The sequence below is a fragment of the Achromobacter sp. 413638 genome (assembly GCF_043119405.1).
Classification (GTDB): domain Bacteria; phylum Pseudomonadota; class Gammaproteobacteria; order Burkholderiales; family Burkholderiaceae_B; genus Achromobacter.
This window is the reverse complement of the sequence record NZ_JBICCO010000005.1, coordinates 55,322-109,683: the sequence shown is the minus strand read 5'-3', so window position 1 is coordinate 109,683 and position 54,362 is coordinate 55,322. Positions and strand designations below refer to the sequence as shown.

Annotated in this window: 56 protein-coding genes and 6 tRNA genes (2 of these 62 running past the window's edge); 43 read left to right on the top strand and 19 right to left on the bottom strand. The window is 68.1% G+C overall.

Annotated elements, in window-relative coordinates:
* Positions 1-750, top strand: the 3' portion of a protein-coding gene (gene secF, locus ACEU5R_RS03955; RefSeq protein ID WP_392409160.1) for a protein translocase subunit SecF. The gene continues 186 nt to the left of window position 1, outside the view; 750 of the gene's 936 nt are visible here — the last part of the coding sequence; its start codon lies beyond the left edge, outside the window; its stop codon occupies positions 748-750.
* A 47-nt stretch (positions 751-797) separates the two neighbouring features.
* Here the strand turns inward: secF and ACEU5R_RS03950 are convergent, their stop codons facing one another.
* Both ACEU5R_RS03950 and ACEU5R_RS03945 read right to left on the bottom strand, forming a co-directional pair.
* Entirely contained in the window at positions 798-1,448 is a 651-nt protein-coding gene (locus tag ACEU5R_RS03950) for an imm11 family protein (RefSeq protein WP_392409159.1), read from the bottom strand.
* A 51-nt stretch (positions 1,449-1,499) separates the two neighbouring features.
* Positions 1,500-2,417 (bottom strand): LysR family transcriptional regulator, encoded by a 918-nt coding sequence (locus ACEU5R_RS03945; protein ID WP_392409158.1) that lies wholly within the window; start codon positions 2,415-2,417, stop codon positions 1,500-1,502.
* A gap of 134 nt (positions 2,418-2,551) precedes the next feature.
* Between ACEU5R_RS03945 and ACEU5R_RS03940 the strand changes: the two genes are divergently transcribed.
* The 11 genes from ACEU5R_RS03940 (at position 2,552) to ACEU5R_RS03890 (ending at position 12,559) form a co-directional block, all read left to right on the top strand.
* Positions 2,552-4,033 carry an aldehyde dehydrogenase gene (locus tag ACEU5R_RS03940; RefSeq protein WP_392409157.1) on the top strand — a complete coding sequence of 494 codons (1,482 nt, stop codon included), beginning with the start codon at positions 2,552-2,554 and terminating at the stop codon, positions 4,031-4,033.
* Between the two features lie 23 nt (positions 4,034-4,056).
* Positions 4,057-5,538, top strand: a complete 1,482-nt coding sequence (gene tcuA / locus ACEU5R_RS03935; RefSeq protein WP_392409156.1) for an FAD-dependent tricarballylate dehydrogenase TcuA — start codon at positions 4,057-4,059, stop codon at positions 5,536-5,538.
* A 110-nt stretch (positions 5,539-5,648) separates the two neighbouring features.
* Positions 5,649-6,827, top strand: coding sequence for an ABC transporter substrate-binding protein (locus tag ACEU5R_RS03930; RefSeq protein ID WP_392409155.1), 1,179 nt, complete (start codon positions 5,649-5,651; stop codon positions 6,825-6,827).
* A gap of 23 nt (positions 6,828-6,850) precedes the next feature.
* Entirely contained in the window at positions 6,851-7,720 is an 870-nt protein-coding gene (locus ACEU5R_RS03925) for a branched-chain amino acid ABC transporter permease (protein WP_392409153.1), read from the top strand.
* Complete coding sequence (locus tag ACEU5R_RS03920; protein ID WP_392409152.1) at positions 7,713-8,663, top strand: branched-chain amino acid ABC transporter permease; 951 nt, start codon at positions 7,713-7,715, stop codon at positions 8,661-8,663. The genes ACEU5R_RS03925 and ACEU5R_RS03920 overlap by 8 nt, the downstream gene beginning before the upstream one ends.
* A gap of 4 nt (positions 8,664-8,667) precedes the next feature.
* A complete protein-coding gene (locus ACEU5R_RS03915; RefSeq protein WP_392409151.1) occupies positions 8,668-9,420 on the top strand; it encodes an ABC transporter ATP-binding protein in 753 nt (250 codons plus the stop codon).
* Complete coding sequence (locus tag ACEU5R_RS03910) at positions 9,407-10,129, top strand: ABC transporter ATP-binding protein (RefSeq protein ID WP_392409150.1); 723 nt, start codon at positions 9,407-9,409, stop codon at positions 10,127-10,129. Before ACEU5R_RS03915 ends, ACEU5R_RS03910 begins: the two co-directional genes overlap by 14 nt.
* 211 nt (positions 10,130-10,340) lie before the next feature.
* Positions 10,341-10,709: a type II toxin-antitoxin system RelE/ParE family toxin gene (locus ACEU5R_RS03905; RefSeq protein ID WP_103275879.1), complete on the top strand. Its 369-nt coding sequence runs from the start codon at positions 10,341-10,343 to the stop codon at positions 10,707-10,709.
* Entirely contained in the window at positions 10,706-11,017 is a 312-nt protein-coding gene (locus ACEU5R_RS03900) for a helix-turn-helix domain-containing protein (protein ID WP_103275880.1), read from the top strand. The genes ACEU5R_RS03905 and ACEU5R_RS03900 overlap by 4 nt, the downstream gene beginning before the upstream one ends.
* An 85-nt stretch (positions 11,018-11,102) precedes the next feature.
* Positions 11,103-11,780: a VOC family protein gene (locus ACEU5R_RS03895; protein WP_392409149.1), complete on the top strand. Its 678-nt coding sequence runs from the start codon at positions 11,103-11,105 to the stop codon at positions 11,778-11,780.
* A 71-nt stretch (positions 11,781-11,851) separates the two neighbouring features.
* Positions 11,852-12,559: an alanyl-tRNA editing protein gene (locus tag ACEU5R_RS03890; RefSeq protein WP_392409148.1), complete on the top strand. Its 708-nt coding sequence runs from the start codon at positions 11,852-11,854 to the stop codon at positions 12,557-12,559.
* A 60-nt stretch (positions 12,560-12,619) separates the two neighbouring features.
* Here ACEU5R_RS03890 and ACEU5R_RS03885 read toward each other — a convergent pair whose 3' ends face one another.
* Positions 12,620-13,381, bottom strand: coding sequence for a phosphatase PAP2 family protein (locus ACEU5R_RS03885; RefSeq protein WP_103275883.1), 762 nt, complete (start codon positions 13,379-13,381; stop codon positions 12,620-12,622).
* A 166-nt stretch (positions 13,382-13,547) separates the two neighbouring features.
* Between ACEU5R_RS03885 and miaB the strand changes: the two genes are divergently transcribed.
* The 5 genes from miaB to lnt all read left to right on the top strand — a co-directional run bounded on the left by miaB (position 13,548) and on the right by lnt (position 19,171).
* Positions 13,548-14,984 carry a tRNA (N6-isopentenyl adenosine(37)-C2)-methylthiotransferase MiaB gene (gene miaB, locus ACEU5R_RS03880; RefSeq protein ID WP_392409147.1) on the top strand — a complete coding sequence of 479 codons (1,437 nt, stop codon included), beginning with the start codon at positions 13,548-13,550 and terminating at the stop codon, positions 14,982-14,984.
* Entirely contained in the window at positions 14,981-16,006 is a 1,026-nt protein-coding gene (locus ACEU5R_RS03875) for a PhoH family protein (protein ID WP_103275885.1), read from the top strand. Before miaB ends, ACEU5R_RS03875 begins: the two co-directional genes overlap by 4 nt.
* Complete coding sequence (gene ybeY, locus ACEU5R_RS03870) at positions 15,996-16,469, top strand: rRNA maturation RNase YbeY (RefSeq protein WP_392409146.1); 474 nt, start codon at positions 15,996-15,998, stop codon at positions 16,467-16,469. Before ACEU5R_RS03875 ends, ybeY begins: the two co-directional genes overlap by 11 nt.
* A gap of 192 nt (positions 16,470-16,661) precedes the next feature.
* On the top strand, positions 16,662-17,552 hold the full coding sequence (locus ACEU5R_RS03865; protein WP_392409145.1) for an HlyC/CorC family transporter: 891 nt from the start codon (positions 16,662-16,664) through the stop codon (positions 17,550-17,552).
* Positions 17,549-19,171 carry an apolipoprotein N-acyltransferase gene (lnt, locus tag ACEU5R_RS03860; RefSeq protein WP_392409143.1) on the top strand — a complete coding sequence of 541 codons (1,623 nt, stop codon included), beginning with the start codon at positions 17,549-17,551 and terminating at the stop codon, positions 19,169-19,171. Before ACEU5R_RS03865 ends, lnt begins: the two co-directional genes overlap by 4 nt.
* Before the next feature lie 97 nt (positions 19,172-19,268).
* Here lnt and ACEU5R_RS03855 read toward each other — a convergent pair whose 3' ends face one another.
* A complete protein-coding gene (locus ACEU5R_RS03855; RefSeq protein ID WP_392409142.1) occupies positions 19,269-20,324 on the bottom strand; it encodes an aldo/keto reductase in 1,056 nt (351 codons plus the stop codon).
* Between the two features lie 431 nt (positions 20,325-20,755).
* Between ACEU5R_RS03855 and ACEU5R_RS03850 the strand changes: the two genes are divergently transcribed.
* From ACEU5R_RS03850 to ACEU5R_RS03815, 8 genes are all read left to right on the top strand, one after another.
* Positions 20,756-20,831 (top strand) — tRNA-Ala (locus tag ACEU5R_RS03850).
* A 49-nt stretch (positions 20,832-20,880) separates the two neighbouring features.
* A tRNA-Glu gene (locus ACEU5R_RS03845) sits at positions 20,881-20,956 on the top strand.
* Between the two features lie 63 nt (positions 20,957-21,019).
* Positions 21,020-21,096 (top strand) — tRNA-Asp (locus ACEU5R_RS03840).
* Positions 21,097-21,200: 104 nt separating this feature from the next.
* Positions 21,201-21,276 (top strand) — tRNA-Ala (locus tag ACEU5R_RS03835).
* A gap of 35 nt (positions 21,277-21,311) precedes the next feature.
* A tRNA-Glu gene (locus ACEU5R_RS03830) sits at positions 21,312-21,387 on the top strand.
* Between the two features lie 60 nt (positions 21,388-21,447).
* A tRNA-Asp gene (locus tag ACEU5R_RS03825) sits at positions 21,448-21,524 on the top strand.
* A 620-nt stretch (positions 21,525-22,144) separates the two neighbouring features.
* A complete protein-coding gene (bioB, locus tag ACEU5R_RS03820; RefSeq protein WP_392409141.1) occupies positions 22,145-23,161 on the top strand; it encodes a biotin synthase BioB in 1,017 nt (338 codons plus the stop codon).
* Positions 23,158-24,021: a DMT family transporter gene (locus tag ACEU5R_RS03815; protein WP_103276631.1), complete on the top strand. Its 864-nt coding sequence runs from the start codon at positions 23,158-23,160 to the stop codon at positions 24,019-24,021. Before bioB ends, ACEU5R_RS03815 begins: the two co-directional genes overlap by 4 nt.
* Positions 24,022-24,035: 14 nt before the next feature.
* Here the strand turns inward: ACEU5R_RS03815 and ACEU5R_RS03810 are convergent, their stop codons facing one another.
* Positions 24,036-25,535 carry an MFS transporter gene (locus tag ACEU5R_RS03810; protein ID WP_233772538.1) on the bottom strand — a complete coding sequence of 500 codons (1,500 nt, stop codon included), beginning with the start codon at positions 25,533-25,535 and terminating at the stop codon, positions 24,036-24,038.
* Positions 25,536-25,614: 79 nt separating this feature from the next.
* Positions 25,615-26,118 carry a peroxiredoxin gene (locus tag ACEU5R_RS03805; protein ID WP_103275891.1) on the bottom strand — a complete coding sequence of 168 codons (504 nt, stop codon included), beginning with the start codon at positions 26,116-26,118 and terminating at the stop codon, positions 25,615-25,617.
* A 287-nt stretch (positions 26,119-26,405) separates the two neighbouring features.
* Between ACEU5R_RS03805 and ACEU5R_RS03800 the strand changes: the two genes are divergently transcribed.
* A complete protein-coding gene (locus ACEU5R_RS03800; protein WP_392409140.1) occupies positions 26,406-26,834 on the top strand; it encodes a hypothetical protein in 429 nt (142 codons plus the stop codon).
* An 81-nt stretch (positions 26,835-26,915) separates the two neighbouring features.
* On the opposite strand, the gene ACEU5R_RS03795 is transcribed toward ACEU5R_RS03800, so the two are convergent.
* Both ACEU5R_RS03795 and ACEU5R_RS03790 read right to left on the bottom strand, forming a co-directional pair.
* Positions 26,916-27,794 (bottom strand): dienelactone hydrolase family protein, encoded by an 879-nt coding sequence (locus tag ACEU5R_RS03795; RefSeq protein ID WP_392409139.1) that lies wholly within the window; start codon positions 27,792-27,794, stop codon positions 26,916-26,918.
* 281 nt (positions 27,795-28,075) lie between these two features.
* Complete coding sequence (locus ACEU5R_RS03790; RefSeq protein ID WP_392409138.1) at positions 28,076-31,831, bottom strand: DUF748 domain-containing protein; 3,756 nt, start codon at positions 31,829-31,831, stop codon at positions 28,076-28,078.
* Positions 31,832-32,013: 182 nt separating this feature from the next.
* Between ACEU5R_RS03790 and moaC the strand changes: the two genes are divergently transcribed.
* From moaC to glp, 5 genes are read left to right on the top strand one after another with little or no spacing between them, the layout of a single operon-like run.
* Positions 32,014-32,502, top strand: coding sequence for a cyclic pyranopterin monophosphate synthase MoaC (gene moaC, locus ACEU5R_RS03785; protein WP_103275895.1), 489 nt, complete (start codon positions 32,014-32,016; stop codon positions 32,500-32,502).
* Positions 32,483-32,734 (top strand): MoaD/ThiS family protein, encoded by a 252-nt coding sequence (locus tag ACEU5R_RS03780; protein ID WP_103275896.1) that lies wholly within the window; start codon positions 32,483-32,485, stop codon positions 32,732-32,734. Before moaC ends, ACEU5R_RS03780 begins: the two co-directional genes overlap by 20 nt.
* A 3-nt stretch (positions 32,735-32,737) precedes the next feature.
* Complete coding sequence (locus tag ACEU5R_RS03775; protein ID WP_392409137.1) at positions 32,738-33,232, top strand: molybdenum cofactor biosynthesis protein MoaE; 495 nt, start codon at positions 32,738-32,740, stop codon at positions 33,230-33,232.
* The gene (gene moaB, locus ACEU5R_RS03770; protein WP_103275898.1) at positions 33,229-33,753 is read left to right on the top strand and encodes a molybdenum cofactor biosynthesis protein B; all 525 of its coding nucleotides are present in this window, start codon (positions 33,229-33,231) and stop codon (positions 33,751-33,753) included. Before ACEU5R_RS03775 ends, moaB begins: the two co-directional genes overlap by 4 nt.
* Positions 33,754-33,757: 4 nt before the next feature.
* Positions 33,758-34,963 (top strand): gephyrin-like molybdotransferase Glp, encoded by a 1,206-nt coding sequence (gene glp, locus ACEU5R_RS03765; protein ID WP_392409136.1) that lies wholly within the window; start codon positions 33,758-33,760, stop codon positions 34,961-34,963.
* On the opposite strand, the gene mobA is transcribed toward glp, so the two are convergent.
* The 3 genes from mobA to ACEU5R_RS03750 are packed head-to-tail and all read right to left on the bottom strand — an operon-like array spanning position 34,948 to position 37,773.
* On the bottom strand, positions 34,948-35,553 hold the full coding sequence (gene mobA, locus ACEU5R_RS03760) for a molybdenum cofactor guanylyltransferase MobA (protein WP_392409135.1): 606 nt from the start codon (positions 35,551-35,553) through the stop codon (positions 34,948-34,950). The two genes, glp and mobA, sit on opposite strands and share 16 nt — an antisense overlap.
* 7 nt (positions 35,554-35,560) lie before the next feature.
* Entirely contained in the window at positions 35,561-36,661 is a 1,101-nt protein-coding gene (gene moaA, locus ACEU5R_RS03755; protein ID WP_392409134.1) for a GTP 3',8-cyclase MoaA, read from the bottom strand.
* Between the two features lie 35 nt (positions 36,662-36,696).
* On the bottom strand, positions 36,697-37,773 hold the full coding sequence (locus tag ACEU5R_RS03750) for a substrate-binding domain-containing protein (RefSeq protein ID WP_392409133.1): 1,077 nt from the start codon (positions 37,771-37,773) through the stop codon (positions 36,697-36,699).
* A 168-nt stretch (positions 37,774-37,941) separates the two neighbouring features.
* On the opposite strand from ACEU5R_RS03750, the gene ACEU5R_RS03745 reads away from it, so the two are divergent.
* From ACEU5R_RS03745 to ACEU5R_RS03725, 5 genes are all read left to right on the top strand, one after another.
* A complete protein-coding gene (locus ACEU5R_RS03745; RefSeq protein WP_392409132.1) occupies positions 37,942-38,514 on the top strand; it encodes a formate dehydrogenase subunit gamma in 573 nt (190 codons plus the stop codon).
* A complete protein-coding gene (locus tag ACEU5R_RS03740; RefSeq protein WP_392409130.1) occupies positions 38,511-40,085 on the top strand; it encodes a formate dehydrogenase beta subunit in 1,575 nt (524 codons plus the stop codon). Before ACEU5R_RS03745 ends, ACEU5R_RS03740 begins: the two co-directional genes overlap by 4 nt.
* A gap of 22 nt (positions 40,086-40,107) precedes the next feature.
* Positions 40,108-42,984, top strand: a complete 2,877-nt coding sequence (fdhF, locus tag ACEU5R_RS03735; RefSeq protein WP_392409129.1) for a formate dehydrogenase subunit alpha — start codon at positions 40,108-40,110, stop codon at positions 42,982-42,984.
* A gap of 77 nt (positions 42,985-43,061) precedes the next feature.
* Positions 43,062-43,883 (top strand): formate dehydrogenase accessory sulfurtransferase FdhD, encoded by an 822-nt coding sequence (fdhD, locus tag ACEU5R_RS03730; RefSeq protein WP_392409128.1) that lies wholly within the window; start codon positions 43,062-43,064, stop codon positions 43,881-43,883.
* An 11-nt stretch (positions 43,884-43,894) separates the two neighbouring features.
* Positions 43,895-44,155: a formate dehydrogenase subunit delta gene (locus ACEU5R_RS03725; RefSeq protein ID WP_103275907.1), complete on the top strand. Its 261-nt coding sequence runs from the start codon at positions 43,895-43,897 to the stop codon at positions 44,153-44,155.
* A 29-nt stretch (positions 44,156-44,184) separates the two neighbouring features.
* On the opposite strand, the gene ACEU5R_RS03720 is transcribed toward ACEU5R_RS03725, so the two are convergent.
* Both ACEU5R_RS03720 and ACEU5R_RS03715 read right to left on the bottom strand, forming a co-directional pair.
* Positions 44,185-44,595 carry a PIN domain-containing protein gene (locus tag ACEU5R_RS03720; RefSeq protein WP_158658492.1) on the bottom strand — a complete coding sequence of 137 codons (411 nt, stop codon included), beginning with the start codon at positions 44,593-44,595 and terminating at the stop codon, positions 44,185-44,187.
* Positions 44,592-45,005: a type II toxin-antitoxin system Phd/YefM family antitoxin gene (locus ACEU5R_RS03715; RefSeq protein WP_103275909.1), complete on the bottom strand. Its 414-nt coding sequence runs from the start codon at positions 45,003-45,005 to the stop codon at positions 44,592-44,594. Before ACEU5R_RS03715 ends, ACEU5R_RS03720 begins: the two co-directional genes overlap by 4 nt.
* 352 nt (positions 45,006-45,357) lie before the next feature.
* Between ACEU5R_RS03715 and ACEU5R_RS03710 the strand changes: the two genes are divergently transcribed.
* Positions 45,358-46,479: a methyltransferase gene (locus ACEU5R_RS03710; protein WP_392409127.1), complete on the top strand. Its 1,122-nt coding sequence runs from the start codon at positions 45,358-45,360 to the stop codon at positions 46,477-46,479.
* A 52-nt stretch (positions 46,480-46,531) separates the two neighbouring features.
* Here ACEU5R_RS03710 and ACEU5R_RS03705 read toward each other — a convergent pair whose 3' ends face one another.
* Genes ACEU5R_RS03705 through ACEU5R_RS03695 form a run of 3 tightly spaced genes read right to left on the bottom strand, consistent with a single transcriptional unit; the run spans position 46,532 to position 48,395 of the window.
* On the bottom strand, positions 46,532-47,242 hold the full coding sequence (locus ACEU5R_RS03705) for a DUF1345 domain-containing protein (protein ID WP_103275911.1): 711 nt from the start codon (positions 47,240-47,242) through the stop codon (positions 46,532-46,534).
* A 56-nt stretch (positions 47,243-47,298) separates the two neighbouring features.
* Positions 47,299-47,823 carry a chromate transporter gene (locus ACEU5R_RS03700; protein ID WP_103275912.1) on the bottom strand — a complete coding sequence of 175 codons (525 nt, stop codon included), beginning with the start codon at positions 47,821-47,823 and terminating at the stop codon, positions 47,299-47,301.
* Positions 47,820-48,395 carry a chromate transporter gene (locus ACEU5R_RS03695; RefSeq protein ID WP_103275913.1) on the bottom strand — a complete coding sequence of 192 codons (576 nt, stop codon included), beginning with the start codon at positions 48,393-48,395 and terminating at the stop codon, positions 47,820-47,822. Before ACEU5R_RS03695 ends, ACEU5R_RS03700 begins: the two co-directional genes overlap by 4 nt.
* Before the next feature lie 135 nt (positions 48,396-48,530).
* Between ACEU5R_RS03695 and ACEU5R_RS03690 the strand changes: the two genes are divergently transcribed.
* The 4 genes from ACEU5R_RS03690 to ACEU5R_RS03675 all read left to right on the top strand — a co-directional run bounded on the left by ACEU5R_RS03690 (position 48,531) and on the right by ACEU5R_RS03675 (position 51,351).
* Positions 48,531-49,451 (top strand): LysR family transcriptional regulator, encoded by a 921-nt coding sequence (locus ACEU5R_RS03690; protein WP_392409126.1) that lies wholly within the window; start codon positions 48,531-48,533, stop codon positions 49,449-49,451.
* A 51-nt stretch (positions 49,452-49,502) separates the two neighbouring features.
* Positions 49,503-50,306: a glutamate racemase gene (gene murI / locus ACEU5R_RS03685; RefSeq protein ID WP_392409125.1), complete on the top strand. Its 804-nt coding sequence runs from the start codon at positions 49,503-49,505 to the stop codon at positions 50,304-50,306.
* Between the two features lie 161 nt (positions 50,307-50,467).
* Entirely contained in the window at positions 50,468-50,893 is a 426-nt protein-coding gene (locus ACEU5R_RS03680; protein ID WP_392409124.1) for a universal stress protein, read from the top strand.
* A 29-nt stretch (positions 50,894-50,922) separates the two neighbouring features.
* Complete coding sequence (locus ACEU5R_RS03675) at positions 50,923-51,351, top strand: universal stress protein (protein WP_392409123.1); 429 nt, start codon at positions 50,923-50,925, stop codon at positions 51,349-51,351.
* Here ACEU5R_RS03675 and ACEU5R_RS03670 read toward each other — a convergent pair.
* The 3 genes from ACEU5R_RS03670 to ACEU5R_RS03660 are packed head-to-tail and all read right to left on the bottom strand — an operon-like array spanning position 51,335 to position 53,753.
* A complete protein-coding gene (locus ACEU5R_RS03670; RefSeq protein WP_103275917.1) occupies positions 51,335-52,717 on the bottom strand; it encodes a sensor histidine kinase in 1,383 nt (460 codons plus the stop codon). The two genes, ACEU5R_RS03675 and ACEU5R_RS03670, sit on opposite strands and share 17 nt — an antisense overlap.
* On the bottom strand, positions 52,714-53,376 hold the full coding sequence (locus ACEU5R_RS03665; protein ID WP_392409122.1) for a response regulator: 663 nt from the start codon (positions 53,374-53,376) through the stop codon (positions 52,714-52,716). The genes ACEU5R_RS03670 and ACEU5R_RS03665 overlap by 4 nt, the downstream gene beginning before the upstream one ends.
* Positions 53,376-53,753: a PepSY domain-containing protein gene (locus tag ACEU5R_RS03660; RefSeq protein WP_103275919.1), complete on the bottom strand. Its 378-nt coding sequence runs from the start codon at positions 53,751-53,753 to the stop codon at positions 53,376-53,378. Before ACEU5R_RS03660 ends, ACEU5R_RS03665 begins: the two co-directional genes overlap by 1 nt.
* Positions 53,754-53,882: 129 nt before the next feature.
* Between ACEU5R_RS03660 and ACEU5R_RS03655 the strand changes: the two genes are divergently transcribed.
* On the top strand, positions 53,883-54,206 hold the full coding sequence (locus ACEU5R_RS03655) for a PepSY domain-containing protein (protein ID WP_392409121.1): 324 nt from the start codon (positions 53,883-53,885) through the stop codon (positions 54,204-54,206).
* A gap of 125 nt (positions 54,207-54,331) precedes the next feature.
* Positions 54,332-54,362, top strand: the 5' portion of a protein-coding gene (locus ACEU5R_RS03650; protein ID WP_392409120.1) for a ferric reductase-like transmembrane domain-containing protein. Its footprint extends 1,295 nt past the window's final position; the window shows 31 of its 1,326 coding nt (coding positions 1-31); the start codon lies at positions 54,332-54,334; the stop codon falls past the right edge of the window.

Sequence of the window (54,362 nt, the reverse complement as noted above, 5' to 3'; positions counted from 1 at the left end):
AGCGTGCGCGGCGTAGTCTCCAAGCTGGGCTACAGCGACTTCCAGGTGCAGAACTTCGGCACCTCGCGCGACGTGATGATCCGCCTGCCCCTGCAGGAAGGCCAGACGTCCGCCACGCAGAGCGAAACCGTCATGTCCGCGCTCAAGGCGGCCGACGCCGGCGTCGAGCTGCGCCGGGTCGAGTTCGTCGGCCCGCAGGTCGGCCAGGAACTGCTGCACAACGGCCTCATGGCCCTGCTGGTCGTGGTGCTGGGCATCGTGATCTACCTGGGCTTCCGCTTCGAATGGAAGTTCGCCGTCGCCGGCGTGATCGCCAACCTGCACGACGTGGTGATCATCCTGGGCTTCTTCGCCTTCTTCCAGTGGGAATTCTCGCTCTCGGTGCTGGCCGGCGTGCTGGCGGTGCTGGGCTACTCGGTGAACGAATCCGTGGTCATCATGGACCGGATCCGCGAGAACTTCCGCAAGTACCGCAAGGCGGACGTGCAGGAAGTCATCAACAGCGCCATCACCCAGACCATCTCGCGGACCATCATCACCCACGGTTCCACGCAGATGATGGTGCTGGCCATGCTGTTCTTCGGCGGCCCCACCCTGCACTACTTCGCCATGGCCCTGACCATCGGCATCTGGTTCGGCATCTACTCGTCGGTGTTCGTCGCCGCCGCACTGGCCATGTGGATGGGCGTCAAGCGCGAAGACCTGGTCAAGCCGGTCAAGAAGGAAGGCGAGGAAGGCGAAGTCGCCTGATCGCGTCGTCCGTTCGCATAAGAACCCGCCCTCGTGGCGGGTTTTTTTTAGAGCTCCGCTACGTCACGCAGCCGGACACCGGTCAACTTCGCCGCAACCAGGGCATCGGACATCACCCGATCGCAGACAGGAGAAGCGCCCAAGCGCTCCTGGCGAAAGATGTGGGCATTTGCCACGGCGTCTGCCTTGAAGATCAGACTGGCTCCACCCACCACGCTGTACAGCTTGACGTCCTGGCCAGTCTGGTGATCGTGGTCAAGCTTGATCTTCACCCGCGATCGGGCTTCGTCCAGAGCATTCAGCGTGCGCAGCACATTGCAGAGGTAGTACTGCGGACCGGGGGAGCCGTCGGCAAGGGTGAAGTCGCATGAGACAAATGCGAATGCTTCGGGGTCTACACGCAGGAATACCTGTCTGAGTGCCTCGGAGACCACCCAGATGCCTGCCAGCGCTTCAAAGTCGCGCGGCAGTCCCCCTTTCTCCGGCACGTGCACCAGATGTGGCCGCTCGGGGTACTGGTCGGGTTCGCCAGTCGGTCGCTCGACAATATTCATGCCGGGGTGGATCAATGCGTCTTCGTTCGCGAACTCCAGCCCCGAAATCTCACCATTGCCCCTGAGGCCTGGATCAACGAGAAAGAACCTGCCCTTGCGGGACTCGGTCTCAACTGAAACGGGAATGCCGGTCTGCTCGTTCATGGATTTCCAAAATGGATACAGGGTAAAGAAGTTCCCGTGGGCGGGCATCTTCTATCGCCGGGATGCCGTGTGTTCAAGCAGGAATCGCTGCGCCAGCCCCTCCACCCAGTCTCGAAACGCGATGACCACCGGCGAATCCTTCTTGTACTCGGGATACACCACGCAATAGCGCTTGGCGTGCTTGACCGCGATATCGAAGGGGATGGCGAGATCGCCGCTCTTGAGCTCGCGATCAACATAGAAACGCGGCACCAGGCCCACGCCCAGCCCCGCGCAGGCCGCTTCGATGACCATCGAATACAGTTCGAAGCGCATGCCCCGCAGGGCGCGATCATCGCGCACGCCGGCGGTCTCGAACCAGCGCCGCCACACATCGTTCTTGCCGGCCTTATGCAACAGCGTGAAGCGCGCGAGATCGCCCGGTTCCCTCAACTGTTCCAGCGCGTGATGCCGCGGACTCAGCACCGGCACGACCTCCTCGTCGAAGAGTTCAAGCTTGACAACACCCGTCCAGGCGGGATGGTCGAAATGCAGCGCGGCATCGAAATGCGTGCCGCGAAAAAGAAAGGGCTCGGGCTTCTCGCTGAAATTGATGGTGATATCGGGATGCAGCGCACGAAATTCGTGCAGGCGCGGCAACAGCCAGCGGCTGGAAAAGGTCGGAATGACCGCCAGTTCCAGGATGCCGCCCACCCCGCGATTGGCCATCAATGTCTGGGTATGCAGCTCGATTTCCTCGAGATGCGGCGCGATGCGGTTGGCGTAATAGCGTCCGGCATCGTTCAACACGACCTGCCGCCCCACCCGGGTGAACAACCTGGCGTCCAGATAGGTTTCCAGGGCCGCGATCTGCCGGCTGACCGCGCTTTCCGACAGGCAAAGCTCGTCGGCCGCCCGGGCGAAATTCTCGTGCCGAGCGGCGGCTTCGAAGATGGACAGCGCCACGGTGCTGGGGATCTTGCGCCGCATGAGGGTTCTCCTCCCGAGCCTGATCGATGACGAAACCGCATCTATTGCTGATGAATCATCAGTTCCGCCCTTGTAATGACCTGATCATAATCGACGAACCAATTCGATAAACGCAATTGAAAAGGGCCAGGGCAATGGAGCACTTCAGACTTTTCATCAATAACGAATGGGTGGACGCGGCGGCAGGCGAGTCCTTCGAAACAGAGGACCCGTTCACCGGTAAACCCTGGGCGAGCGTACCGCGCGGCCGTGCCGCGGACGTGGATCGCGCTGTGGCCGCCGCCAAGGCGGCCTTCGAAGGCGGTCCCTGGGCACGGATGTCGGCCAGCGACCGGGGACGATTGATCTACAAACTGGGCGAGAGGGTCGAGCGCGACGCGCAGCGCCTGGCCGAAGTCGAGAGCCAAGACAACGGCAAGCTGATGAGCGAGGTGCTCGGCCAGGTGAAGTATTGCGCCAAGTACTTCTACTACTACGGCGGCCTGGCGGACAAGATTCAGGGACATGTCGTGCCGATGGACAAGCCCGGCGTGTTCAATACCGTGCGCTACGAGCCCATCGGCGTGGTCGCCAGCATCACGCCCTGGAATTCGTCGCTACTGCTGACGGCCTGGAAACTGGGGCCGGCGCTATGCGCGGGCAACACCATCGTCTGCAAGCCTTCGGAATTCACGCCGACATCCCTCCTGATACTGGCGGAAATGGCCGCCGAGGTCGGTTTTCCTCCGGGCGTGATCAATGTGCTGACCGGATACGGGGCCGAAGTCGGCGAGCCGCTGATCCGCCACCCGGACGTGGGCCGGGTGGCTTTCACCGGCGGCGACGCGGCGGGCCGGCGGGTCTATGCGGCGGCGGCCGAAGGCCTGAAACGGGTTTCGCTGGAACTCGGCGGAAAATCACCCAATATTGTCTTCGACGATGCCGATTTCGAACGCGCCGCGAATGGGGTCATCACCGGTATTTTTTCGGCGGGAGGCCAAACCTGCATGGCAGGCTCGCGACTGTTGCTGCAGGAATCGATCCATGACGAATTCCTCGCGCGGATCGAGCAGATCACCCGCTCGGCCAGGATCGGCGATCCCCGGAAAGCCGATACGCAGATCGGCCCGGTAGCCACTCGCCCGCAGTATGAAAAAGTGCTTCAGTACATCGATATCGCCAGGCAGGAAGGCGCGCGCTGCGTCACCGGGGGCCGCGCATTGTCCGGCGCGGACTATGGCGCCGGACAATTCGTCGAGCCCACCATCTTCGCGGATGTGACGAACGATATGCGTATCGCGCAGGAGGAGGTGTTTGGCCCTGTGCTGGCCGTTCTGAAATTCAAGGACGAAGAGGATGCCATCCGCATCGGCAACGACATCCGCTTCGGCCTGGCCGCCGGGGTCTGGACCAAAAGCCTGCATCGCGCCACGTTGATGTCGGAAAAGTTGCGGGCGGGCACGGTGTGGGTCAACAACTACCGGTCCACCAGTTACATGACGCCTTTTGGCGGATTCAAGGACAGTGGCCTGGGACGGGAAGGCGGCTTCGAATCGGTAAAGGAATACATGGAGGTCAAGAGCGTGTGGATGTCCTCCGATCTGGACATGCCGAATCCCTTCGTGCGCAGATACTGATCGCCGCGCGGCCAGGAGTGGACATGAGCGAGACAAACAACATGAACAACACCCGCGAATACGACGTGGTGGTGGTGGGTTGCGGCATCGCCGGGTTGAGCGCCGCGGTTGCAGCGATCCAGGCTGGCGCGCGCGTCGCCGTCCTGGAACGCGCCCCGAGGGAAGACCGGGGCGGCAATACGCGCTGGACCGAAGCCATGATGCGCATGAAGAGCGAAGCCGAGGTCGCCGACGATTTCGAATCGCACTTCGCCGAGAACGCGGGCCATTATCTGGATCCCGAGCTTGTATCCGAGGCCGCCGGCGCCTATGAGAACTGGTCATCCATCGTCAAGGTACTGGGTTTCGCCGACCCCGAACTGATCTCGACCTTCGCCGACAACGCCGGCAAGGCCATCGCCTGGCTCAAGACGTTCGGCGTGCGCTTCGATTTCCTGCCAGGCTATTTCATCACGACCTGCACCAGCCGCATGGGCCCGGTGGGCGGCGGGCTTGCGCTGATCGAGGCGCTGGCCGCCTGGGCGGAAAAGAACGGGGCGGACTTCCACTACCGCTGCACGGCGCGCGAGTTCCTGCGCGACGAGGATGGCGCCATTGCCGGCGTGCAGGCGACCGGCCCGGATGCGCGCCGCCTCGCACTGCGCGCTCCGGCCACCGTGCTGGCCTGCGGCGGCTTCGAAGGCAATCCCGAAATGCTGACGCAATATCTCGGACCACGCGCGCGCTACCTGCGCCCTGTCGCACGCGGCGGCTACTACAACAAAGGCGAGGGCCTGCGCATGGCCCTGGCTGCGGGCGCCGCGCCTTCCGGGGACTTCGGCCAGTTCCATGCCGAACCGCTCGATCCGCGTTCGGGCGCGCCCGAACCCATCGTCCTGGTCTTCAATTACGGCGTGCTGGTCAACCAGCGAGGCGAACGCTTCATCGACGAAGCGCCGGCAACGGTGGACGCCACCTACGAGTCCATCACGCGCGTGATCCACGATCAGCCTGACGGCATCGCCTGGGCCGTGTTCGACGCCCGCATCGACGATGTTCCCAACTGGCGCAGCAGCGTGCGCTCGGACCAGCCGCCGATCCGCGCCAACAGCGTGACCGAACTGGCTGCGGCCCTGCGGATAGACGCCGCCCGGCTGCGAGCGACCCTGGACGCCTATAACGGCGCCTGTGGCGCCGGCGAGTTCGATCCATTGAAAACCGACGGCCTGGCGACGCGGGACGGCTACCTGCCGCGCAAATCAAACTGGGCGCGCCCCATCGACCACGCACCCTACATGGCCTACCCGATCATCTGCGGCAACTGTTTCACCTTCGGCGGCCTGAAGGTGAATACCCGCGCCCAGGTGCTCAATACCGATGGCGACCCCATCCCCGGCCTGTATGCCGCCGGCGAGACGGTAGGCCTGTACTACGGAACCTACACCGGCGCCACATCCGTGCTGCGCGGCGCCGTCTTCGGACGCCTGTCGGGCACGGAGGCCGCGGGGCTCGCCCGGCAGCGCTGAGGATACGCGCCCGGCGCCATGCCATGCGCGAAAAGCCGCGGGCGTTCCCTGACGGAACGGCCAGACGAAGCAGCAACCAGGAAGACTCAGTCATCCACAAGGAGACAATCATGCCAGGCCACTCTCTGCTCCGTCTGCTGACGACATCAGCGCTCGCCCTCTCGCCCCTGGCCGGCCACGCGGCCGATACGCCCGGGATCACCCAGGACACCATACGCATCGGCATGTTCGGCCCCCTGACCGGACCCACCGCCGTGGGATCGCTGCCGCTGCTGGGTGCAACGGCGATCTACCAACATGTCAACGACAGCGGTGGCATCAACGGCCGCAAGATCGTGGTGACCGTCGAGGACGATGCCTGCGATCCCACCAAGACCATCGCGGCCACGAAGAAGCTGATCGCGCAGGACAAGGTCTTCATGATCCATGGAGGCTGGTGCAGCGGCACCGTCATGGCGATCAAGCCGGAATTGAAGAACAACCCGGGGGTTCCCTTCATGGTGCTGGGCGCAGCCAGCACGGCCATCTCGTCGCCGTTCCAGGCCAATATTTTCCATCCGATCGCAACCACGGCCACGGTGGCCAGCGCCATGGTGGATTTCGCGCTGAGCAAGCCGGACGCCCGGCGCGTGGCCATCATCAGCCACTCGGATGAATGGGGGAAATCCCATATCGAGCCCGCCATCGCGGCCTTGAAAGCCAAGGGCCTGACGCCTGTCGAGACGGTGTACCTGGAACGCGGCGGCACCGACGCCACGTCGCAGCTGTTGCGCCTGCGAGCCGCCAGGCCGGACGCCGTGCTGGCCATCCTGTATCCGCCCGAGCTGACGATCTACCTGCGCGACGCCCACAAATACGGCATCAAGGCGCCGACCATCGCGACGCAGGGCGTGTCGCTGGAAGACATGGTCAAGCGGGTCGGCAATCCGGCGGCGACGCGCGAGCTGTATGTGTTCTATCCGCTTTCGGCGACGCTGGACGCGCCGGCGTTCAAGAAGTGGGAGGATATCTATACGGCCGCTCACCCGAAGGATCCGGTGGAGACCTTGAGCTTCATGGGCATGACGGGCGCGCTGGCGATCGTGCAGGCGCTGAAGAACGCCGGTCCCGACCTGAGGCGCGAGACATTCATGGCCGAACTGGACAAGCTGCGGGACTTCGATCCCGGCATCCAGTCCGGACCGTTGACATTCACGCCGCAAGACCATGCCGGCATCAAGCAGGGCAAGATGATCTACATGAAGGATGGCAAGCCCGCGATCATCTCAGCCTATCCATCGGCGCGTTGAACGCAAGCGGACGGTTGACCATCATGCTCGCACAACTGATCGTCAGCGGCATCGCGGTGGGTTGCGTCTACGCGCTGATCGCCCTGGGAATGACCATTCTTTTCCGCTCCACCACCATCGTCAACTTCTGCCACGGCGAATTCTTCATGCTGGGAGCCTTCGCGGTGCTGGTCCCCTTGCAAACCCTGGGCTGGAGCTATGGCTGGAGCCTGCTGTTCTCCTTGTGCCTGCTGTTCGCGGCGGGCATGGCCGTGGAAAGAGGCCTGATGCGGCCGCTGCGACACGCGCCGCATATCAGCCTGGCCATGATGACGGTGGCCTTGTCCTACCTGTTCAAGGGCATCGCGCGATTCTTCTACGGCCGGGAAGTCGTCGCGCTGCCCCCGCTGATGGCCGGCGACCCGATGTTCTTCGGCGATGTCGTGTTGACGCCGCAAGACATGCTGATCATGGGCGTCGTGCTGGTCATTGTGGCGGCAGCCTTCGCCTTTTTCCAGAAAACCGAACTCGGCAAGGTGGTGGAAGCCGCGTCCGAGACGCCGCGCGGCGCGTCCCTGTCCGGGATCAACGTGCCCTTGCTGCGCAACCTGATGTGGGGCGCGGGCGCCACGATGGGCGCGCTGGCGGGCATACTCATCGCCCCCAATACGCTGGTCTATCCGGACATGGGCGGACATATGCTGGTGCGGGGTTTCGCGGCCATGACGCTGGGGGGATTCGGCTCGCTGCCCGGCGCGGTCCTGGGCGGGATCACCCTGGGCGTGATGGAAAACCTGGCGGGCGGCTATCTGTCCAGCGCACTGGTCGAGATCGCCGCCTACCTGGTCATCATCACTGTCCTGCTGATCCGTCCGCAGGGGCTGCTGGGAAACTGGAGGCGCGACCGTGGCTGAGCGATACCGGAAATACGCGCTGCACTGGCTGGCCGCGTCCTTGCTGCTGGCCCTGCCGCTGGCAATGAACAACTATGTACAGTTCGTGGTCAACACCATGCTGGTGTACAGCCTGGCGGCCGTTGGCTTCAATGTGGTGATCGGCTACCTGGGCCAGCTGGCCTTCGCCAATGCCGCCTTCTTCGGCATCGGCGCCTACACCGCGGGCCTCTTGATGACGCACCTGCAGCTGCCGTACCCGCTGGCCCTGGCCGCCTGCGCCGCCATGGGCGGGCTGGCGGGCGCCTTGGTGGGCCTGCCAGCCCTGCGGGTGCGCGGATACTATCTGGCGATCATCACGCTGGCCTTTGGCGAATTGATGCGCTGGATCTACGTACATGCCGACGGCATTACCCATGGCGCCAGCGGTTTCAACGTGCCCCGGGTCTCGCTGTTCGGCCACGACCTGGACGAGACCGGAAAATACTACGTCTTCCTGCTCGTCGTGGCACTGGGCCTGGGCGCGACCCGTCGTCTGATGCAGTCTCGCATTGGCCGCGCTTTTGTCGCCGTGCGCAACAACGAGGCGGCGGCCGCGTCCGCCGGCGTGGCGGTCGTGCGCGCCAAGGTCTTGGCCTTCGCCTGGAGCGGCCTGATCGTCGGCCTGGCGGGCGGACTGTATGCCCTGCTCAACGGCAGGGTCTCGCCCGATACCTTCGGCCTGTCGCAGATGTTGATGCATTTCGCCATCGTCATGATCGGCGGGCTGGGCAGCCTGACCGGCTCGGTCATCGGCGCCGTTCTGCTGACCGGCGCGCCGGAGCTGCTGCGCAATTTCCCCGGGCTGGAGGAAATCGTGTTCAGTCTCTTGCTCATGGCCGTGCTGTTCATCATGCCGCGCGGCATCGGCGGGCTGATCGCCGACCGCGTTCCGGGCGCGCGCGAGCGCCTGTATCGGGAGTAGCGCCATGCTGCATGTCGAGAACATGACCGTCCGCTTCGGCGGCCTGACCGCGGTCAGCGATCTGTCGTTCCAGGTGCGGCAGGGCGAGATCTTCACCATGATGGGACCCAACGGCGCGGGCAAGACGACGGCATTCAACGCCATCACCGGCTTTGTGCGGCCGAGCGACGGAAAGGTCTCGTACAAGGGCCAGTCCCTGCTGAACCGCTCGCCCGATGAGATCGCCGGCCAGGGCATCCGGCGCACGTTCCAGAACAACGGCATTCTGCGCGAAATGACGGTGCTGGAAAATGTGCTGGCCGGCCTGGAGCTCGCCATTCCGCATGCTTTCTGGCGCACGGTCCTGGGCGCGCCATCGGCTCGGCGCGCGGAACGCGAGGCGGTGGCGCGGTCGCGGGCCATCCTGGCGCGACTGGGCATCGCGGAAATGGCCGACCGCAACGCCGGCGACCTGTCATTCGGACAGCAGCGCCTGGTGGAGATCGCCCGCGCCCTGGTGGCCGACGCGCAGCTCATCATGCTGGACGAGCCCGCGGTCGGCCTGTCGCCCGGCGACCGCCAGCAGCTCGGCCTCGTCCTGCGCGACGTGGCGGCGAACGGTATCGCCATCGTGCTGGTGGAACATGTCCAGGACCTGGTCATGGCGGTATCCGATCGGATCCTGGTCCTGAACTACGGCAAATGCCTGGCCGAAGGCAAGCCCGACGCCGTGCGCAAGGACAAAGCGGTGCTGGAGGCCTATCTTGGTCAAGAGTGACATCCTGCTTGAAGTCAGCGGCCTGCGCGTGCGGCACGGCCGGGTTCCCGCGTTGTCGGACATCGATATCGAATTGCGCAAGGGCGAAGCGGTGGGCCTGCTGGGCGCCAATGGCGCAGGCAAGACGACACTGCTCAATGCCCTGTCGGGCTTCCTGCCGCACGAGAGCGGCAAGGTGATCCTGTTCGGCGAAACGCTGCGGCCGGGCGCGCCGCACCGGGTCGCCCGCGCCGGCCTGCTGCAGATTTCGCAGGACCGCGACCTGTTCCCGGACCTGAGCGTGCGAGACAACCTGCGCCTGGGATGCCTGGCGCGCGCGAAGGCGCGCTACGCGCGCAACCTGGACCGGGTCTTCGGTTATTTCCCCCGCCTGAAAGAACGCATCGATCAGCGCGCCTGCACCATGTCCGGCGGCGAACAGCAGATGCTGGCCATCGGCCGCGCGCTGATGGCGGAACCGCGCGTGATCCTGCTGGACGAGCCCTCGGCCGGCCTGTCTCCGCTGTTCGTGCAGGAGATCGGCGCCATGATGCAAGCCTTGAAGCGCGAGGGCGAAGTGGCGCTGGTCCTGGTCGAGCAGAATCTGCGCCTGGCGGCCAGGGTGGTGGACCGCTACTACATGCTGCGCGCCGGACAGGTGGTTGCGCAAGGCGTCGCCGCCGGCTTGGCGCGCGACCAGGAGCATCTGGCGCGGGAGTATTACCTCTAGCGTCGCAGCCTGCTGGGCGCGATACCGCCCACGGGCTGGCCAACACGGCCTGCCCGCCATGCCCGCTCGCGGGTCCACGGCATGGCCGCTCCCCATGGCGTGGACTGTTTCATCCCTTCGGCTTGTACGGATAGCCCGGCCTCTCGCCCAGGAAATACCTTGTGATATCGGAATCATGCTACTTGATTTCTATATCTGAACAGGTATATTGATGGAAATTGACCTACCCAAACCGCTGTACTGGACAGGAAGCGCCAAGAAGGATTTCAAGGCATTCCCGCTTGCCGTCCAAAGGAACATGGGCATGTGGCTCTACGTCGTGCAGCTGGGCCGCATGCCCTACGCCGCCAACCCGTGGAAAGGGTTGGGGCCGGGCGTCCACGAACTGGTGGACGACCACCTCGGCAACACGTATCGCGCGGTCTACGTGGTGCGCCTGGGCGATGCCGTGCATGTGCTGCACGCGTTCCAGAAGAAGTCCAAGACGGGTATTGCCACGCCCAAGCCTGAAATCTCGCTGATCGAAAGGCGCCTGAAGCAGGTCCTGGCCTCGTATACATCCAACCGGAGCAAACCATGACATCCCACACCGGCACCGCCAACGTCCTGTACGACCTGGGATTCGAAGACGCGGCCGACCTCACCGCCAAGGTCCAGCTGGCGGTCAAGATCAACGACCTGATAGACCGGCGCGGCCTGACCCAGGTGGAAACGTCCGCCTTGACCGGCATGTCCCAGCCCAAGGTCTCGCAGATCCGCCGCTACAAGCTGCTGAACATCTCGCTGGAACGGCTCATGCTGGCCCTGGTTTCCCTGGACCAGCGCGTGGAGATCCGGGTCCGCCGCGCGCGCCGCTCCGACCCTGCCGGAATCAGCGTCGTCGCCTGACGGGCGCGTGCGCCGCCACTGTACCGCCGCGCGCCGCTCCGCTGTACCGGGCCGAACCCCGCCGGCATTCGCTACCATAGCCCCCATGAAACTCGTCATCGATCACATCGTCGTCGCCGCCCCGGACCTGGACAGCGGCGCCCGCCATGTCGCCAGCCTGCTGGGCGTGGAGCCCGCGCGCGGCGGCGCGCATCCCCGCATGGGCACGCACAACCGCGTGCTGGGCATGGCGGGCGGCATGTACCTGGACGTCATCGCCATCGATCCCGACGCCGCCGCGCCGGAACGGCCGCGCTGGTTCGGCCTGGACGAGCCGGCCATGCGCGAACGGCTGCGCGGCGGCCCGTTCCTGGCGCACTGGGCGGCGCGCGTCGCGCTGCCGGACGACCTGAGTGCGTGGCAGGCGCGTCACCCCGAGCGCATCGCGCCCGCCATTCCCATGACCCGCGGCGAACTGCGCTGGCGCCTCACCGTGCCGGACGACGGCAGCCTGCCGGCCTGGCGCGAGGCGGGCCAGAGCGCCGGCGACGGCCTGCTGCCGACACTGATCCAATGGGACGTGCCGGCCCATCCCGGCATCAGCCTGCCGGACAGCGGCCTGACGCTGCTGCGCCTGAGCGGCAGCCATCCGCGCGCGGCGCTACTGCGCCAAGGGCTGGACTGGCTGGGCGCGGACGGCCTGATCGACATCGAACAGGCCGACGGCCCGCCGCGCCTGAGCGCGAGCGTCGCCACCGCCAGCGGCGCAAGAACGCTGGCCTGAGCCGGCCCGCGCGCGGCCCTTCACGGCTGCCCGCCGGCCGGCCCGAACCCATCACACACCGAGGAGACCCCATGACACATACCCGCAAGCGGTTCGACGAAGACCCCTATCTGGCCCGCTGCGAAGCCACCGTGATCGCCGTCCATCCGGAAGGCATCGAGCTGGACGAGACGGTCTGCTATGCGCGCAGCGGCGGACAGGCCGGCGACACCGGCCTGGTGACGCTATCTGACGGCCGCAAGCTGGCCTTGACGGACACCATCTACGCCGACGACCGCCGGCGCATCCTGCACGTACTGGAAGAAGGCGCCACGCCACGGGTCGGCGATCGCATCGCCGTGGAACTGGACTGGCCGCGCCGGCATCGCCTGATGCGCCTGCACACCTGTCTGCACCTGCTGGGCGCGCTGGTGCCGGCGCCCGTGACCGGCTGCAGCATTTCCCCCGATTCGGCGCGCATCGACTTCGACCTGCCCGAATCCACGCTCGACAAGGACGATCTGACCGCCCGCCTGAATGCGCTGATCGAGGCCGGCACGCCCGTCACCGTCAACAGCATCTCGCCCGAGGAGCTGGCGGCGCAGCCCGACCTGGTGCGCACCATCGGCGCGGCGCCGCCGGCCGCCGAGCGGATCCGCATCATCGAGATCCCGGGCGTGGACCGCCAGCCCTGTGGCGGCACCCATGTCGCCAACACCAGCGAGATCGGCCCGGTGGCGGTGGTCAAGATCGAAAAGAAGAGCCGCAGCAACCGGCGCGTGGCGATCCAGTTCCGCTGACGCGCCCGCGCGTGGCGGCTGCGCTCATCCAGCGCGCGGCCGCGCGCTGGCCCTGACGTCTCAGCCGCGCCGCCACCACCGCCACGGCATGCGCAGCGGCCACTGGTACTTGCTGCCCAGCACGCGCGGCGCCAACCCGTGCGCCACGGCGAAGGCGATGCCGGCGGCGGTCATCACGTCGGACAGGTAGTGGTCCAGGTTGACCAGGCGGCTGACGGCGACCAGCGCGGCCAGCGACAGGAAGGCCCAGCGCCAGCGCGGCGCCAGGATGCCCAGCACCACGGCCACGGAAAACGCCGCGTAGGTGTGGCTGGACGGAAAGGAATTGAACAGCTGCGCGCGCGAGAAGGTCTCGCCCATGCCGTAGATGCCCTGCTCGAAATACAGCTCGGGCCGGGCGCGCGCCACCCCGCGCTTCAACACCAGCACAACCAGGCCGCCCACGGCCATGGTGGACAGCAGCAGCAGGCTGCCGCGCGTCATGCTCTCGTAGCGCATGCGCAGCGGATGGGGCCAGCCGCGAGCGGCGCCCAGCAGACCGACGATATAGAACGCCAGGCCGACGACGATGTACTTGCCGCTGTCGCCCAGGTAGCCGATCCAGGCGAACGAGGTGTCAACATCCGCGCTCACATGCCCGCGCAACCAGACGGCCAGCGGCAGATCGAGCCACAACGCGCTGACGCCCGCCAGCAGGGCCAGGACCGCCCCCGCCGCCAGCCAGCGGAGCGACGAAAACGGGCTGCGCATCGAGTCGTATGCCGATCCCCGCCCGGTGGCGGCGGGAACGGCGGCGGGCGTCGGTAGCGGATTGGAAGTCATGCGCGCCCTGCTGAAACGAGAAACATTATTGGGATGGCCGTTTTTGGAGAGCGACTATCGTAACGGCGGCGGGCGGCGACTCCAAGAAGCAATTGGGCGCAAGAGGTAAAATTCCCGGTTTCTCCCACAGCAGCCCCCGGGATCTACACCCGTCACGGCGACCATCATGCAAGAAACCACCCTCAAGCGCGCGGACGCCGCGCACGACGGCGCCAATGCCGCCCTCCCGCCCGCCCCCGCTGCCGGCACTCCCCGCAAGCTCTATATCCGCACCTTCGGCTGCCAGATGAACGAGTACGACTCGGACAAGATGGCCGATGTGCTGCGCGGCGACCAGGAACTGGAACTGACTGAGAACCCGGAAGAAGCCGACGTCATCCTGTTCAACACCTGTTCGGTGCGCGAGAAGGCCCAGGAAAAGGTCTTTTCCGACCTGGGCCGGGTGCAGCACCTGAAGAAGCTCAACCCCAATCTGGTGATCGGCGTGGGCGGCTGCGTGGCCAGCCAGGAAGGCGAGGCCATCGTCAAGCGCGCGCCCTATGTCGACGTGGTGTTCGGCCCGCAGACGCTGCACCGCCTGCCCGACCTGATCGAGCGCCGCCGCGCCGAGGGCCGCTCGCAGGTGGACATCAGCTTCCCCGAAATCGAGAAATTCGACGCCATGCCGCCGCCGCGCGTGGACGGCGCCACCGCCTTTGTCTCCATCATGGAAGGCTGTAGCAAGTATTGCAGCTTCTGCGTGGTGCCCTACACGCGCGGCGAGGAAGTCTCGCGCCCGTTCGACGACGTGCTGATGGAAGTGGCCGACCTGGCCGACCAGGGCGTCAAGGAAGTGACGCTGCTGGGCCAGAACGTCAACGCCTACCGGGGCGCCATGGGCGACAGCGGCGAGATCGCCGACTTCGCCATGTTGCTGGAGTACGTGCACGAGATTCCCGGCATCGAGCGCATCCGCTACACCACCTCGCACCCCAAGGAAATGACCCAGCGCATGATGGACGCCTACGCGCGCCTGCCCAAGCTGGTGTCCTTCCTGCACCTGCCGGTGCAGGCCGGCAGCGACCGCGTGCTGGCCGCCATGAAGCGCGGCTACACCACGCTGGAGTTCAAGTCCGTGGTGCGCCGCCTGCGCGCCGCCCGGCCGAACCTGACGCTGTCGTCCGACTTCATCGTCGGCTTCCCCGGCGAGACCGAGGAAGACTTCGAAAAGACCATGAAGCTGATCGAGGACGTGGGCTTCGACACGTCCTTCTCCTTCGTCTACTCGCGCCGTCCCGGCACGCCGGCGGCCGACCTGAGCGACGACACGCCGCAGGACGTCAAGCTGCGCCGGCTGCAGCGCCTGCAGGCGCTGATCAACGAGCAGGCCGCCGCCATCGCCCGCGGCATGATCGGCACGCGCCAGCGCCTGCTGGTGGAAGGCCCGTCGCGGCGCGATCCCAACGAGCTCATGGGCCGCACCGAGAACAACCGCATCGTCAACTTCGCCGCACCCGCGCGGCTCATCGGCCAGATGGTCGACGTCATCATCACCGACGCGCACACCAATTCGCTGCGCGCCCGGGTCGCCGACGTGGACCGCGACGCCCAAGGGACCGAATGACCCAAGCCCGCTCACGCGCCCGGCGCAGCATGCCCACCGTCGTCAACCTGGACGGCGACAACACCCACCTGGCCAATCTCTGCGGCCCCCTGGACGAAAACCTGCGGCAGCTGGCCGACGGCATGAGCGTCAAGCTCTCGCGCCGCGGCAGCCGCGTCACCATCGAGGGCGAAACCGCCGAGCTGGCCGGCCGCGTCCTGCGCCGCTTCCACGAACAGGCCGTGCACCGCGCCCTGACGGTGGACGACATCCAGCTGGGCCTGGTGGAAATCGGCGTCGGCCGCCAGGACGAGAAACTGCGCGAGGAACCGGCGCAGGACGCCACCGAGCTGCCGTCGCTGGACGACGAGAGCGACGGCATCGCGCTGCGCACCCGCCGCAGCGACCTGCGCCCGCGCACCGCGCGCCAACGCGACTACCTGAACAACATCCTCAAGCACGACATCACCTTCGGCGTGGGTCCGGCCGGCACCGGCAAGACCTGGCTGGCGGTGGCCTGCGCCATCGACGCCATGGAGCGCGACACGGTGCAGCGGCTGGTGCTGACGCGCCCCGCGGTCGAGGCCGGCGAGCGCCTGGGCTTCCTGCCCGGCGACCTGGCCCAGAAGGTGGATCCATACCTGCGCCCGCTGTACGACGCGCTCTACGACCTGATGGGCTTCGACAAGGTGCAGCGCCTGTTCGAGAAGCAGACCATCGAGATCGCGCCCCTGGCCTACATGCGCGGCCGCACGCTGAACCACGCCTTCATCATCCTGGACGAGGCCCAGAACACCACGCCCGAACAGATGAAGATGTTCCTGACCCGCATCGGCTTCGGCAGCAAGGCGGTCATCACCGGCGATCCGTCGCAGGTGGACCTGCCGCGCGGCCAGGACAGCGGCCTGGCCCACGCGGTCAAGGTGCTGCACGACGTGCAGGGCATCGCCACCACCCGCTTCACCAGCCGCGACGTCGTGCGCCACCCGCTGGTGGCCCGCATCGTGGACGCCTACGACCGTGCCGCAGAACATGACGCCTGACCTGTCCCTTTCCGTCCAGTACGCGGCCGACGAGCCGCGCCTGCCGCGCTGGCGCCTGCGCCGCTGGGCCGAGCGCGCGCTGGCGGCGGCGGCCGAAGACGGCCTGGTCGACTTCAGCGCCGCCGAACTGAGCCTGCGCCTGGTCGGCGCGGCCGAGGGCAAGCGCCTGAACCGCGATTTCCGCGGCCGCGACTACGCCACCAACGTGCTGACCTTCGAATACGGGGTCGACCCGCTGGGCGTGGCCCGGGGCGATATCGTGATCTGCGTGCCGGTGCTGGCGCGCGAGGCGCGCGAGCAGCGCAAGGACTTCCTGCACCACGCCGCCCACCTGACCCTGCACGGCGTACTGCACGCGCTCGGCTACGACCACGTCAAGGCCCGCGACGCCAAGCGCATGGAAGCGCTGGAAACCGCCACGCTGGCGGGCATGGGCATCATGGATCCCTATCAGGCGGACTGACGCCCGCCCCGCCCGCCGCCCGCGCCGGATCATCCTGGCCGGGCGTCTACGGGTCAACCCTGAAATATCGCTGCAAATAACCGCTGGCACGGCGCAGATGGCGTGGATTCGCCCCATTTTGGGCCACGCGGTTACAAGTTGGCATCGACTTTCGGTTATGCTGACCCTTCCCTAACTTGTCCATCCCGGACGATGTCTGACCCTTATCCTGCTCCCGACGCGACGCCTGCTCGCACCGCAAAACCCGCAACCAAATCCCTGATGGACCGCCTGCTTTCCCTCGTGCGCCGAGAGCCCGAGGACCGCGAAGGCATCAAGGCCGTCCTGGAAGCCGCCCACGAACGCGCCCTGCTGGACGCCGAGTCCTACCAGATGATCCGGGGCGCGCTGGCCGTGTCCGAAGGCATCGTGGCCGACATCATGGTGCCGCGCTCGCGCATGGACCTGCTGGACGTCACCCAGCCCATCCCGTACCTGGTCGCCTCGGTCATCGAGACCGCCCACTCGCGCTTTCCCGTCTACGAAGGCGACCGTGACAACATCATCGGCATCCTGCTGGCCAAGGACCTGCTGCGCTGCATGCTGGAACCCGGCATCGAGGTGCGCTCGCTGGTCCGCCCGGCGGTCTTCATTCCCGAATCCAAGCGCCTGAACGTGCTGCTGCGCGAATTCCGCGTCAGCCGCAACCACCAGGCCATCGTCATCGACGAGCACGGCGGCATCTCCGGCCTGGTCACCATGGAAGACGTGCTGGAGCAGATCGTCGGCGACATCGAGGACGAATTCGACGAGACCGAGGAAGACTCCATCTTCCCCGAGGGCGAGAACCAGTGGCGCGTGCGCGCGGCCACCGAGATCTCGCACTTCAACGACGTGTTCGGCAGCAAGCTGCCCGACGACGAGTACGACAGCGTCGGCGGCTGGATGGGCGGCCGCCTGGGCCGCATCCCGCGCCGCGGCGATCACGCCGAAATCGACGGTCTGCGCATCGAGGTCGCCCGCGGCGACGCCCGCCGCGCCCTCTGGCTGCGTGTGCGACGCCTGGCCGGGCCCCATTCCGCCCCCAATCCCGCCGAAGCATGAGCCCCACCCCGCGCGGCCGACTCCTGCGCGGCGCGGCCGGCCTGACACTGGCCGGCGCGGCGCACGCACTGACATTCGCTCCCGGCCCGCTGCCCGACTGGGCCCTGGCCATCACCCAGGTGCTGGCGCTGGCCGTGGCCGCGCGCGTGACGCTGTATGCGCCGTCGGCGCGCCTATCCTGGGCGCGCGGCTGGCTGTTCAGCTTCGCCACCTACGCGCTGGGCCTGTACTGGATCTTCATCAGCCTGCACCGCTACGGCGATCTGGCGGCGCCGCTGGCGGCGGCCGCCGTGCTGCTGCTGTCGGCCTTCCTGGCCATCTTCCCCGCCACGGCCTGCGCGCTGGCGCGCCGCTACGCGCCGCTGGAACCGGACTCGCGGCCCGCCCGCGCGCTGACGGGCGCGCTGACCTGGGCCGCCCTGTGGGCCGGCTTCGAATGGGTGCGCGCGGTGCTGCTCACCGGCTTCCCCTGGCTGAACATCGGCTATGCCCATGTCGATAGCCCGCTGGCCGGCTGGGCGCCGCTGCTGGGCGTGCACGGCATGGCCTTCCTGGCGGCCTTCGCCGCAGCGGCGATCGCCACGCTGTGGCAGCCCTCGCGCAAGACCCCGCTGGACGGCCGGCGCGCGCTGGCCGCCGGCCTCGCGCTGGCGTTGGCCGCGACCGGCTGGCTGCTGGCCCGCATCGACTGGTCGCGCCCTTTCGGCGAGCCGCTGAACGTGCGCCTGATCCAGGGCAACATCGAACAGTCGCAGAAATTCGATCCCGCGCTGCTGGACCAGAGCCTGCGCCGCCATCTGGAACTGGCCGCGCTGCCGCCCATGCCGGGCGAACCCGCGCCGCAGCTGACCATCCTGCCCGAAACCGTGATGCCGGTGTTCCAGAACCAGCTCGACCCGCGCGTCTGGGAAGCCTGGCGCGCCATCGCCGCGCGGCAGAACAGCGTGATCGCCATGGGCTCGCCGCTGCTGGACGTAGTGGGTGGGCGCGAACGCTACACCAACAGCGTGATCGGCTTCGACGGCGCCACGCCGGTCGAGCATCTGCTCGCCGGCTCGACCGCCATGCGCTACGACAAGCGCCACCTGGTGCCCTGGGGTGAATACGTGCCGCCGGGTTTCCACTGGTTCGTCGACATGCTCGACATTCCGCTGGGCGATTTCGACCGTGGCGCGGAACGCCAGACGCCCTTCGCCGTGGGCGGCCAGCACGTGGCCTTCAATATCTGCTACGAAGACCTGTTCGGTCCGGACCTGCTGCCAGCGCTGCAACCGGGCCCGCAGGGCGAACCCGGCGCGACCATCCTGGTGAACGTCAGCAACCTGGGCTGGTTTGGCGATTCCTGGGCGCTGCGCCAGCATCTGCAGATCGGCCGGCTGCGCACCATCGAGACGGCGCGCCCCATGCTGACCGCCACCAACACCGGCATCACCGCCGCGATCGACGCCAAGGGCCATGTCGCCGCGCAACTGGCGCCGATGCAGCCGGGCGTGCTGCCCGTCAGCGTGCAGGGCATGACTGGCCTCACCCCCTACGCCCGCTTCGGCGACAAGCTCGCGCTGGCGTTGGTGGGCGTGGTGCTGATCGGCGCGCTGGGCGCGACGCGCAAGCGCGGCTGAAGCCGCGCCTGGTCGCCGTTCCGCATTCGTCGCCGCAAAAGCCTGCCGGGATCCTGCACATCACAGGATCCGGTGCCCCTCCCAGCGTCAACCAACCCTAGCTGAACAGATCGTCGGGCAAGGCCGACTGGTCGCCCGACGGACGCGACGGCCCCTGGCCCGCGCCCGTCCGCTCGATCGCATCGGCGATGCGCGCCATATCCTCATCATCCAGCTCGAGTTCGGCAGCGCCCAGCAAGGCGTCCACCTGCGCCGCGTTGCGCGCGCCGACGATCGCGCCGGTCACGCCCTGCCAGGCCAGGGTCCAGGCCACCGCGGCGGCGGCGACCGTCGCCCCGTGACGCTCGGCGACCGGCCGGAAAGCCTGCGCCAATGCCAGATTGCGTTGCAACGCGGGCGCCCGGAACTCGGCATGGCGCGAACGCCAGTCATCGGCGGGCAAACTGGCCGCGCGCGCCTCGCTGAATCCGCCGCTCAACAGGCCCGACTGCATCGGGCTGTAGACGATGACGCCGGTGCCGTGCGCCTCGCACCAGGGAATCAGATCGGCGGCCGCGCTGCGCTGGATCGCGGAAAACGGCGGCTGCAGGCTGTCCACATGCCCCAGCGCCTCCGCGTCCTGCAACTGGGCCAGGTTATGGTTCGACAGCCCCACCGCGCCGACCTTGCCCTCGCGCTTGAGCGCCAGCAGCGTTTCCCAGTAGCCGTCCAGCGATGTGCCGTCGCCCGCCGGCCAGTGCATTTGATAGAGGTCGATCCGCTCCACGCCCAGACGGCGCAGCGAATCCTCGACCTCGCGCCGGATGCTTGCCGGCGCGCCGGTGCGCCGTGGCGTGGCCTGCGGCTGTGCGTCGGACCAGGTCAGGCCGCACTTGGTGAACACGTAGGGGCGCTCGGACGGCGCCATCTGCGCCAGCGCGCGGCGCACGATCTCTTCGGAATGCCCCAGGCCATAGACCGCCGCGGTGTCGATCCAGTTGATGCCCCGGTCCACCGCCAGCCGGATCGCGCCGACGGAATCGGCATCATCCTGCGGCCCCCAGCCCACCGCCCAGCCATTGCCGCCCATGGCCCAGGCGCCCAGCCCGATGCGCGTGATCGACATGCCCGAGCGTCCCAGGGGACGGGTAGGAAAGGATGTGCTTGTGCCCATGCGTGAAATGCTCCTGCGCCGGCGCGATCGCGCCGCATTTGCTGAAAGGCCACGATAGCACTGCGCGCTTCGCCGGCGCGGCCGGATCGCATCGGCCTGTGCTTGAATGATGAACCGACAATGTGAATGAGCAGCAGGAGTGGCCAACGGAGCGTTTCACTAAAGGAGCGATCAACTCTAAAGGGGTGCTCAACTACAGCGCGCTCAACTGCGGGCCACTCAGTCGTCACGGAAACCTTTCCGCAACTTTTTTCATTTTTGCGCCCAATCGACTTGCACGCCCAAAATAGTTCGTGCATAATCTCGTTTCTTCGCCAACGGCACTAAACAAAACCGGCAACGAACCAGCAGGAACTACCTGAATCCAGCAAGAAATTTGCAAGATTCAAGTGAAGAAAGCTAGAACGTTGCAAGTATTGATTAGAAAAGACGGGGGTATAGCTCAGCTGGGAGAGCGCTTGCATGGCATGCAAGAGGTCAGCGGTTCGATCCCGCTTACCTCCACCAGTCCAAAGCGAAGAATGCAGTAAAAAAGCAGTGCCTGATGCAAGTCCACGTCCCCTTCGTCTAGAGGCCTAGGACATCACCCTTTCACGGTGAGTACAGGGGTTCGAATCCCCTAGGGGACGCCAGTTCTTCGGACTGTTCTTGCATCGTGCAGTTGAAGTGACCATGTAGTTCGAGTACGCCGCTGCGGAGCGGTAGTTCAGTTGGTTAGAATACCGGCCTGTCACGCCGGGGGTCGCGGGTTCGAGCCCCGTCCGCTCCGCCAAAAGCTCTCGCTCAGGGTCATTCTCAAGAGCTCCGATCCGGGGCTTTTTGCTTTTATAGGGTGTAAGCCCTTGTTGTCTGAAGGTTGAGACACCTGGGATTCTGGGGGGTATAGCTCAGCTGGGAGAGCGCTTGCATGGCATGCAAGAGGTCAGCGGTTCGATCCCGCTTACCTCCACCAGTAAAGCAGTTGGTAGTACAGTGGTTTTTGTTCAGGTCCCCTTCGTCTAGAGGCCTAGGACATCACCCTTTCACGGTGAGTACAGGGGTTCGAATCCCCTAGGGGACGCCAGTATTCTGGCAAGCTGCCTTGACACCGCAGTTGCAGTACCGAAGTTTTGCATACCGCTGCGGAGCGGTAGTTCAGTTGGTTAGAATACCGGCCTGTCACGCCGGGGGTCGCGGGTTCGAGCCCCGTCCGCTCCGCCAAAGCACTTTGCGCCATCTGCGCACGCCGCGAAACAATCGCCGCGTCATCATCGAAAAGCTCCGGATTCCGGAGCTTTTTTGTTTTCCGCTCACAGATATCCCTTCCGCCTGGCTGCCGCCGATAGCGGCATATCGGCCCACGAGGCTCGCATGCCCGCGAGCGCGCCCGGGATCACCCCGGAACATGCCTGCCCGGCCCGCCCAGACACGGCATGCCGGCTGCGCGCCATCCCGCGGCGCCGCGCGCCGCCGCTACTCCTCCCGAAGTCGCGGCCGCCAATACGATCTCCCGATCGCGGTCTCCCAACCGCAACATCGCCGCCACCGAGCCCCGCGCCCACATCGGCCAGGCAAGCGACTTCTCCCCGATCTAGAATTTACAAATTGAATCAAAAAAATCAGCCCCTCGCCGTCCGCGAAGATGCCGGCGCGTTGCCTCTCGGGATGCTCTAAAAATCGCCAAATCTTCAAAAAACAGATCGATCCACCCCGCATTTCCAGCCAGATCCCCGGCATTGCGCAAACCCCGCCCGGCTTCATACGATCCGCCGATCGCAGCCTGAGCCCGCCAAGGCGGCGCAACCGGCGCGATCCCCGCGACACCGACTGGAGCCCTCCCGATGCAGACCGCCTACATCCCCGTCCCGACGATTCCCAAGCCGATGCCCGAATCCGCCGCCTGGAGCGCCGAGGAGGTCCTGAAGCTGTACGACCTTCCGTTCATGGACCTGATCCATCGCGCACAGCAGACCCATCGCGCCCATTTCGATCCGAACGCCATCCAGCTGTCCAGCCTGCTGTCGATCAAGACCGGCGGCTGTCCCGAGGATTGCGCCTACTGCCCGCAATCCGCGCATCACGACACCGGCCTGGAAGCCGACAAGCTGATGCCGCTGGAAGACGTGATCGCCGCCGCGCGCGCCGCGCAGGCCGGCGGCGCGCAGCGCTTCTGCATGGGAGCCGCCTGGCGCAGCCCCAAGCCGCATCACCTGGAAGCGGTGGCCGAGATGGTCAGCGCGGTGAAGGAGCTGGGCATGGAAACCTGCGTGACGCTGGGCATGCTGGCCGAGGGCCAGGCCGAACAGCTCAAGCACGCCGGGCTGGACTACTACAACCACAACCTGGACACCTCGCCGGAGTTCTACGGCAAGATCATCTCCACCCGCACCTACCAGGACCGCCTGGATACGCTGGAGCGCGTGCGCGACGCCGGCATCAATGTCTGCTGCGGCGGCATCGTGGGCATGGGCGAGTCGCGCCGCGAGCGCGCCGGGCTGATCGCCCAGCTCGCCAGCATGGAGCCCTACCCCGAATCCGTGCCCATCAACAATCTGGTGCAGGTCGAAGGCACGCCGCTGGCCGGCGTCGAAGCGCTGGATCCGTTCGAATTCGTGCGCACCATCGCCGTCGCCCGGATCACCATGCCCAAGGCCAAGGTCCGGCTGTCGGCCGGCCGTGAGCAGATGGACGATGCGCTGCAGGCGCTGTGCTTCATGGCCGGCGCCAACTCCATGTTCTACGGCGACGCGCTGCTGACCACCGCCAATCCGCAGATGCAGGCCGACCAGCGCCTGCTGGCGCGGCTGGGCATGCACATCGACGCCGAGCCCGCGCACGAGGCGCCGGCGTGTCGCTGACGCCCGGCCTGCTGTATCTGGCGGCCAGCATCGCCTGCAGCGTGACGGTGGCCGCGATGCTGAAGCTGGCGCGCGGCTGGCGCATCGACGTGCGCCAGGCCATCGCGGTGAACTACGCGGTCGCCGCGACCTTGTGCTGGGCCCTGCTGCGACCGGCGTCCGACACGCTGTTCGCGGCGGGCACGCCCTGGCTGACGCTGGCGGCGCTGGGCATCCTGCTGCCCAGCGTGTTCCTCGCCATGGCGCAGGCCGTGCGCCATGCCGGCGTGGCGCGCAGCGACGCGGCGCAGCGCCTGGCCCTGTTCATTCCGCTGATCGCCGCGTTCCTGCTGTTCGGCGAGACGCCGGACGGCCGCAAGCTGGCCGCGATCGCGTTGGCGTTCTGCGCGCTGTATTGCCTGCTGCGCCGCCCGTCGCCGGACGGCGAGCCCGCCGAGGGCGGCCGCGACCGCTGGCTGTGGCCGCTGATAGTCTGGGCCGGCTATGGCGTGATCGACGTGCTGTTCAAGCAGGTGGCGCGCACCGGCACGGCCTTTTCCGGCGCGCTGCTGCTGGCCTTCATGCTGGCCGGGATGCTGATGCTGGGCTACCTCGTATGGCGTCGCGCGCGATGGGAGTGGCGCCATGCGCTGGCGGGCGTGGCGCTGGGTCTGGCGAACTTCGGCAATATCCTGACCTATATCCGCGCGCACCAATCGCTGCCGGGTCACCCGTCGGTGGTGTTCGCATCCATGAACATGGGTGTCATCGCCCTGGGCGCGCTGATCGGCGCCCTGGCGTTTCGGGAATCGCTCTCGCGCCTGAACCTGCTGGGGCTGGCGCTGGCCCTGGCGGCCATCGTGCTGATGATCCCCCGCTAGCGCTGCGCGCGGTCTCAGGTGCCGGTGCGCAGGCGCGATTCGGGCGCGTCTTCGTCCAGGTCTTTCGCGTCAGGCACCCGTCCCGCCTCGTAGCCCATGTCCCGCGCGGCCTCGGCGGCGGCGGGATGATCTGCCGCCGCCTCTGAGACCGCCGCGCCCGGAGCCGCCGCAGCGGCTGGCGCCGCACCCGTCACCACAGCCTCGGCGGCGACAGGGTCGACAGACTGCACGGCGGCCGTGGCGGGATCCGGCTCCACCATCTCGATCGTGATGTCGGTCTCGGGATCGACCCGGGGATCCAGCACCGCCGACGCGGGCGAGCTTTGCAGGGTATCCGGCATCGGCACGAAGTGGGTGGGCGCTTCCTGCACCTGGTGCGCGCCCGTGACGCGCGTCGGCCGCACCTGCCAGACCAGGATCAGCGCGCAGGCCGATACGAACATGTAGTACATGCTGTGCCCGCCCCAGGACATCAGCACGCCCGCGATCATGGGGCCGACGCAGGCGCCGACGCCGTAGGTCATCAGCAGCACCGCCGACAGGCTGACGCGCCGCTCGGATTCCACATGGTCGTTGGCGAAGGCCGCGCCCAGCGGGTACAGCGTGAATTGGAGCACGCCGAATACGGCGGACAGGGCCAGCATGGCCCAGAACGGCAGTTCGATCCAGCCCCACATCAGCGCCGGCAGGACCGCCAGCAGCAAGGCATTGAAGCGGATCAGCCCGGCGCGGTTGATGCGGTCCGACAACCAGCCCATCGGCCATTGCGACAGCAGGCCGGCGGTCACCGCCGTGGCCACGAACACCGCCGCCTGGGACGTGCTCATGCCATGCTTGGCCCCGTAGACAGCGGCCAGGCCGTAGAACGCGCCGGACACATTGCCCGCCACGAACAGCACCGTCATGGACAGCGGCACGCGGCGCAGGAAGAATCGGATGTCCAGCGGCGCGGGCAAAGGCGTGGGCGGGTGCGAACGCGCCGTGACGGCGATCGGCACCAGGCACAGCACCAGGCACATGGCGACCAGCGTCAGCGGCCGCAGGTCCAGCGTCGCATAGGCCGTCAGCGCCAGCTGGCCCAGCACGGTGCCCAGGCCGGACACCACCATGTAGACGGAGAACACGCGCCCGCGCTGATGGTTCTCGGTCTGTTCGTTCAGCCAGCTTTCGATGACCATGAACTCGGTCACCATGACGATGCCGGAGATCACGCGGAACGCCAGCCACAGCGGCAGCGAGTCGACCAGCGTCTGCGCCAGGATCATGCTGGTGGCGACCGCCGCGCAGGCCACGAAGGCGCGGATGTGGCCCACCCGGATGATCAGCCTGTGCCCCAGCCGGGCGCCGCACACCAGGCCGAAGTAGTAGCCGGCGATCAGGGCGCCGATCCACACCTCGCTGACCGCCTGCGACGTCAGCCGCAGCCCCATGTAGGTATTGAACAGGCCCGTGCCGATGAGCATCAGCAGGGTCGCGAAGTACAGCGACGAGAACGAGGAAATGGTGGCGATCATGGCATCGGGCAGCCGCGGCCAGCGGCCTTTCGGCGGACCGCGCCTGCAGTCCGCCGTAAAACGGTAGAACGGAAGAGAATCAGGCCTGCGACAGCATGGTGGCCGCGTCGCTGACCTCGAACTTACCGGCGGCCTCGACGTTCAGCGTCTTGACCACGCCGTCCTCGATGAGGGCCGAATAGCGCTGCGAGCGCACGCCCATGCCGCGCTGGATCAGGTCCAGCTCCAGGCCCAGCGCCTTGGTCCACAGGGCCGAGCCATCGGCCAGCATGCGAACCTTGCCGTCGGTGCCCTGTTCACGGCCCCAGGCGCCCATGACGAAGGCGTCGTTGACCGACACGCACCAGATCTCGTCCACGCCCTTGGCCTTGAGCGCGGCGGCCTGCTCGACGTAGCCCGGCAGGTGCTTGGCCGAGCAGGTCGGCGTGAAGGCGCCCGGCACGGCGAAGAGCGCGATCTTCTTGCCGCGGACCAGGTCGGCGACCTGGAAGGCGTTGGGACCCAGCGAGCAGCCCGCGGTCTCGGTTTCGATGAATTCGGTCAGGGTGCCATCCGGCACGCGGTCGCCGACTTTGATCGTCATGGAAATATCTCCGGCTGAAAAATCTGAAGAAAGAATAAATGGGGTAGAGCATTGAGGCGAGGCCGCCTCACACCCTCCATCATAGTTCCTGCGCGCGGGCGGCGCTTGGCGCGCCTGCAGCCCATGCCCCGGGCGGACGCCGCACCGGCAAAGAACATGAACAGACTGAAACGACTCAATACGGGCGCGTCGCTCCCGGAACGCGCGTCCGTTGCAATAATGTCGCAAGATTCATGGCATCCCGCGCGCGTCTTGCCGCCCGCGGGACCACACACGGAGAACATGCGATGCGCAAGATGGCAGGCGGCCTGATGGCCGCGTTGGCGCTGGGCTTGACCGGCGGCGCCTGGGCGGCGCCGGACGCCAGCGAACAATTGCAGTACGAATCCTTCGTCGTGGCGGCGGGCGCGTCCAATGGCGCGGCCCGCGTCTGCGGCGCTTCGGAGCCCGATCTCAAACAACATCAGGACACCTCGCGCAAGAACCTGCAGCGCTACGCCCAGGAATACGGCTTCAACGCCCAGAACTACGACACGCTCTTCGACAAGGGGCTGGACCAGGGCAAGGCCATGATGGAAGAGATGAAGCGCTCGGGCGTGGACGGCTGCCGCGGCGTGCTCGGCAGCTTCCAGAACGAGCGCGTCATCGGCTACGAGGACATGAAGGCGGCCTTGGCCGAGGTCAGCGACGGCCTGCCGGGGGAAACCGAGAAATAGGACAGAGGCACGGTTCGCGCCGTCCCTCGGGGCGAACTTGAAGCGGAAGAAAGCGCGACGCCCATGCGCCGCCGCCCTCGCCTACAGCCCGTTCTGCTTGAACCAGTCCAGCATGCGCTGCCAGGCCTGATCGGCCTCGGCCTTGCGGTAGCTGGGCCGGTAGTCCGCATGGAAGGCATGCGGCGCTTCGGGATAGATGTCGATGCGCGAGGCCTTGGCGGCGGCCGGCCCCTGGGCCAGCGCCACCCGCATGCGATCAACGTCCGCCAACGGAATGCCGGCGTCCTTGCCGCCATAGGCGCCCAGCACCGGCGCCTTCAGGTCCCCGACCGCGCTCAGTACCGGGCGCGGCTTCAGCTCGCTGGGCTCGCCGCCCAGCTGCCCGTACCAGGCAGCGCCCGCGCGCAGCTTGGGATTGTGCGCGGCGTAGAGCCAGACCTGGCGTCCGCCCCAGCAAAACCCCAGGATGCCCAGTCGGCCCGCGTCGCCGCCATGCTCGACGGCCCAGGCCGATGCGGCGTCCAGGTCGCGCTGCACCTGCGCGTCGGGCACCTTGCTGATGATTTCCGCCTGCAGCTTGGGAATATCGGTGTAGCGCGACGGGTCGCCCTGGCGCGCGAACAGCTCGGGCGCCACCGCCAGATACCCCAGGTGCGCCAGGCGGCGGCAGATATCCTGGATGTACTCGTGCACGCCGAATATCTCGGACACCACCAGCAGCGTGGGCAGGTTCTTCTTGCCCTGCGGCGCGGCGCGATAGGCCGGCATCTTGCCGTCGGCCACCGGAATGTCCACCCTGCCGGCCAGCAGGCCGGCGGCGTCGGTGGCTATCGCCGTCTGCGCCACCGCCTGCCCCGCCGCCAGCGAAAATCCCGCCGCCACCGACGTGGCGATGAAGCCCCGGCGGTCCAGCTTCAAGGGCGGCAGCAAGCTGTCGAACTGCGAATCCTGGTCGTTCATGCCTCATCTCCTGGGAAGAGCGCTCGCCCGTATCCGCACCAAACCGGCCACGAGCGGCAAGATTGCACTTCACACCTCACACTTCAACCACCAACGGCAACAGCGTCAGCCGTGCCACCTTCCAGTGAGGCACACTCCGGTAACGCACACTCCGCAAGGTCGCAGGCGCCGACACGGCCAGGTCGCCCCCAATCGGGATGTCGCGGATCCGGCTCCGCCGGTCCGCAGACATGCCCCCTGGAGGGGGAAGCGCGCAGCGCTTCGGGGGTGGGCTCATCCCTCTATTTCAGAGAGAACTCCACCCGCGACGGCACGCCATCGTCCTTGATGCCGTCGGCATCCAATTGCGGCGCGACGATGAAGACGCGCTCGGCCAGGCCCTCGTGAGCGAGCAGCTTCTCATAGACGGCCTGGGCGCGCGCGTCGGCCAGCTGGCGCAGCTGCTCGTCGCCCACCGGCGCCACGCTGCGCAGCATTTCCTCCATCTGCGCATCCGGTATGGACTTGGCGATGCCGATCAGGTTCCTGGGCTTGTCCTTGATGTCGGTATCGCCGTAGACCTCTTCCAGGTACTTGGAGCGCTCGGCGGGCGACACGTCGACGCCGGCCGGGTTGGGCTTCTTGCCGCGCGGCGCGACGGCGGCGGCCTTGGCGGCGCGGATCTTGCTTTCGATCCAGGCCTGGCGCAGGCCCTCCATGTCGGTCTTGGGGTCGGCGCGGCCGCTCAGATCCATCTTCAGGCCGGGACGGTCGGTCAGGGCCTTGATCAGCGTGTCGATGCGCTGCTGGGAATCCTCGGTCAGCGCCGCGCTGCCCGGCGCGAATTCCACGTAGGACAGCTCCTCGCCGCCGCCGAAGGCCGAGGCGAGCAGGCTGAAGGGCGAAGTCACCGCCTTGACCACCAGGTTGAGCACCACGCGCACCACGATACCGCCGACCGAGAACTCCGGATCGTCCAGCGAACCGGAAATCGGCAGGTTGATGTCGATATTGCCGCGCGAGTCCTTCAGCAGCGCCACGGCCAGCAGCACCGGCAGCTTGGTCGCGTCGGGGCTGTTGGTCTTGTCGCCGAAGGTCAGCTGGTTCAGCACCACATGGTTGCTGGCGGTCAGCGCGCGATCCTTGATCTTGTATTCCAGGTCGACCGACAGCTTGCCGCGCTTGATGGGATAGCCCACGTACTTGGCGGAATAGGTGTTGAAGCGCGGCAGGTCCACGCCCTTGGCCGACGCCTTCAGGTCCAGTGCCAGGAACTTGGCGAAGGGCTGCACCACGCCGCTGATCGACAGCGGCGCGGTGGTGTACACACGGCCCGTGACCTTGACCTTGGCGGGCTGAGGATTGCTGGACGACACCGCCGAGATCGAGCCGTCGATGCTGGACAGCTCCGCCACGTAGTTCGGCTTGACGAAGCGGTCGGTGAAGGTCATGCGGCCGCGCGTCAGGGTCACGCTGTTGAGCGAGATATCGGGCATGCCGCCGCTCTTGGCGGCGGGTTCGGGCGCGGCGCGGCGCGCCGGCGTCTGCGTGTCCTGGGTGATGGAGCCGCCCGCCTGTCCGGGCGCGGCCACCAGGTCCATCACGTTGAGCCGGCCCTGCGCGTTGAGCAGGATGCGACCGTAGAAATCGTCCAGCGCGATATCGCCCAGCCTGGCGCCGATCTTGTCGCCGGCGACGGAGATATCCATGCCGGAGAACGCCAGGCGCTTCCAGTTCAGGAAATCGTCCTTGTTGACGCGGTCCTGCAGGTCCAGGTCGGTGACTTCCACTCCGCCCTTCCAGGCGGCCGAGAGCGGCGTCTTGCCGTTGGCGGCCGCGAAGGCCGCTTCGCCCTTGGCTCCCAGCGTGATGGCGCGCACGGTGGCGTTCAGGCTGGAGGCGAAATAAGGCGCGAACGAGGCCACGTTCAACGCCGACAGGTCCACCGAGGTGCGCAGCGTCAGCGGCTGCGGCGTGAACGCCCCCTTCAGGGCCAGCTTGCCGTTGCCCTGCACGCCATCGGCGTCCAGCGTGAAATTGCTTTGTCCCGGTCCCATGGCCAGCCGGTCGGCGGTCAGGTGCAGGCGCTGCAGCGCGACATCCAACGCGGGCTTCAGGGATTCGTCGCGCGCCTTGAACTGGGTCAGCTCGGCTTGCGCGCCGGTGGCGGACACGTCCACCGCCCCGCCCTTGTCCAGCACGTGCACTTGCGCCGACAGCGCCACGCGACCGTCCTGCAGCGTGATCGGCGCGGCGCTGCGCACGGCCGGCGCGAACGGCGCCAGCGCCACGTTGCCCATGCGGAAGGACATTTCCAGCGCCAGCGGTTGCAGCACCAGCGGACCCTTGGCGCGGATCCAGCCACCGTCGGTGCTGTTGTCCACCGTCAGCCACAGGTTGATCGGGCGATCCTTCTGCTGCGGAATCTCCACGCCCTCGACCGTGGCCGCGATGCCGGTCATCGAGTAGTCGAGCTTGCTGACCGCATCGGTCAGGTGCAGCTCGCCTTCATGGATATTGAAGGCGTCCAGCGTGATCTTCCATTCGGCCGGCTCGGCCGGCTGGGGCGCCGGGGCCGTGCCTGCCGGACCATCCGGAGGCGCGGCGCCCGCGGCAGCGGACGCCGACGGCGTGGCCGCGCCAGCCGCAGCGCCGCCTGCGGCGGGAATCGCAGACTTGGGTTCGGCGGCTTTGGCTTCGGCCGCCTTGGCATCGGCACTCTTCGCATCAGCCGCCTTAGCATCTCCGGCCTTAGCATCCGCCGGTTTCGCGCCCGCCGGCTTGGCAGCTGCCGCAGCAGAAGCCGCCTTGCCCGCTTCGGGTGCGCCAGCCTGCGCGGCGGAGACCTTGGCCGAGGCCTGCGGATCCGCAGGCTGGGCGGCGGCCTTGCCCGCATTCGGCGCGGCCTTGGCATCCTGTGTCTTGGCATCCGCCGGCTTGCCCGCAACCGGCTTGCCACCCGCAGGCTTGGCCGCGCCGGGCTTGGCGCCCAGCTGCTGCAGCTGCTCGGCCACGTCCTGCCAGTTCAGCCTCAGGTTCTCGTAGCGGCGCGCATGCACCTGCGGCGCCCACAGGCCGACATCGCCGATATAGGCCTGCCGCGCAATCGGTTCGAGTTCCAGCCGCGATACCGTCAGCGCGCTCCAGGACGCCAGCTCGGCGCCCGACTTGTCGCGCAGATCGAACTGGCGCAGGCCCAGATCGCCCACCACCCGGATCTTGGGCGGCGCATCCTTGGGCTGCTCGAACACCACACGCAGGTTCGAATCGAGCAGCGCGCGCTCCAGCTTGAACGGCAGCGGCATGGGCCACACGTCGGCCCACTTCTCCAGCTGCAGGCCGGAGAAGGTCACGTTCAGCGTCGAGGACGGCACCTTCTCGAAGGGCCGCGCCACGCCGGTCAGGTCGAAGGGGCTGCCGTTGATGCGCAGGTGCAGCCGGGGCTGCACGTCGATGTCCGTGGCATAGCCGAAGGTGGAGATGAACGGCACGCCCAGCGTGAACTCGTCCACCACCTGCTTGCGGCCGGTGACCTTGTCGTCCAGCGTGACCGAGCCGCCCTCGATGCGCATGTTGTTGAGCGAGAAGCGCGGCAGGCCTTCGTCGGGCTTGGGCGGTTCCTCGGGCTTGGCGGCGCTCATCTCGGCCACGCGCTGCTGCACGTCCGAGAAGTTGAAGCGCGTGACGTCCTCGCGCACGATGGCGATCTTCGGCTCGCGCAGCGTCAGCCGGTCCACCACCGGCGCGAACCAGAACAGCGAACTCCAGGCGGCGCTGGCGTCCAGTTCGGCCAGCGTCAGCAGCGGTGTCTCGGATCCTGGCTGCGCGATCGCCAGGTCCCGCGCGCGGACGGTCAGGGTAAAGGGATTGAAGCTGATCTTGCCGACGGAAACGTCGCGGCCCAGCATCTTGGAGACGTCCTCGGTCAGGACGGAGCGCAGCACCTTGGGCACCTGCCAGGCCGCCACGCCGCACAGCAGCAGCGCCACGGCCACGATGGACAAGAGAATCTTGCCGACGCGCCGGGTGAACCTGAACTTTGGCATCCGCATGGGCATCGCGAGTCTCCTGGTACGACAAATTGTAGGCACTGGCCGCGCGTCGGGTACGTGTTTTGCGGGCGATTATCGCGCCCCCCGCACGGCTCGTCTATCATAGGGCGTATCAGCGGCCCGACCCGGACCATGCCGGTCCGCCGCGGCCGCTATTTTCAATCATTAACAATTCTCGATCCCGACCCATGTCCTCCTCCGCCCCCACTCTCAGCCACCTGGACGAAGCCGGCCAGGTCCGCATGGTCGACGTCATCGGCAAGGCGGACAGCGAGCGCGTGGCGGTCGCCGCGGCCAGCGTGCGCCTGAACGCGGTGGCCTACGGCCTGCTGACCGCGCCCGGCCAGGGCAAGGGCGAAGTCCTCAACACCGCGCGCGTGGCCGCCATCCTGGCCGCCAAGCGCTGCGCCGAGCTGATCCCGCTTTGCCACAGCCTGCCGCTGTCCTTCGTGGGCGTGGAGTTCGCGCTGGACGACGAAGCCCATCGCGTCGACATCCTGGCCACCTGCCGCACCAGCTACAAGACCGGCGTCGAAATGGAAGCCATGACGGCCTGCAGCGTCGCCGCGCTGACCATCTACGACATGTGCAAGGCGGCCGACAAGGGCATCGTGATCGAGCAAGTTCGCCTGAAGTACAAGGCGGGAGGAAAGAGCGGTGAGTGGCGCAACGATTGATCTGCTGTACTTCGCGCGCGTGGCCGAACTGGTCGGCAAGCGCGGCGAGGCCTGGCCGCTGGACGATGAATCCACCGGCGCGCAACTGCTGGCCGCGCTGGGCGAGCGCTATCCGCAGCTAGCCCCGGCCTCGCGCCTGAAGCTGGCCGTCAACCAGACCCATGCCAAGCCCACGGTCGTGATCCGCCCCGGCGACGAAGTCGCGGTATTCGAGCCCGTGACCGGAGGCTAGAGCATGAGCGCCAATGTGGTCATCGTCCAGGAAGCCGATTTCGACGGCGCGGCCCTGACCGCCGCGTTGCGCGAGCAGGCCGGCGCGGGCGTCGGCGGCATCGTCACCTTCGTGGGCTACGTGCGCGACTACGCACCCGATGCGCCGACCGAAACGCTGTTCCTCGAACACTATCCCGGCATGTGCGAGCGCGAGCTTGAAGACATCGCCGCCACGGCCCGCGCGCGCTGGAACCTGGCCGGCACCGTGATCGTGCACCGCGTCGGCGCGCTGTCGCGCAACGCCCAGATCGTGTTCGTGGCCGCCGCCAGCGCCCACCGCGGCGACGCCTTCCGTGGCTGCGAATACATCATCGACGCGCTCAAGACGCGCGCGCCCTTCTGGAAAAGCGAGACGCTGGCCGGCGGCAAGCGTTTCTGGGTCGAACAGCGCCAGGCCGACGAGGACCGCACGCGGTCCTGGGACGAGCCCCCGGCCGGCAACAAGGACACGCCATGAAGCAAGCCCCCGCCGAACCCGTATCGCTGGCCTGCGCCGTGCTGACCGTCAGCGACACGCGCGGCCCCGGCGACGATACCTCCGGCAACCTGCTGGCGCAGAGCCTGGCCCAGGCCGGCCATCAATGCGTGCGCCGCGACATCGTCAAGGACGACCTCTACCAGATCCGCCGCATCATCAGCGACTGGATCGCCGATCCCGCCGTGCAGGTCATCCTGACCTCCGGCGGCACGGGCTTCTCGCACAAGGACACCGTGCCTGAGGCCATCGGCCCGCTGCTGGACCGACAGATTCCCGGCTTCGGCGAGCTGTTCCGCCAGCTGTCCTACGAAGAGATCGGCAGCTCGGCCCTGCAATCGCGGGCCCTTGCCGGCTACGCCAACCAGACGCTGCTGTTCTGCCTGCCCGGCTCCAACAACGCCTGCGAAACCGCCTGGACGCGCATCATCCGCGAACAGCTCGACAGCGGCCATCGCCCCTGCAATTTCGCCACGCACTTCAAGAATCGCGAAGACAACTGACCCCATGCTGGATTTCGATCACGCCCAGACCCTGCTGGCCAACGCCGCCGGCCCGCTAGACCGCGTCGAGGACGTCGCATTGGCCGACCTGGCCGGCCGCGTGCTGGCCCGCGACCTGACCGCGACCGTCGACATTCCCCCCGCCGACAACAGCGCGATGGATGGCTACGCGCTGCGCGCGGCCGACTGGAGCGACGCCGCGCGCCTGCCGGTGCAGCAGCGCTGCTACGCCGGCGACACGCCCGAGCCGCTCAAGCCGGGACACGCCATCCGCCTGTTCACCGGCAGCCTGATTCCCGAAGGCGCCGACGTGGTGGTCATGCAGGAAGACGCCGAGGAAGCCGACGGCCACGTGCGCATCTCGCGCCCGCCCGCCCTGGGCCAGCACATCCGCCTGCGCGGCGAGGACACCCTGGCCGGCGCGCCGCTGCTGGCCGCCGGCACGGTGCTGGAAGCCGCCCACGTGGCGCTGCTGGCCTCGCAGGGCATGGCCACGGCGCCGGCGCGCGCCCGCCTGCGCGTGGGCATCCTGACCACCGGCGACGAGCTGGTGCCGCCCGGCGCCGCGCGCGCGCCCGAACAGATCTACAACTCCAACGGCCCCATGCTGGCCGCGCTGGCGCGCGGCATGGGCGCCGAGCCGGTCCACGTGCTGCATGCGCGCGACACCGAGGCCGACCTGCTGGCCGCGTTCAAGACGCTGCTGGCCGATTGCGACCTGGTGCTGAGCGTGGGCGGGGTGTCGGTCGGCGAGCGCGACCTGGTCAAGCCGGCGCTGGCGACCCTGGGCGGCGAACTGTCGCTGTGGAAGGTGCGCATGAAGCCGGGCAAGCCGGTGGCCCTGGCGCAGATCGGCGGCAAGCCGGTGGTCAGCCTGCCGGGCAACCCGGTGTCGGCCTATGCCGTGTTCACGCTGCTGGTGACGCCGCTGGTGCGCCGCATGCAGGGCCGCGAAACGCTGTTCCCGCCGGTCAGCCTGCTGCCGCTGCGCACCGAGCGCACGCGCCAGGACAGCCGCGAGGAATTCCTGCGCGTGCAGCGCCGCGTGGCCGATGACGGCTCGGCCGAACTGGTGCCCTACGGCCACCAGGGGTCCGGCGTGATCAGCTCGCTGCCCTGGTCCACCGGACTGGCGCGCGTGCCGGCGGATACGCCAGTGCAGGACAAGGACCGCGTCCCCTACTACGACCTGCGTCACTGGCTGGCGTAGCGCTCGGCCCGCTCCAGCTCTTCCGGGGTGTTGACGTTCATGAAGGCCTCGGGCGTCTCGTCGAAACGGGCTTCGGCCGCGCCCAGGCGCGACTGCCACAGCCCCACCCGGCGCTCGCCCGACGCCAGATACTCACGCAATGCGGGCAGCAACGACACCCGCAGCGCCATGCAGGCCGGATGGCGCACCCCGTCCGCGCTGGCATAGGCCAGCGGCACACCCGTCGCCAGCGCCGCGCCGACCAGGCGCGCGGCCAGGTCTGGCGGCAGGAACGGCGTATCGCAGGGCGCGACCACCAGCCATTGCGCGTCGCCGGCGGCCAGCAAGCCCGCCATCACGCCGGCCAGCGGCCCGGGCCAGCCCTGCAGCCCCGCCACCCCGTCGCCGACGACCTCGCCATAGCGCGCGTAGCTGTCCGCGTTGCGGTTGGCGCTGATGATCAACCTTCCCACCTGCGGCGCCAGCCGGCGCGCGGCATGCCCCGCCAGCGGCTCGCCCCGCAACTGGACCAGCCCCTTGTCACGCCCGCCCATGCGCGAACCCTGGCCGCCGGCCAGGACCAGGCCGGCGAGCGCCTGACGGTCAGGCATGGCAGGATCAACCACCGATGTAGCTCATTTCGATCTTGCGCGAGGGATCGGCCATGTTGCGCCCGCGCAGCTCGGAATAGTTGTCGCCGCGCGCCGCCCAGATGCCGGCGATGATGGCGGCCAGCTCGTCGTCGCTGGCGCCGTCGCGCAGCGGCGCGCGCAGGTCGTGGCCGTCGTGCGCGAACAGGCACAGGTACAGCTTGCCTTCGGGCGACAGGCGCGCCCGCGTACAGCCGCCGCAGAAGGCCTGCGTCACGCTGGAGATCAGGCCGATCTCGCCGCCGCCGTCCAGGTAGCGCCAGCGTTCAGCCACGCGCCCCATGGCATCCGCGACGACGGGCTCCAGCGGGAATTCCTGGCCGATGCGCGCCAGCACTTCGCTGCTGGGCACCACTTCGGCCATGTTCCAGCCATTGGTGTTACCCACGTCCATGTATTCAATGAAGCGCAGGACGTGGCCGCTGTGGCGGAAGCGCCGCGCCATCGGCAGGATCTGGCCGTCGTTCAGGCCGCGCCGCACCACCATGTTGACCTTGACCGGGGCCAGCCCGGCCTCGGCCGCCGCATCCACGCCGCGCAGCACGTCGTCGGGCGTGAAGCCGCTGTCGCTCATGTCCTGGAACATGGTCGCGTCCAGCGCGTCCAGGCTCACCGTCACGCGCGACAGCCCGGCCTGCCTCAGTGCCTCGGCCTTGCGCGCCAGCAGGCTGCCGTTGGTGGTCAGGGTCAGGTCCAGCGGCCGGCCGTCGGGCGTGCGCAACGCGGCCAACTGGCTCACCAGGTTCTCCACATGCTTGCGCAGCAGCGGCTCGCCGCCGGTCAGGCGCAGCTTTTCCACGCCCAGCCGCGTGAACACACTGGCCAGCCGCGCGATCTCCTCGAAGGACAGCAGCGCTGAATGCGGCATGAAGGAATAGCTGCTGTCGAACACCTCGCGCGGCATGCAGTAGGTGCAGCGGAAATTGCAGCGATCCGTGACCGAGATGCGCAGGTCGCGCAAGGGGCGCGCGCGCAGGTCGAGCGCGGGCTGCCCCGCCGGCGGCAGGGCGCCGGGCGCGACGGCGGGCAGGCCACCGCGCCGATCGGCAAGGAAAATCACTTTGGTCATGGTGGAATCATAGCCCGGCGCCGTCCGCGAGGCGCTCAGGAAAAAGCCTCGTCCAGGGTTTGCAGCCGGCCCGTGTCGCGGGTGTCGTAGCCGGCCAGCTGGCCGACGTAGCCCAGGTAGTCCGGACTGCGCAGGATGGCCAGCAGCTCGCGCATGGCCGGCGTCTCCAGCGCGCTCCTGCGGATGGCGAAGAAATAGCGCTCGCGCACCAGCGGGATGAAATCCAGCCCGAAGCGCCGGGCCGCCGTCTCCACGCCCACGCCGGTATCGGCCATGCCGCTGGCGATATGGGCGGCGATGGCCATGTGGGTGAATTCATTGCTTTCGTAGCCCAGCACGTCGCCGATGGAGACATTGGCGCGCTGCAACATCAGACTGATCAGATGGCGAGTGCTGGAACCGATCTGGCGGTTCACGAAGCGCACATCGCCGCGCGCCAGGTCGGCGATGCCATGGATATTCTTGGGATTGCCCGCCACCACGAACAGGCCGGTATTGCGCACGGCCAGGTGGATCAGCAGGTAGTCGTCGGCGTGCAGCCACTGGGCATAGCGCGCCATGATGGGTTCCTCGAACTCGCCTAGCGGCACCTGGAAGCCGGCCAGGTCGCATTCGCCCCGCTCCAGCGAGGCCAGCGCCTCGATCGCGGTGCGATAGCGCAGCTCCAGGCCGGCGCCGCCGCCCATGCGCTGCATCAGCGATTCCACCGCGAAGCCGTGACTGGCGTGCAGGCGCAGATGCGGTCCGCTTTCCGGCAGCAGCCGGGCCAGTTCCTCCTGCAGTTCCGAGGCCATGCTTTCCAGCGTGGGCATCAGACGGGCCTCGATGCGCCGGTTGGCCCACAGCAGGCGCTGGGCGAAGGGCGACAGCTGCGTGCCCTGGCGCCGGTTGGTGATCAGCAGCGCGGTGCCGAAGATGCCCTCGAAACGGCGCAGCACGCCCCAGGCGTGCCGGTACGACAGTCCGCAGGCGCGGCAGGCGCCGGCGATGTTGCCGCTGGCGTCGATGGCGGCCAGCAGCGCCAGCATGTCCTGCAGCGGCACCGGGCCGGCATCGCCCTCGGACGCCAGCGTCCATTGCGGCCGCAGGCCGATTTGGAACTTATATGTCATTTATTTCATATTGAAGCCGGAATTCCAGCCAAGTAGAGTACACAAAAAACGCGGATTCCAGACAATTAATATGCTTCTGAAAACATATTAATCACGTATCAGGATCAGGAATCCGCCCGCTGACCGCTCCTACGGGGGCCCGTAATCAGTCATCAGGAGGAGACCGCCATGCGCACCCGCGAGGCAAAATCCGATCTCGCGTCCACTGGCGGCGCCCGTGGCGGCCAGCAGGCGCTGGACGCCGCCCGGGCCTCGCAGACGCCGGCCGTGGCCGCCACAGCCCGCATCGTCGCCCGGCTCAAGGACCAGCCCGGCCCACTGCTGCCGGTGCTGCACGCGGTCCAGCACGAGCTGGGCTGTATTCCGGCCGAGGCGGTGCAGACCATCGCCGAGGCCCTGAACCTGTCCCGCGCCGAAGTCCACGGCGTCATCACCTTCTACCCCCACTTCCGCAGCGCGCCGGCCGGCCGGCACGTCATCGAGATCTGCCGCGCCGAGTCCTGTCAGGCCATGGGCGGGGAACAGCTCGCCGAGCATGCCCGCCACGCGCTGGGCTGCGACTTCCACGCCAGCACGCCCGATGGCGAATTCACGCTGGAGCCGGTGTACTGCCTGGGCCTGTGCGCGCAATCGCCCGCCATCATGATCGACGGCCAGCCCAAGGCCCGCGTGACGCGAGACAAGCTCGACCGCCTGCTGGCGCAGGCCCGCCAGGCCGCCGCCCCGGAGGACGCCCGATGAACGCCCCGATCAGGATCTACGTGCCGCGCGACGCGGCGGCGCTGGCGGTGGATGCCGACGCGGTCGCGCGGGCGATCGAGGTCGCCGCCGAACAGCGCGGCCTGGCCGTGCAGCTGGTGCGCAACGGCTCGCGCGGACTGCTGTGGCTGGAACCCATGGTGGAAATCGCCACGCCCGCCGGCCGCGTCGCCTACGGGCCGGTGCAGCCCGAGGACGTGGCCGGCCTGTTCGAGGCCGGCTGGCTGCAGGGCGGCGCCCACCCGCTGCGGCTGGGTCCGACCGAGGACATCCCCTACCTGAAGCACCAGGAACGCCTGACCTTCGCCCGCGTCGGCGTGACCGACCCGCTGTCGCTGCAGGACTACGCCGCGCACGGCGGCCTGGAGGGACTCAAGCGCGCACTGTCCCTGGCGCCCGAGGCCATCGTCCAGGAACTCATCGATTCCGGACTGCGCGGCCGTGGCGGCGCGGCCTTCCCCACCGGCATCAAATGGAAGACGGTGGCCGGCACGCCTGCCGACCAGAAATACATCGTCTGCAACGCCGATGAGGGCGATTCCGGCACCTACGCCGACCGCCTGCTGATGGAAGGCGACCCGTATGTGCTGATCGAGGGCATGACCATCGCCGGCCTGGCCGTGGGCGCGACCCAGGGCTACATCTACGTGCGCTCCGAGTACCCGCACGCCATCGCCGCGCTGGAAGCGGCCATCGCGCGGGCGCGCGAGGTCGGCTGGCTGGGCGCGGATGTACACGGCAGCGGCCGGCGGTTCGACCTGGAAGTGCGCAAGGGCGCCGGCGCCTACATCTGCGGCGAGGAGACCTCGCTGCTGGAAAGCCTGGAGGGCAAGCGCGGCGTGGTGCGCGCCAAGCCGCCGCTGCCGGCCATCTCCGGCCTGTTCGGCAAGCCCACCGTGATCAACAACGTCATCTCGCTGGCCACGGTGCCCATCATCCTGGCCAAGGGCGCGGCCTATTACCGCGACTATGGCGTGGGCCGCTCGCACGGCACCCTGCCCTTCCAACTGGCCGGCAACCTCAAGCACGGCGGGCTGGTGGAAAAGGCCTTCGGCCTGACGCTGCGCGACCTGCTGTACGGCTTCGGCGGCGGCAGCGCCTCGGGCCGGCCGCTGCGCGCGGTGCAGGTTGGCGGACCGCTGGGCGCCTACCTGCCCGAATCGCAATGGGACGTGCCGCTGGATTACGAGGCCTATGCGCGGATCTCGGCCATGATCGGCCACGGCGGCCTGGTGGCCTTCGACGACACCGTCGACATGGCGCGCATGGCCCGCTACGCCATGGAATTCTGCGCCGTCGAGTCCTGCGGCAAGTGCACGCCCTGCCGCATCGGCTCGACGCGCGGCGTGGAGACCCTCGACAAGATCATGGCCGGCGGCCCGGCGCGCGAACAGCAGGTGCATCTGCTGCGCGACCTGTGCGACACCATGCTGGGCGGCTCGCTGTGCGCGCTGGGCGGCATGGCGCCGTACCCCGTGCTGTCCGCCCTGAACCACTTTCCGCAGGACTTCGGCCTCGCCGACAGTCCCGCACCCGCCGCCAGCGCGGCCTGACGCCGCCCGCCCGGAGACCGCCATGCTGGAAACCGTCATCAAGCGAGACCGCGACCTGGGCACGCCCGCCCGCGAGTCCACGCAGACCGTCACCCTGACCATCGATGGCCAGGAAGTCACCGTGCCCGAAGGCAGCTCGCTGATGCGCGCGGCCGCCGAGGCCGGCATCAACATCCCCAAGCTCTGCGCCACCGACAGCCTTGAACCTTTCGGCTCGTGCCGCCTGTGCCTGGTGCAGATCGACGGACGCCGGGGCTATCCGGCATCCTGCACCACGCCGGCCGAGCACGGCATGGTGGTGCACACCGAGACGCCCAAGCTGCGCGAGCTGCGCCGCGGCGTCATGGAGCTGTACATCTCCGACCACCCGCTGGACTGCCTGACCTGTCCGGCCAACGGCGACTGCGAGCTGCAGGACATGGCCGGCGTGGTCGGCCTGCGCGAGGTGCGCTACGGCTACCAGGGCGCCAACCACCTGGACAGCGCCAAGGACGAGTCCAATCCGTACTTCACCTACGACCCGTCCAAGTGCATCGTCTGCAACCGCTGCGTGCGCGCCTGCGAGGAAACCCAGGGCACCTACGCCCTGACCATCTCCGGCAAGGGCTTCGAATCGCGCGTGTCGCCCGGCCAGGACCAGCCTTTCCTGGACAGCGAATGCGTGTCCTGCGGCGCCTGCGTGCAGGCCTGCCCCACGTCCACGCTGCAGGAAAAGACCGTCATCATGATGGGCCAGGCCGAGCACTCGGTGATCACCACCTGCGCCTATTGCGGCGTGGGCTGCGGTTTCAAGGCCGAGATGAAGGGCCAGGAAGTGGTGCGCATGGTGCCCTGGAAGGACGGCCAGGCCAACCGTGGCCATTCCTGCGTCAAGGGCCGCTTCGCCTGGGGCTACGCCACGCACAAGGAACGCGTGCTCAAGCCCATGATCCGCCAGCGCATCACCGATCCGTGGCGCGAGGTGTCATGGGACGAGGCCATCAACCACGCGGCCTCGGAATTCCGCCGCATCCAGGCGCGCCACGGGCGCGACGCCGTCGGCGGCATCACCTCATCGCGCTGCACCAACGAGGAAACCTGGCTGGTGCAGAAGCTGGTGCGCGCGGCCTTCGGCACCAACAACGTCGACACCTGCGCCCGCGTCTGCCACTCGCCCACCGGCTACGGCCTGAAACAGACGCTGGGCGAATCGGCCGGCACCCAGACTTTCGATTCGGTCATGCACACCGACGTGGTGATCGTGATGGGCGCCAACCCCAGCAGCGGCCACCCGGTGTTCGCCTCGCGCCTGAAGCGCCGGCTGCGCCAGGGCGCGCGCCTGATCGTGATCGATCCGCGCCGCATCGAGCTGGTCAGCTCGCCGCACATCAAGGCCGATTTCCACCTCCAGGTGCGGCCCGGCACCAACACGGCGCTGCTGTCCTCGCTGGCGCACGTCATCGCCACCGAAAACCTGATCGACGAAGCCTTCGTCGCCGAACGCTGCGAGGAAAAGGCGTTCCGGGAATGGCGCGACTTCGTCTCGCTGCCCGAGAACTCGCCCGAGGCGATGGAAGAAATCACCGGCGTGCCGGCCCGCGACGTGCGCGGCGCGGCGCGGCTCTACGCCACCGGCGGCAACGGCTCGATCTATTACGGCCTGGGCGTCACCGAGCACAGCCAGGGATCGACCACCGTGATGGCCATCGCCAACCTCGCCATGGCCACCGGCAACGTGGGCCGCGAGGGCGTGGGCGTGAACCCGCTGCGCGGCCAGAACAACGTGCAGGGTTCCTGCGACATGGGCTCGTTCCCGCACGAACTGCCCGGCTACCGCCACATCTCCGACGACGCGGCGCGCGCGCTGTTCGAGCGCGACTGGGGCGTGACCATCCAGCCCGAGCCCGGCCTGCGCATCCCCAATATGTTCGAGGCCGCACTGGGCGGCACGTTCAAGGGGCTGTACTGCCAGGGCGAGGACATCGTGCAGTCCGACCCGAACACGCAGCACGTGGCCGCGGCGCTGGCGGCGATGGAGTGCATCGTGGTGCAGGACCTGTTCCTGAACGAGACCGCCAAGTACGCCCACGTCTTCCTGCCGGGCTCGTCCTTCCTGGAAAAGGACGGCACCTTCACCAACGCCGAGCGCCGCATCTCGCGAGTGCGCAAGGTCATGGAGCCCAGGAACGGCAAGTCGGACTGGGAAGTGACCGTGGCTCTGTCCAACGCGCTGGGCTATCCCATGAACTACCGCCACCCCGGCGAGATCATGGAAGAGATCGCCCGGCTCACGCCCACCTTCGCCGGCGTCAGCTATGAAAAGCTGGACCGGCTGGGCAGCCTGCAATGGCCGTGCAACGACGAGGCGCCGGACGGCACGCCCATCATGCACATCGACCAGTTCGTGCGCGGCAAGGGCCGCTTCATGATCACCAAGTACGTGCCCACCGACGAGCGCAGCACGCGCCGCTTCCCGCTGCTGCTCACGACCGGGCGGATCCTGTCGCAATACAACGTCGGCGCGCAGACCCGCCGCACGCCCAACGTCATGTGGCACAGCGAGGACGTGCTGGAGATCCACCCACAGGACGCCGAGGACCGCGGCGTGGCCGAGGGCGACTGGGTCGGCATCCAAAGCCGCGCCGGCGAGACCGTGCTGCGCGCCACGCTGACCGACCGGGTCCAACCGGGCGTGGTATACACCACCTTCCACTTCCCCGAATCCGGCGCCAACGTCGTCACCACCGACAGCTCCGACTGGGCGACCAACTGCCCCGAATACAAGGTCACCGCCGTGCAGGTCACGCGCGTGTCCCAGCCTTCGGAATGGCAGCGCCAATGGTCGCGCTTCGCGGACATCCAGCACAAGCTGCTGCGCGAGCGGGCCCGCGAGAGCGACGCGGCGATGACGGGAAAATGATGCCGTCCCGGCGCGCGCGAACCGCGCGCCGGCAACGCCGCCACACCCCGCCAGCCGCAACGATACGCACGCAAAGCATGAGCCAGCCCGCCAAAGACCGTCACGACAGCATCCCCGCCCAGGTGACCCGTATCCGGGCCGGCGCCGTCGCGTCCACCACGGAAGCCGACCACCTGGCCGAGGAAACCCCGGTCGCGCTGGAATACAACGGCATCAGCCACGCCACCATGCTGGCCACGCCCGCCGACCTGGAAGACTTCGCATTGGGCTTCTCGCTGTCCGAGGGCATCATCGACAGCGCCGCCGACGTGCGCGGCATCGACGTGGCGCCGCAATGCGACGGCATCGTGGTGCAGCTGGAAATCTCCAGCGCCTGCGAGGCGCGGCTCAAGTCGCGCCGCCGCGCCATGGCCGGCCGCACCGGCTGCGGCCTGTGCGGCGTGGAAACCCTGCCTGAAGTGCTGCGGCCGGTGCCGCCCGTGGCCGCCGGCGCGCCACTGCGCGCCCAGGCCGTGCTGGCCGCCATGCGCGACATGCGCGCGCGCCAGCGCCTGCACGACCTGACCGGCGCCACCCACGCCGCAGGCTGGGCCGGCGCCGACGGCACCATCGCCCTGCTGCGCGAGGACGTGGGCCGGCACAACGCGCTGGACAAGCTGGTCGGCGCGCTGGCGCGGCACGGCCTGGCCGCGGCATCCGGCATGGTGCTGGTGTCCAGCCGCGCCAGCTTCGAGATGGTGCAGAAGACCGCCGCCGCCGGCGTGCCCGTGCTGGCCGCCGTATCCGCCCCCACCGCGCTGGCCGTGCGGCTGGCGCAAGAGGCCAACATCACGCTCTTGGGCTTCCTGCGCAACGACGACGCCACGCTGTACGCCCATCCCGAGCGCATTCTTTCCTGACCCGGACCCGCATGGAAATCGGCAACCTGATCCGCATGGCCAACCGCATCGGCCAGTTCTTCGAAGCCATGCCAGACCGGCAGGAGGCCGGCGAAGGCGTGGCCAACCACATCCACAAGTTCTGGGAGCCACGCATGCGCACGCAGCTGCTGGACTTCCTGGCCGGCCAGCCGGACGGCGAAGCCGGACAGGAAACGCTGCATCCGCTGGTGCGCGAAGCGGTGCTGCAAAACCGCGACCGCCTGACGCCGGCGGGCCGCAAGCCGGACTGAGCGCGACGTCTTCGGTAGCGCCGGCGTCCCTATTGCAGCAACGAAACATTCAAGCCGCTGATGCGCTTGAATGCCGTATCGCCTGTCAGCATCACATGCGCGTTACCGAGCTGCAGGCAGCACGCGGCTTGCAGGGCGTCCGGCGTGCGCGTGCCGTGCCTGGCGCGTATCGCCGCCGCCAGTTCCACCGCCTTGCAGTCCATTTCCAGCCAGATCAAGTCCGGCAGCGCGAAAAACGCGTCGAACCTGGCCAGTGTGGCGCTATCGTTGCGCCGCATCGGCCCGATGCGGCACTCCAGCCATGACAGCCGGCTGAGCGCAACTCTCAAGCCCGGATGCGCGCGGGACAATCTCGACAATTCGGACTGGACCGCGCTGGCTTGGGGTTCCTGCCCTTCTATCCGATAGATCAGCGCGTTCGCATCGAGAAAGGCGATCACCAGTCGCGCTCCTGCTTGAGCGCGGCGTCGATCTCGGCCTTGTCACGCGCGCCCGCGCCTGACTGCGCAAGCAGCCATTGCATGGCCGTCATGCCGAGACGCTCGGCCGGCCGCCCTTCGATCAGGCGCTGGTAATCATCCGCCGACAGCACAACCACGGCGGGCCTGTTGCGCTTGAAGATATGCACCGGGCCATGCGCCAGGGCCTCTTCAAGGGCAGCCATTCCGCGGCGCTTGAGTTCTGCAATGGTCAAGGTATTGGTCATTGGGCCCCCCTTCAGTACTATTTCATCAAAAACAGTACTTACTTCGGTGCCCTCCGGCAACATCCAATTCAGCGGCAACCCGCCGCCCGCAACCTCGGCAACGCCAGCGCCAGCCTTGGCGCGTATGGCAAACAAGCTGTTCATGATGCGTGACTCCCCAAGTGGTTTCTCGGACGCAATTACGCGTTCCTGCGCACGGCTTCAGAGTCCGAGGCTCCGATTAGCGCATGCCTGCCGACGGCCGCCCTTGCCTCGCTTCACAAAGACACCGCCGACGGCCTAGCGTCCGCGAATATCGATGTCCTGGCAATGCCCCCCCGACGCGCTTTTGTCACGCCACGGCGATGAAAAGGGCTAATCCGATTCACGCTAAGCTATCGTCTCAGCCAAAACCTCGCGTTCCAAGCCGCCCCTTTCCGCGCGTACCTTCGCCCTTGAATCACAACACCTCCATGACCGCCCTGCCCCCATCCCGTCCCGCCCGCGGAGCCCAAGCTTGATCGCCCCCGAACTGCACTGGGAAGAAGACCAGGCCCCCCGCCATGCCCTTTGGCGCTCGGAATCCGAGGCCCCGCCGCCCAAGCGCGTCGTGGTCGCGGACGACCGGATCACGGCGGACCAGGCCTATCGTCTGGCCTGCGAGGGCACCGGACTGCTGTGGCGCGGCGACTACCAGAACGCGCGCCAGCTGCTGCAGGCCATGACGCGGCGGGTGGACAAGCGTCCCCGCAAGCCGGCCGACACGCTGCTGGCAGCCTTCAACCAGCACCGCATGGCGCAGGCGCAGCGCGCCCGCATCCTGGGCATGCTGCTGATTCCCTTCGACGCCGGCCATGGCATTCCGCTGCGCCGCGCGCCGGACGCGCGGCTGGCCTGCGAACAGGCTTATGGTCCGGCCGACGCGCCCTACGTGGCCTCGCTGCGCGAGCTGCTGGGCCTGATCGGCGCTTACGAATGGCGCAAGAAGGGCGTGGAGATCCCCGCGCTGGGCGGCGACCGCATCCATCCGCACTACGGCGTGTTCTCGCCGGTGCGCGGCGAATACGTGGACCTGGTGGCACAGGCGCCGCTGCCGGCCGGCGACACGGCCTTCGACATCGGCGTCGGCACCGGCGTGCTGTCGGCCGTGCTGGCGCGACGCGGCCTGGCTCGTGTGATCGCCACCGACCAGGATGCGCGGGCGCTGGCCTGCGCCCGCGAAAACCTGGAACGCCTGGGCCTGACGAATCGCGTTGAACTCGTCCAGGCCGATCTGTTTCCGCCGGGCCGCGCGCCGCTGGTGGTCTGCAATCCGCCCTGGCTGCCGGCCCGCCCCAGCTCGCCGGTCGAATACGCGGTCTATGACCCGGACAGCCGCATGCTGCGCGGCTTCCTGGACGGCCTGGCCGCCCATCTGACGCCGGGCGGCGAAGGCTGGCTGATCCTGTCCGACCTGGCCGAGCACCTGGGCCTGCGCAGCCGCGATGACCTGCTGGACATGATCGCGCGAGCCGGCCTGCGGGTGGTCGACCGTATCGACACGCGGCCGCGCCACGGGCGTGCCGCCGACGCATCCGATCCGCTGCACGCGGCGCGCTCGCGCGAAGTCACCTCGCTCTGGCGGCTGGCCGCCGCCTGACGGCCTGACGAGCCGACCTGCCGAAACCCGCCGGCCTCGGCGCTGGCGGCCTCTAGACCCGCCCGGCCGCCACGTTCACGCTGATGGCGATGATGAAGACATTGAAGAAGAAGGCGATCACGCTGTGCACCAGCGCCGTGCGCCGCAGCCGGCGGTTGACGATCTGCACATCCGACACCTGGAAGGTCATGCCCAGCACCAGGGCGAAGTAGGCGAAGTCCCAGTAGTCCGGCTCCGGCGTGCCGGGGAATTCCAGGCCCTTGTGCGTGGGACTGCGGCGGCTGTAGTAGCCGTGCGCGTAGTGCAGCGCGAAGATCATGTTCATGTACAGCCAGGACAGCACGATGCTGACCGCCGCCGCGACCATGTCCAGCGCGCCGCTGGCCCCCGGGGATGAGCGCAACTCCATCCACAGCGCCATGACGATCAGGCAGGAGATCGCCACGCTGCTCCACAGCACCGCGCTGCGGCCCACGTCGACCAGCTGCGCGCGTTCGCGCATGGATTGCGGCGTGGCCCGCGTGAACGCACGCGCCGTCGCCAGCAGGAACACCAGCGCCGCCACGTCGAAGGCCAGCAATGCGGCGCGGCTATAGGACAGGCCCGCCGCCCGAAACGCCGCGCCCAGCGCGATGGCCAGCAAGGCGCTCAGCGCCAGCCTGCGATGCGCGTGAAAGAACGGCAGGGCCCGGACCGCGCCCGTCCCATCGGGCGCATGGCCGGCGGCCGGCTGCTGCTGCGGATCCCTGACGGGCTGCGACATGGCTTGCTCCTGGCTGATGGCGCGCCGCTCCTTGCGGCGACGCGGCAAGCTACACGCTAACCGATCCCGAGCAAACCCACCATGCTTCCGGCGAACAGCAGCCACAGCGGATGGATGCGCGTGACGCTGCCCAGGATGGCCACCGCCGCCGTGATGGCGCCCAGCAGCCAGCTGTGCACCGAGGATTCCGTGATCAGCGAGGCGCTGGCGGCCACCAGCCCGACCGTCATGGGAAAGATGCCGGCCTGCACGATGCCGCGCCAGGGCCGGTCCTTGAAGCGTTCCCACAATCCCAGCGCGATCACGGTAATGATCGAGGACGGCCCGAACTTGGCCAGGGTGGTGACCAGCATGCCGGACCAGCCTGCCACGTGCCAGCCCACCAGCGTGACCACCATGAGATTGGGCCCCGGCGCCGCCTGCCCCAGCGCGAACAGCGCGGAAAAGTCGGCGGCCGTCATCCAGCCGTGCACATCGACGACCTGCCGCTGCATTTCCGGCAGGATGGTGTTGCCGCCGCCGAAGGCCAGCACGGACAGCTGCGTGAAGATCTGGGCCAGCGCCCACAGCGTCTGCATCATCGTCTTTGCCTCCAGACCAGCAGGATGCTCAACGGCGTCAGCACCGCCATGGTCGGCAGCAGCGGAATGCGCAACACCGCGATGCAGATGAAACAGGCCGTGGCCACGACGCCGGCCAGCCAGTCGCGCCGCTTGATCACGGGCAGGCCGATCTTGACCGCCATCGAAATCAGCAGGCCCGCCGCCGCCGCGGCCAGCCCGGCGAACAGGTGCTGCACATGCGGATCGTTCTGGAATCTGTCGTAGACCATGCCCAACAGCACCACGATGATCGACGGCGCCAGGATCAGTCCCATCAGCGCGGAAAAGGCGCCGCGCGGACCTCGGAATTTCATGCCCAGCGCCACCGACAGGTTGATGATGTTGCCGCCGGGCAGGAACTGGCACAGGCCCAGCAGATCGGTGAATTCCGCCCCGGACAGCCAGCGGTGCTTCTCGACCACCATGCGGCGCGCCAGCGGCAGCGCGCCGCCGAAGGCCGTCAGGCCGAGCATGAGGAACCCTTGGAACAATTGCCCGCAGCTCGGCGCGGGCGCGAGGCCGGCTTCGGCGGTAGGAGTCGCTGCATTCATTTTTTATTGCCGGCGCAAGGCCGGTAGGGTGGAAGGCCGCGCCTGCGCGCCGCCGGTCAAACACAACCCGCAGCCTACTCCCGGCCCAGAATAATGTCTAATATATGACTGGTTAATTAATCATATTTAATGAATATGGCATCCGTCGATCTGCGCCTGCTGCGCTACTTCCTGGCGGTGGCCGAGGAAGCCCACCTGACCAAGGCCGCCGAACGCCTGGGCATCCGTCAGCCGCCGCTCAGCCAGCAGATCCGCGCGCTGGAGCTGGAACTGGGCGTGACGCTGTTCAACCGTCTGCCGCGCGGCATGGAACTGACCGAAAGCGGCCGCGCGCTGCTGGCGGACGCGCGCAACATCATCGCGCTGGTGGACCAGGCCGTGGACGGCGTGCGCCAGGTGTCGCGCGGCGAGGCCGGCCGGCTGACAGTGGGCTTCACCGGCTCGGCGGCCTTCCACCCCTTCGTGCCGTCCGTGATCCGGCGCTTTCGCGATGCCGCGCCCAATGTGCGGCTGGTGCTCGAGGAAAGCAGCACCGGCGAGCTGACCGAGGCCGTGGCCGAGGGCCGGGTCGACGCGGCCTTCATCCGCGGCGCCCAGGGCGCCAGCCGCAACGTGGTGGTGGAAAGCGTGCTGGAGGAAACCATGCTGGCGGCCTTTCCCGCCGACCATCCGATGGTCAGGGGCCGTCCCAGGAAGCGCATCGCGCTGTCGGAACTGGCCGAGGAATCCTTCATCCTGTACCGCCGCCACAACGGCCCTGGCCTGTACGACGCCGTCATCTCGGCCTGCGCGGCCGCCGGCTTCAGCCCGCGCATGGCGCAGGAAGCGCCGCGCATGCTGTCCACCCTGAGCCTTGTGGCCGCCGGCCTGGGCGTGTCGCTGGTGCCGGCCTCGCTGCGCCGGGTCAATATCGAAGGCGTGGTCTATGTCAACGTCACCCAGCCCGCCGGCCTGCGCGCGCCGCTCAACCTGATCTGGCGCGATGCCCCCCTGTCCGGCGCCTGCCGCAAGCTGATCGAGGAAGTGCGGCTCTGCCGCGCCCAGCAGCAAGGCTGACGCCGGGCGGCGCTACACTTTGCGGCTGTCGCATTCTTTCCCGCATCTTTCATGCCCTCCCCGCAACCTATAGGCATATACGACTCCGGCCTGGGCGGCCTGAGCGTGGCACGCGCCATCCGCGACGCGCTGCCCGGCGAACGCCTGCTGTACGTGGCCGACTCGGCCCACGTGCCCTACGGCGAAAAAACCACGGATTACGTGCGGCGACGCGCAGAAACCATCTCGGACTACTTCGTCGAGCGCGACGCCAAAGCCATCGTGGTGGCCTGCAACACGGCCACGGCCGCGGCCATCGCCGACCTGCGCGCGCGCCACCCCGGCCTGATCGTGATCGGCGTGGAGCCAGCCATCAAGCCCGCCGCCCACCTGACCGCCAGCGGCGTGATCGGCGTGTTCGCCACCACCGGCACGCTGGCCAGCCGCAAGTTCGCCGCCCTGGTGCAGCGTGAAGCGCCCGAGGTGCGCATCCTGCTGCGGCCCTGCCCCGAGTGGGTCGCCCTGGTCGAGCGCGGCGAGCTGGAGGGCCCCGCCCTGCGCGCCGCCGTCGAAGCCCCGGTGCGCGAGCTGCGCGAGGCCGGCGCCGACGTGCTGGTGCTGGGCTGCACCCATTTCCCCTTCCTGGACGCGGCCATCCGGGCCGTGGCCGGTCCCTCGGTGCCGCTGCTGGAAACCGGCGCGCCGGTGGCGCGCTGGCTGCGCCACCAGCTGCAGGAACGCGATCTGCAGGCCGACGGCGGATGCGGCGCCCTGGAACTGGAAACCACCGGCGATCCCGCCACGCTGGCCCGGCTGGCGGGCCTGCTGCTGGGCGGCGACTTCCAGGCCGCGCAGACGCCGCCCGCCTGGCGCTGAACGCGCCGGCGTTTGATCCGGCGCAGCCCGGACGGGCCCGATTTGACGAATAATCGGTGTGGGACGGTCGCTTGACGCCCGCCCCGGTCCCGCGCCCGCCGCGCGGGCTGGAGTCGCCAGGGCCGCGCCGGACGCGCCCGCGACAGACGAGGAGACGCGCCATGAAACGCATCCTGATACCCGTGGACGGATCGCAGCACGCGCTGCACGCCGTCCAGGCGCTGCTGGAAGCGCGCCGCTACGATCCCGTGGCGCAGGTCGAGCTGCTCAACGTGCAGGTGCCGCTGCACGCGGGCAAGATCGGCCGCGGCCTGACCCAGGAAGAAATCGATGCCTATCACCTGCGCGAATCGCGCGACGCGCTGCGCGAACCCGCCGCGCTGCTGCACTCGGCGGGGCTGCCCTGCACCGAGCACACCGAGATCGGTCCCATCGCCGAAACCATCGCGCGCGTGGCGCGCGATACCCGCGCCGACGAGATCTACATGGGATCGCGCGGCCTGGGCTCGGTATCCGCGCTGCTGATGGGTTCGGTGGCCACCAAGGTCCTGCATCTGACGGCCCTGCCCGTCACCCTGATCAAGTGAACGCGCAAGCGCCGCAACAAGGAGCATCCATGCTGAACCTGCTCGTTCCCGTCGACGGTTCCGACAACGCCAACCGCGCCGTCCTGCACGCGCGCGCGCTGGCCGCCGGCGCGCCGTCCGCCCGCGTCCACCTGCTCAATGTCCAGACGCCGCCGCGCGGCCGCGCCGGCCTGTCCAGCCTGATCACGCAGGACATGATCGACGAGTTCTATCTGCGCGAAGGCCAGGAGGCCGCCGACGAGGCCCGCAAGCTGCTCGACGACGCCGGCATCGACTACACCAGTCATGTGGAATTCGGCAATCCGGCCGTGGCGATCAACGCCTATGCGCGCGAACACGGCTGCCAGCGCATCATCATGGGCAGCCGCGGCAATGGCGCGCTGACCGGCCTCCTGGTCGGCTCGGTCGCCAATCAGGTACTACAGCTGGCCGACGCGCCGGTCACGCTGATCCGTTGACGCGGGCGGCGGGCAGACGCAGCGTCACGCGCAGCCCGCCCAGCGGCGACTCCCCGGCGAGCACGTCGCCGCCATAGCTGCGCGCGAGATCGCGCGCGATATCCAATCCCAGCCCCGATCCCGGCCGCTGCTCGTCCAGCCGAGTGCCGCGCTCGAAGATGCGCTCGCGCTCGTCCTCGGGAATGCCCGGGCCGTCGTCATCGATATGAATCAGCAACATGCCGTCGCCGCCACGCTCGGCGGTGACGCGCAGGCGCCGGGTCGCCCATTTGCAGGCATTGTCCAGCAGATTGCCCGCCATCTCCTGCAGGTCCTGCTCATTGCCGCGAAACGCCAGATCCGCCGGAAAGGCCGGCATATCGACATCCAGCCCGCGCTGCGCATGCAGACGGCGCATGACGCGCAGCAGCGCCTCAAGCGGCGGCCGCAGCGGCGTGCGCCCCTCGATCGCGCCGGCCGCCGCCGCGGCCCGCGCACGCGCCAGATGATGATCGACCTGGCGCTGCGCCAGCGCGGCCTGCTCGCGCACCAGCGCCGCCAGCGGGCTGTCCTCGCGCGCGGCGGCATTGGCCAGGATGCTCAAGGGCGTCTTGACCGCGTGCGCCAGGTTGCCGGCCTGCGTGCGCGCGCGCTGGACCATGTCGGCGTTGACCGCCAGCACGCGGTTGAAGTCCTCGACCAGCGGTTGGATCTCGCTGGGAAAACTTCCCTCGATCGGGGTGACGCCACCGGCGCGCTGCGACGCCAGCTGCGCGCGCAACCGCGCCAGCGGCCGCAGCCCCACCAGCACCTGCACCACGGCCGCCGCCGTCAGGCCCGCCGCCAGCGCGCCCAGCGCGATCAGCAGCATATGGTTGAAGCGCCCCACGGGCTCGGCCAGCGCGGCCGTGTCGGCCGCCACGGCCAGCCGGAGCGCGCCGGACTCCGACTCTTCCGGCTTGAGCGTGCGCGTCAGCGTCGTGAGCCGGTGCCGCTCGGGACCGGCGATGTCGTAGGCGCCATCGACCGCCCCGTCGGGCAAGGCCAGCGTCTGGTCCCACAGCGACCGCGAGCGCGCGGCCCCGGGCATCACCGTGCGCCCCTGGTCGTCCAGGCGGTCGATCTGCCAATACAGCCCGGACAGCGGCTGTCCCAGCCGGGGGTCGCTCAGCGGCGTCACGCTCAGCGCGCCGTCGGGCGCGACATTGACCGCCGCGGTCAGCTGGTTCAGGTGCAGGACCAGCTCGGCGCGCAGCTGCTCGGCCACGTGCTGGCGGAACAGATTGCCCAGACCCCAGCCGGCCAGCGCCACGGTGGCCAGGATCCAGGCCAGCGTGCCCGCCAGCAGGCGCCAGCGCAGCGAGCCGGGCGCGCGCGCAGCGCTCATTCCGTCCTCACCAGCCGATACCCCAGGCCACGCACGGTTTCGATGGTGTCGGGCGGCAGCTTCTTGCGCAGCCGGCCGATGAAGACCTCGATGGTGTTGGAATCGCGGTCCTGGTCCTGCGCGTAGATGTGCTCGTTCAGCTCGGCGCGCGAGACCACCTCGCCGGCGCGCTGCATCAGCACGGCCAGCACCTTGAATTCATGGCTGGTCAGCGACAGCGCCTGGCCGTCCACGGTGACGCGGGCCTGGCGCGTGTCCAGCATGATCGGGCCGCAGCGCCATTGCGCGCTGGTGTGGGCGCTCTGGCGCCTGAGCAGGGCGCGCAGCCTCGCCAGCAGCTCTTCCATGTGGAAGGGCTTGGTCAGGTAGTCGTCGGCGCCGGCGTCGATGCCGGCGACCTTCTCGTGCCAGTTGTCGCGCGCGGTCAGGATCAGCACCGGCATGCCCAGCCCCGCCGCGCGCCATTTCTTCAGCACCGTCAGGCCGTCCATCACCGGCAGCCCCAGGTCCAGCACCACCAGGTCATAGGTTTCGACCTCGCCCAGGTAGTGCGCGCGTCCGCCATCCGCCGCGCTGTCCACCAGATAGCCCGCCTGGCCCAGCGCCTCGGACAGCTGCGCTGACAACGTGGGTTCGTCTTCCACCACGAGGATCCGCATCAGTGTTTGCCCCGGAATTGAATGTCGCGCCCCTTCACGCCCAGCACCTTGCCGTCGCGCGCGTCGATTTTCATCTTGATCAGCCCGCCGCCGCTCTGCAGCAGCCGGATCTCGTAGATGAATTCGCCATCATCCTCTTCGAACTCGACCTTGACCACCTGGCCAGGATAATCGCGCTCGACCCGGTCCAGCACGTCGCGCAGCGGCAGGATCTTGCCATCCTGCAAGGCCTGGCGCGCACGGTCGTGGTCGTCCTCGCCGGCCGTGCCCAGGCCCGGACCCGCGGCCAGGACCACGGCCAGGGCGGCGCCGCACAGCCAGAGGCCGGGGCGCGCGATCGGATAGCGGCCAGCGCCGCGCAGATTGAAGGAAAACATGAGGTTCTTATACCGCGTCCAGGATGAACGGCGGGTGAACGGCCGCTTCAGAAAGGGTTCATGGCCTCTTGCGAATAATGCGTTCCGTGGCCGATCTCGCGCCATGCCCCTCATCAAGGAGACCCACTCATGACCTCGATCCGCAACACTTTCGCCGCGCTTGCCCTGGGCGCCGCCACGCTGGCCGGCTCCGCCGCCTACGCCCAGACCGCGCCCCAGCCCGCGGCCGCTCCCGCCGCCGCGGCCCCCGTCGCCACGGCCCAACCCCAAACGTTCCTGACCGTGCGCCAGGTCTACGACACGCTGACCAGCGCCGGCTACCGCAATATCACCGAGATCGAACTGGAACATGGCCGCTACGACGTGAAGGCCGACAACCCGCAGGGCCAGCGCGTGAAGCTGCGCGTGGACGCGCAGAACGGCGCCGTGCTGCGCAGCCGCCTGAAGGATTGAGGCGGCGTTTCCCCCGGGGCGGGCGGCGCCGGCGCAGCGCCGCCCCCGCGCCGTCCCCGGCGCTCCCCTTTGACTGTCCGCGCCCGTCCCGCCCTCCCGGGCGGCCTTCTTCGATGGAAGTCATCATGAAAACCCGTACCGCCCTGGGCGGTTTCC

Excerpts from the sequence above, each read along its gene's own strand:
- ACEU5R_RS03745 (WP_392409132.1), top strand. The coding sequence starts at position 37,942 with ATGCGCACCCGCGAGGCAAAATCCGATCTCGCGTCCACTGGCGGCGCC.
- ACEU5R_RS03675 (WP_392409123.1), top strand. The coding sequence starts at position 50,923 with ATGCTGAACCTGCTCGTTCCCGTCGACGGTTCCGACAACGCCAACCGC.
- ACEU5R_RS03895 (WP_392409149.1), top strand. The coding sequence starts at position 11,103 with ATGAAACTCGTCATCGATCACATCGTCGTCGCCGCCCCGGACCTGGAC.
- ACEU5R_RS03660 (WP_103275919.1), bottom strand. The coding sequence starts at position 53,753 with ATGTTTTCCTTCAATCTGCGCGGCGCTGGCCGCTATCCGATCGCGCGC.
- glp (WP_392409136.1), top strand. The coding sequence starts at position 33,758 with ATGCTGGATTTCGATCACGCCCAGACCCTGCTGGCCAACGCCGCCGGC.
- ACEU5R_RS03795 (WP_392409139.1), bottom strand. The coding sequence starts at position 27,794 with ATGAACGACCAGGATTCGCAGTTCGACAGCTTGCTGCCGCCCTTGAAG.
- ACEU5R_RS03810 (WP_233772538.1), bottom strand. The coding sequence starts at position 25,535 with ATGATCGCCACCATTTCCTCGTTCTCGTCGCTGTACTTCGCGACCCTG.
- ACEU5R_RS03690 (WP_392409126.1), top strand. The coding sequence starts at position 48,531 with ATGGCATCCGTCGATCTGCGCCTGCTGCGCTACTTCCTGGCGGTGGCC.
- ACEU5R_RS03800 (WP_392409140.1), top strand. The coding sequence starts at position 26,406 with ATGCGCAAGATGGCAGGCGGCCTGATGGCCGCGTTGGCGCTGGGCTTG.
- ACEU5R_RS03655 (WP_392409121.1), top strand. The coding sequence starts at position 53,883 with ATGACCTCGATCCGCAACACTTTCGCCGCGCTTGCCCTGGGCGCCGCC.
- ACEU5R_RS03940 (WP_392409157.1), top strand. The coding sequence starts at position 2,552 with ATGGAGCACTTCAGACTTTTCATCAATAACGAATGGGTGGACGCGGCG.
- ACEU5R_RS03725 (WP_103275907.1), top strand. The coding sequence starts at position 43,895 with ATGGAAATCGGCAACCTGATCCGCATGGCCAACCGCATCGGCCAGTTC.
- ACEU5R_RS03900 (WP_103275880.1), top strand. The coding sequence starts at position 10,706 with ATGACATCCCACACCGGCACCGCCAACGTCCTGTACGACCTGGGATTC.
- ACEU5R_RS03930 (WP_392409155.1), top strand. The coding sequence starts at position 5,649 with ATGCCAGGCCACTCTCTGCTCCGTCTGCTGACGACATCAGCGCTCGCC.
- ACEU5R_RS03945 (WP_392409158.1), bottom strand. The coding sequence starts at position 2,417 with ATGCGGCGCAAGATCCCCAGCACCGTGGCGCTGTCCATCTTCGAAGCC.
- moaA (WP_392409134.1), bottom strand. The coding sequence starts at position 36,661 with ATGACCAAAGTGATTTTCCTTGCCGATCGGCGCGGTGGCCTGCCCGCC.
- ACEU5R_RS03700 (WP_103275912.1), bottom strand. The coding sequence starts at position 47,823 with ATGATGCAGACGCTGTGGGCGCTGGCCCAGATCTTCACGCAGCTGTCC.
- lnt (WP_392409143.1), top strand. The coding sequence starts at position 17,549 with ATGAGCCCCACCCCGCGCGGCCGACTCCTGCGCGGCGCGGCCGGCCTG.
- ACEU5R_RS03905 (WP_103275879.1), top strand. The coding sequence starts at position 10,341 with ATGGAAATTGACCTACCCAAACCGCTGTACTGGACAGGAAGCGCCAAG.
- ACEU5R_RS03875 (WP_103275885.1), top strand. The coding sequence starts at position 14,981 with ATGACCCAAGCCCGCTCACGCGCCCGGCGCAGCATGCCCACCGTCGTC.
- murI (WP_392409125.1), top strand. The coding sequence starts at position 49,503 with ATGCCCTCCCCGCAACCTATAGGCATATACGACTCCGGCCTGGGCGGC.
- ACEU5R_RS03855 (WP_392409142.1), bottom strand. The coding sequence starts at position 20,324 with ATGGGCACAAGCACATCCTTTCCTACCCGTCCCCTGGGACGCTCGGGC.
- ACEU5R_RS03715 (WP_103275909.1), bottom strand. The coding sequence starts at position 45,005 with ATGAACAGCTTGTTTGCCATACGCGCCAAGGCTGGCGCTGGCGTTGCC.
- ACEU5R_RS03890 (WP_392409148.1), top strand. The coding sequence starts at position 11,852 with ATGACACATACCCGCAAGCGGTTCGACGAAGACCCCTATCTGGCCCGC.
- bioB (WP_392409141.1), top strand. The coding sequence starts at position 22,145 with ATGCAGACCGCCTACATCCCCGTCCCGACGATTCCCAAGCCGATGCCC.
- moaB (WP_103275898.1), top strand. The coding sequence starts at position 33,229 with ATGAAGCAAGCCCCCGCCGAACCCGTATCGCTGGCCTGCGCCGTGCTG.
- ACEU5R_RS03680 (WP_392409124.1), top strand. The coding sequence starts at position 50,468 with ATGAAACGCATCCTGATACCCGTGGACGGATCGCAGCACGCGCTGCAC.
- ACEU5R_RS03695 (WP_103275913.1), bottom strand. The coding sequence starts at position 48,395 with ATGAATGCAGCGACTCCTACCGCCGAAGCCGGCCTCGCGCCCGCGCCG.
- ACEU5R_RS03885 (WP_103275883.1), bottom strand. The coding sequence starts at position 13,381 with ATGACTTCCAATCCGCTACCGACGCCCGCCGCCGTTCCCGCCGCCACC.
- miaB (WP_392409147.1), top strand. The coding sequence starts at position 13,548 with ATGCAAGAAACCACCCTCAAGCGCGCGGACGCCGCGCACGACGGCGCC.
- ACEU5R_RS03740 (WP_392409130.1), top strand. The coding sequence starts at position 38,511 with ATGAACGCCCCGATCAGGATCTACGTGCCGCGCGACGCGGCGGCGCTG.
- ACEU5R_RS03670 (WP_103275917.1), bottom strand. The coding sequence starts at position 52,717 with ATGAGCGCTGCGCGCGCGCCCGGCTCGCTGCGCTGGCGCCTGCTGGCG.
- ACEU5R_RS03805 (WP_103275891.1), bottom strand. The coding sequence starts at position 26,118 with ATGACGATCAAAGTCGGCGACCGCGTGCCGGATGGCACCCTGACCGAA.
- ACEU5R_RS03925 (WP_392409153.1), top strand. The coding sequence starts at position 6,851 with ATGCTCGCACAACTGATCGTCAGCGGCATCGCGGTGGGTTGCGTCTAC.
- tcuA (WP_392409156.1), top strand. The coding sequence starts at position 4,057 with ATGAGCGAGACAAACAACATGAACAACACCCGCGAATACGACGTGGTG.
- ACEU5R_RS03790 (WP_392409138.1), bottom strand. The coding sequence starts at position 31,831 with ATGCCCATGCGGATGCCAAAGTTCAGGTTCACCCGGCGCGTCGGCAAG.
- ACEU5R_RS03705 (WP_103275911.1), bottom strand. The coding sequence starts at position 47,242 with ATGTCGCAGCCCGTCAGGGATCCGCAGCAGCAGCCGGCCGCCGGCCAT.
- fdhF (WP_392409129.1), top strand. The coding sequence starts at position 40,108 with ATGCTGGAAACCGTCATCAAGCGAGACCGCGACCTGGGCACGCCCGCC.
- fdhD (WP_392409128.1), top strand. The coding sequence starts at position 43,062 with ATGAGCCAGCCCGCCAAAGACCGTCACGACAGCATCCCCGCCCAGGTG.
- ACEU5R_RS03750 (WP_392409133.1), bottom strand. The coding sequence starts at position 37,773 with ATGACATATAAGTTCCAAATCGGCCTGCGGCCGCAATGGACGCTGGCG.
- ACEU5R_RS03665 (WP_392409122.1), bottom strand. The coding sequence starts at position 53,376 with ATGCGGATCCTCGTGGTGGAAGACGAACCCACGTTGTCAGCGCAGCTG.
- ybeY (WP_392409146.1), top strand. The coding sequence starts at position 15,996 with ATGACGCCTGACCTGTCCCTTTCCGTCCAGTACGCGGCCGACGAGCCG.
- moaC (WP_103275895.1), top strand. The coding sequence starts at position 32,014 with ATGTCCTCCTCCGCCCCCACTCTCAGCCACCTGGACGAAGCCGGCCAG.
- ACEU5R_RS03775 (WP_392409137.1), top strand. The coding sequence starts at position 32,738 with ATGAGCGCCAATGTGGTCATCGTCCAGGAAGCCGATTTCGACGGCGCG.
- ACEU5R_RS03865 (WP_392409145.1), top strand. The coding sequence starts at position 16,662 with ATGTCTGACCCTTATCCTGCTCCCGACGCGACGCCTGCTCGCACCGCA.
- ACEU5R_RS03950 (WP_392409159.1), bottom strand. The coding sequence starts at position 1,448 with ATGAACGAGCAGACCGGCATTCCCGTTTCAGTTGAGACCGAGTCCCGC.
- mobA (WP_392409135.1), bottom strand. The coding sequence starts at position 35,553 with ATGCCTGACCGTCAGGCGCTCGCCGGCCTGGTCCTGGCCGGCGGCCAG.
- ACEU5R_RS03915 (WP_392409151.1), top strand. The coding sequence starts at position 8,668 with ATGCTGCATGTCGAGAACATGACCGTCCGCTTCGGCGGCCTGACCGCG.